The organism is Citrobacter sp. MGH100 (assembly GCF_001034465.1).
GTDB classification, from domain to species: Bacteria; Pseudomonadota; Gammaproteobacteria; order Enterobacterales; family Enterobacteriaceae; genus Citrobacter; species Citrobacter youngae.
Genome location: NZ_KQ089800.1, coordinates 2,234,380 through 2,291,742, shown reverse-complemented (window position 1 = coordinate 2,291,742; position 57,363 = coordinate 2,234,380). Strand labels below are relative to the sequence as shown.

General features: G+C 52.4%; 54 protein-coding genes, 1 other RNA gene and 1 other annotated feature (1 of these 56 only partly in view). Of the genes, 33 read left to right on the top strand and 22 right to left on the bottom strand.

The genetic code is table 11. The annotated features are described in order from the left end of the window. From SK32_RS10770 to SK32_RS10750, 5 genes are all read right to left on the bottom strand, one after another. On the bottom strand, positions 1-542 hold the 5' portion of the coding sequence (locus tag SK32_RS10770; protein ID WP_003021608.1) for a cytochrome o ubiquinol oxidase subunit III. The gene continues 73 nt to the left of window position 1, outside the view; the window shows 542 of its 615 coding nt (coding positions 1-542); its start codon is at positions 540-542; the stop codon falls past the left edge of the window. Next, on the bottom strand, positions 532-2,523 hold the full coding sequence (gene cyoB, locus SK32_RS10765; RefSeq protein ID WP_043015399.1) for a cytochrome o ubiquinol oxidase subunit I: 1,992 nt from the start codon (positions 2,521-2,523) through the stop codon (positions 532-534). Before cyoB ends, SK32_RS10770 begins: the two co-directional genes overlap by 11 nt. Positions 2,524-2,534: 11 nt before the next feature. After that, positions 2,535-3,491, bottom strand: a complete 957-nt coding sequence (cyoA, locus tag SK32_RS10760; protein WP_048212428.1) for a cytochrome o ubiquinol oxidase subunit II — start codon at positions 3,489-3,491, stop codon at positions 2,535-2,537. A gap of 459 nt (positions 3,492-3,950) precedes the next feature. After that, positions 3,951-5,426 carry a muropeptide MFS transporter AmpG gene (ampG, locus tag SK32_RS10755; protein ID WP_048212427.1) on the bottom strand — a complete coding sequence of 492 codons (1,476 nt, stop codon included), beginning with the start codon at positions 5,424-5,426 and terminating at the stop codon, positions 3,951-3,953. A gap of 44 nt (positions 5,427-5,470) precedes the next feature. Then, entirely contained in the window at positions 5,471-6,049 is a 579-nt protein-coding gene (locus SK32_RS10750) for a lipoprotein (RefSeq protein ID WP_016152050.1), read from the bottom strand. Positions 6,050-6,354: 305 nt separating this feature from the next. Here SK32_RS10750 and bolA point away from each other — a divergent pair, with 305 nt between their 5' ends. The 9 genes from bolA (at position 6,355) to fadM (ending at position 16,775) form a co-directional block, all read left to right on the top strand. Continuing rightward, positions 6,355-6,672 (top strand): transcriptional regulator BolA, encoded by a 318-nt coding sequence (gene bolA, locus SK32_RS10745; protein ID WP_040232707.1) that lies wholly within the window; start codon positions 6,355-6,357, stop codon positions 6,670-6,672. A 344-nt stretch (positions 6,673-7,016) separates the two neighbouring features. Further along, entirely contained in the window at positions 7,017-8,315 is a 1,299-nt protein-coding gene (gene tig, locus SK32_RS10740) for a trigger factor (RefSeq protein ID WP_003021622.1), read from the top strand. 247 nt (positions 8,316-8,562) lie between these two features. Then, on the top strand, positions 8,563-9,186 hold the full coding sequence (gene clpP / locus SK32_RS10735; RefSeq protein ID WP_003021624.1) for an ATP-dependent Clp endopeptidase proteolytic subunit ClpP: 624 nt from the start codon (positions 8,563-8,565) through the stop codon (positions 9,184-9,186). Positions 9,187-9,312: 126 nt separating this feature from the next. Beyond that, complete coding sequence (gene clpX / locus SK32_RS10730) at positions 9,313-10,587, top strand: ATP-dependent protease ATP-binding subunit ClpX (RefSeq protein ID WP_040232704.1); 1,275 nt, start codon at positions 9,313-9,315, stop codon at positions 10,585-10,587. A gap of 184 nt (positions 10,588-10,771) precedes the next feature. Beyond that, a complete protein-coding gene (gene lon / locus SK32_RS10725) occupies positions 10,772-13,126 on the top strand; it encodes an endopeptidase La (protein ID WP_003831014.1) in 2,355 nt (784 codons plus the stop codon). Positions 13,127-13,316: 190 nt separating this feature from the next. Next, positions 13,317-13,607 (top strand): nucleoid-associated protein HU-beta, encoded by a 291-nt coding sequence (gene hupB / locus SK32_RS10720; RefSeq protein ID WP_219352570.1) that lies wholly within the window; start codon positions 13,317-13,319, stop codon positions 13,605-13,607. Between the two features lie 267 nt (positions 13,608-13,874). Beyond that, the gene (ppiD, locus tag SK32_RS10715) at positions 13,875-15,749 is read left to right on the top strand and encodes a peptidylprolyl isomerase (RefSeq protein ID WP_048212426.1); all 1,875 of its coding nucleotides are present in this window, start codon (positions 13,875-13,877) and stop codon (positions 15,747-15,749) included. A gap of 146 nt (positions 15,750-15,895) precedes the next feature. Continuing rightward, complete coding sequence (locus tag SK32_RS10710) at positions 15,896-16,270, top strand: helix-hairpin-helix domain-containing protein (RefSeq protein ID WP_048212425.1); 375 nt, start codon at positions 15,896-15,898, stop codon at positions 16,268-16,270. A 106-nt stretch (positions 16,271-16,376) separates the two neighbouring features. After that, on the top strand, positions 16,377-16,775 hold the full coding sequence (gene fadM / locus SK32_RS10705; protein WP_003021636.1) for a long-chain acyl-CoA thioesterase FadM: 399 nt from the start codon (positions 16,377-16,379) through the stop codon (positions 16,773-16,775). A gap of 117 nt (positions 16,776-16,892) precedes the next feature. Here fadM and queC read toward each other — a convergent pair whose 3' ends face one another. Beyond that, positions 16,893-17,588: a 7-cyano-7-deazaguanine synthase QueC gene (gene queC / locus SK32_RS10700; protein ID WP_003021638.1), complete on the bottom strand. Its 696-nt coding sequence runs from the start codon at positions 17,586-17,588 to the stop codon at positions 16,893-16,895. A gap of 65 nt (positions 17,589-17,653) precedes the next feature. Beyond that, entirely contained in the window at positions 17,654-19,354 is a 1,701-nt protein-coding gene (locus SK32_RS10695; protein ID WP_048212424.1) for an SgrR family transcriptional regulator, read from the bottom strand. A 144-nt stretch (positions 19,355-19,498) separates the two neighbouring features. On the opposite strand from SK32_RS10695, the gene cof reads away from it, so the two are divergent. Continuing rightward, positions 19,499-20,317: an HMP-PP phosphatase gene (gene cof / locus SK32_RS10690; RefSeq protein WP_048212423.1), complete on the top strand. Its 819-nt coding sequence runs from the start codon at positions 19,499-19,501 to the stop codon at positions 20,315-20,317. Positions 20,318-20,368: 51 nt separating this feature from the next. Here cof and SK32_RS10685 read toward each other — a convergent pair whose 3' ends face one another. Then, positions 20,369-21,424, bottom strand: a complete 1,056-nt coding sequence (locus SK32_RS10685; protein ID WP_086523606.1) for a PLP-dependent cysteine synthase family protein — start codon at positions 21,422-21,424, stop codon at positions 20,369-20,371. Positions 21,425-21,536: 112 nt separating this feature from the next. Here SK32_RS10685 and decR point away from each other — a divergent pair, with 112 nt between their 5' ends. The 5 genes from decR (at position 21,537) to amtB (ending at position 27,496) form a co-directional block, all read left to right on the top strand. After that, positions 21,537-21,995: a DNA-binding transcriptional regulator DecR gene (decR, locus tag SK32_RS10680; RefSeq protein ID WP_005125175.1), complete on the top strand. Its 459-nt coding sequence runs from the start codon at positions 21,537-21,539 to the stop codon at positions 21,993-21,995. Positions 21,996-22,039: 44 nt separating this feature from the next. Beyond that, entirely contained in the window at positions 22,040-23,812 is a 1,773-nt protein-coding gene (locus tag SK32_RS10675) for a SmdA family multidrug ABC transporter permease/ATP-binding protein (RefSeq protein ID WP_048212421.1), read from the top strand. Further along, entirely contained in the window at positions 23,805-25,583 is a 1,779-nt protein-coding gene (locus SK32_RS10670; RefSeq protein ID WP_048212420.1) for a SmdB family multidrug efflux ABC transporter permease/ATP-binding protein, read from the top strand. Before SK32_RS10675 ends, SK32_RS10670 begins: the two co-directional genes overlap by 8 nt. Before the next feature lie 256 nt (positions 25,584-25,839). Next, positions 25,840-26,178 carry a P-II family nitrogen regulator gene (glnK, locus tag SK32_RS10665; RefSeq protein WP_003021657.1) on the top strand — a complete coding sequence of 113 codons (339 nt, stop codon included), beginning with the start codon at positions 25,840-25,842 and terminating at the stop codon, positions 26,176-26,178. Between the two features lie 31 nt (positions 26,179-26,209). Further along, entirely contained in the window at positions 26,210-27,496 is a 1,287-nt protein-coding gene (amtB, locus tag SK32_RS10660) for an ammonium transporter AmtB (protein ID WP_048212419.1), read from the top strand. Between the two features lie 50 nt (positions 27,497-27,546). Here the strand turns inward: amtB and tesB are convergent, their stop codons facing one another. After that, entirely contained in the window at positions 27,547-28,407 is an 861-nt protein-coding gene (gene tesB / locus SK32_RS10655) for an acyl-CoA thioesterase II (RefSeq protein ID WP_003835934.1), read from the bottom strand. Between the two features lie 212 nt (positions 28,408-28,619). On the opposite strand from tesB, the gene SK32_RS10650 reads away from it, so the two are divergent. Then, a complete protein-coding gene (locus SK32_RS10650; protein WP_048212418.1) occupies positions 28,620-29,189 on the top strand; it encodes a YbaY family lipoprotein in 570 nt (189 codons plus the stop codon). Between the two features lie 31 nt (positions 29,190-29,220). Here the strand turns inward: SK32_RS10650 and SK32_RS10645 are convergent, their stop codons facing one another. Further along, positions 29,221-29,610 (bottom strand): MGMT family protein, encoded by a 390-nt coding sequence (locus tag SK32_RS10645; RefSeq protein WP_086523608.1) that lies wholly within the window; start codon positions 29,608-29,610, stop codon positions 29,221-29,223. Positions 29,611-29,694: 84 nt separating this feature from the next. Here SK32_RS10645 and ffs point away from each other — a divergent pair. From ffs to SK32_RS10635, 3 genes are all read left to right on the top strand, one after another. Further along, positions 29,695-29,791, top strand: an RNA gene (ffs, locus tag SK32_RS24675) — signal recognition particle sRNA small type. Between the two features lie 198 nt (positions 29,792-29,989). Next, positions 29,990-30,241 carry a hypothetical protein gene (locus SK32_RS10640; protein ID WP_048212417.1) on the top strand — a complete coding sequence of 84 codons (252 nt, stop codon included), beginning with the start codon at positions 29,990-29,992 and terminating at the stop codon, positions 30,239-30,241. Next, positions 30,238-30,456: a hypothetical protein gene (locus SK32_RS10635; RefSeq protein WP_005125184.1), complete on the top strand. Its 219-nt coding sequence runs from the start codon at positions 30,238-30,240 to the stop codon at positions 30,454-30,456. The genes SK32_RS10640 and SK32_RS10635 overlap by 4 nt, the downstream gene beginning before the upstream one ends. 59 nt (positions 30,457-30,515) lie before the next feature. On the opposite strand, the gene yczR is transcribed toward SK32_RS10635, so the two are convergent. Next, positions 30,516-31,943, bottom strand: coding sequence for a MocR-like transcription factor YczR (gene yczR / locus SK32_RS10630; RefSeq protein ID WP_048212416.1), 1,428 nt, complete (start codon positions 31,941-31,943; stop codon positions 30,516-30,518). 86 nt (positions 31,944-32,029) lie between these two features. On the opposite strand from yczR, the gene yczE reads away from it, so the two are divergent. Together yczE and SK32_RS10620 are read left to right on the top strand one after the other, a co-directional pair. Beyond that, positions 32,030-32,641 (top strand): membrane protein YczE, encoded by a 612-nt coding sequence (yczE, locus tag SK32_RS10625; protein WP_048212415.1) that lies wholly within the window; start codon positions 32,030-32,032, stop codon positions 32,639-32,641. 82 nt (positions 32,642-32,723) lie between these two features. Beyond that, positions 32,724-33,077 carry a DUF1428 domain-containing protein gene (locus SK32_RS10620; protein ID WP_048212414.1) on the top strand — a complete coding sequence of 118 codons (354 nt, stop codon included), beginning with the start codon at positions 32,724-32,726 and terminating at the stop codon, positions 33,075-33,077. A gap of 54 nt (positions 33,078-33,131) precedes the next feature. Here SK32_RS10620 and SK32_RS10615 read toward each other — a convergent pair whose 3' ends face one another. Next, positions 33,132-34,685: an EAL domain-containing protein gene (locus SK32_RS10615; protein ID WP_048212413.1), complete on the bottom strand. Its 1,554-nt coding sequence runs from the start codon at positions 34,683-34,685 to the stop codon at positions 33,132-33,134. A 188-nt stretch (positions 34,686-34,873) separates the two neighbouring features. Between SK32_RS10615 and SK32_RS10610 the strand changes: the two genes are divergently transcribed. Further along, on the top strand, positions 34,874-35,134 hold the full coding sequence (locus SK32_RS10610) for a type B 50S ribosomal protein L31 (protein WP_005125189.1): 261 nt from the start codon (positions 34,874-34,876) through the stop codon (positions 35,132-35,134). A 1-nt stretch (position 35,135) separates the two neighbouring features. Then, positions 35,136-35,276 carry a type B 50S ribosomal protein L36 gene (gene ykgO / locus SK32_RS24670; RefSeq protein WP_005125190.1) on the top strand — a complete coding sequence of 47 codons (141 nt, stop codon included), beginning with the start codon at positions 35,136-35,138 and terminating at the stop codon, positions 35,274-35,276. 77 nt (positions 35,277-35,353) lie between these two features. Here ykgO and SK32_RS10605 read toward each other — a convergent pair whose 3' ends face one another. From SK32_RS10605 to acrA, 6 genes are all read right to left on the bottom strand, one after another. After that, a complete protein-coding gene (locus tag SK32_RS10605) occupies positions 35,354-35,824 on the bottom strand; it encodes a YlaC family protein (protein ID WP_040232692.1) in 471 nt (156 codons plus the stop codon). A gap of 116 nt (positions 35,825-35,940) precedes the next feature. Continuing rightward, entirely contained in the window at positions 35,941-36,492 is a 552-nt protein-coding gene (maa, locus tag SK32_RS10600) for a maltose O-acetyltransferase (protein ID WP_048212412.1), read from the bottom strand. A gap of 188 nt (positions 36,493-36,680) precedes the next feature. Then, positions 36,681-36,899: an HHA domain-containing protein gene (locus SK32_RS10595; RefSeq protein ID WP_002892050.1), complete on the bottom strand. Its 219-nt coding sequence runs from the start codon at positions 36,897-36,899 to the stop codon at positions 36,681-36,683. A gap of 27 nt (positions 36,900-36,926) precedes the next feature. Continuing rightward, entirely contained in the window at positions 36,927-37,301 is a 375-nt protein-coding gene (gene tomB, locus SK32_RS10590) for an Hha toxicity modulator TomB (RefSeq protein WP_003021733.1), read from the bottom strand. A gap of 488 nt (positions 37,302-37,789) precedes the next feature. After that, on the bottom strand, positions 37,790-40,939 hold the full coding sequence (gene acrB / locus SK32_RS10585; protein WP_048212411.1) for an efflux RND transporter permease AcrB: 3,150 nt from the start codon (positions 40,937-40,939) through the stop codon (positions 37,790-37,792). A 22-nt stretch (positions 40,940-40,961) separates the two neighbouring features. After that, positions 40,962-42,155, bottom strand: a complete 1,194-nt coding sequence (gene acrA, locus SK32_RS10580; protein WP_048212410.1) for a multidrug efflux RND transporter periplasmic adaptor subunit AcrA — start codon at positions 42,153-42,155, stop codon at positions 40,962-40,964. Between the two features lie 141 nt (positions 42,156-42,296). On the opposite strand from acrA, the gene acrR reads away from it, so the two are divergent. Beyond that, positions 42,297-42,947, top strand: a complete 651-nt coding sequence (gene acrR, locus SK32_RS10575) for a multidrug efflux transporter transcriptional repressor AcrR (RefSeq protein WP_048212409.1) — start codon at positions 42,297-42,299, stop codon at positions 42,945-42,947. A 127-nt stretch (positions 42,948-43,074) separates the two neighbouring features. After that, positions 43,075-46,440 carry a mechanosensitive channel MscK gene (gene mscK, locus SK32_RS10570; RefSeq protein WP_048212408.1) on the top strand — a complete coding sequence of 1,122 codons (3,366 nt, stop codon included), beginning with the start codon at positions 43,075-43,077 and terminating at the stop codon, positions 46,438-46,440. Between the two features lie 39 nt (positions 46,441-46,479). Here the strand turns inward: mscK and SK32_RS10565 are convergent, their stop codons facing one another. The 3 genes from SK32_RS10565 to priC form a co-directional block, all read right to left on the bottom strand. Then, positions 46,480-47,403 (bottom strand): Rpn family recombination-promoting nuclease/putative transposase, encoded by a 924-nt coding sequence (locus SK32_RS10565; RefSeq protein WP_048212407.1) that lies wholly within the window; start codon positions 47,401-47,403, stop codon positions 46,480-46,482. Between the two features lie 69 nt (positions 47,404-47,472). Beyond that, on the bottom strand, positions 47,473-47,640 hold the full coding sequence (rsmS, locus tag SK32_RS24665; RefSeq protein WP_075551398.1) for a pleiotropic regulatory protein RsmS: 168 nt from the start codon (positions 47,638-47,640) through the stop codon (positions 47,473-47,475). 14 nt (positions 47,641-47,654) lie between these two features. Continuing rightward, a complete protein-coding gene (gene priC, locus SK32_RS10560; RefSeq protein WP_048212406.1) occupies positions 47,655-48,182 on the bottom strand; it encodes a primosomal replication protein N'' in 528 nt (175 codons plus the stop codon). A 69-nt stretch (positions 48,183-48,251) separates the two neighbouring features. Between priC and SK32_RS10555 the strand changes: the two genes are divergently transcribed. From SK32_RS10555 to hemH, 8 genes are all read left to right on the top strand, one after another. Continuing rightward, positions 48,252-48,629 (top strand): DUF454 family protein, encoded by a 378-nt coding sequence (locus tag SK32_RS10555; RefSeq protein WP_003847534.1) that lies wholly within the window; start codon positions 48,252-48,254, stop codon positions 48,627-48,629. A 193-nt stretch (positions 48,630-48,822) separates the two neighbouring features. Next, a complete protein-coding gene (gene apt / locus SK32_RS10550) occupies positions 48,823-49,374 on the top strand; it encodes an adenine phosphoribosyltransferase (protein WP_005125198.1) in 552 nt (183 codons plus the stop codon). A gap of 101 nt (positions 49,375-49,475) precedes the next feature. Beyond that, positions 49,476-51,401 carry a DNA polymerase III subunit gamma/tau gene (gene dnaX / locus SK32_RS10545; RefSeq protein WP_048212405.1) on the top strand — a complete coding sequence of 642 codons (1,926 nt, stop codon included), beginning with the start codon at positions 49,476-49,478 and terminating at the stop codon, positions 51,399-51,401. Beyond that, positions 50,734-50,798: a sequence feature (DnaX frameshifting element), on the top strand. Its footprint overlaps the gene before it by 65 nt. 57 nt (positions 51,402-51,458) lie before the next feature. Next, entirely contained in the window at positions 51,459-51,788 is a 330-nt protein-coding gene (locus SK32_RS10540; protein WP_003021764.1) for a YbaB/EbfC family nucleoid-associated protein, read from the top strand. After that, a complete protein-coding gene (gene recR, locus SK32_RS10535) occupies positions 51,788-52,393 on the top strand; it encodes a recombination mediator RecR (protein WP_003021767.1) in 606 nt (201 codons plus the stop codon). The genes SK32_RS10540 and recR overlap by 1 nt, the downstream gene beginning before the upstream one ends. 110 nt (positions 52,394-52,503) lie before the next feature. After that, the gene (gene htpG, locus SK32_RS10530) at positions 52,504-54,378 is read left to right on the top strand and encodes a molecular chaperone HtpG (protein WP_048212404.1); all 1,875 of its coding nucleotides are present in this window, start codon (positions 52,504-52,506) and stop codon (positions 54,376-54,378) included. A 231-nt stretch (positions 54,379-54,609) separates the two neighbouring features. Next, positions 54,610-55,254, top strand: coding sequence for an adenylate kinase (gene adk, locus SK32_RS10525; RefSeq protein ID WP_003021773.1), 645 nt, complete (start codon positions 54,610-54,612; stop codon positions 55,252-55,254). A gap of 180 nt (positions 55,255-55,434) precedes the next feature. Next, a complete protein-coding gene (gene hemH, locus SK32_RS10520; protein WP_048212403.1) occupies positions 55,435-56,397 on the top strand; it encodes a ferrochelatase in 963 nt (320 codons plus the stop codon). Here hemH and aes read toward each other — a convergent pair. Next, a complete protein-coding gene (aes, locus tag SK32_RS10515; RefSeq protein ID WP_048212402.1) occupies positions 56,394-57,353 on the bottom strand; it encodes an acetyl esterase in 960 nt (319 codons plus the stop codon). The two genes, hemH and aes, sit on opposite strands and share 4 nt — an antisense overlap. Positions 57,354-57,363: the final 10 nt, after the last annotated feature.

The window sequence follows — 57,363 nt, the reverse complement described above, 5'->3', positions numbered from 1 at the left end:
CTCAGGCACATGATGCGGGTACGGTTAGTACTGGTCAGGCCGCGACGAGCCACCTGCACCATCAGCACCGCCATCCAGATAAGACCGGAGGTGACGTGCAGACCGTGCGTGCCGACCAGCGCGAAGAACGCAGACAGGAAACCGCTGCGATCCGGGCCCATGCCGTTAACAATCAGGTGATGGAATTCATAGAGTTCCATCCCGATGAATCCGGCACCGAACAAGAAGGTCAATGCCAGCCAGGAGATAACCTGGCTCTTGTTGTTCTTGTACATGGCAATCGCTGCCATGCCGTAAGTAATGGAGCTGAATAACAACAGGAATGTTTCAACCAGAACGAACGGCAGTTCAAAAATGTCCTTACCTGTCGGGCCACCTGCGGTGCCGTTCACCAGAACGGCATAGGTTGCAAACAGAATAGAGAACAGAATGCAGTCGCTCATCAGGTAGATCCAGAATCCGAAGATCTTGGTCTGGCCTGCATCGTGGTGCCCGTGTTCGTGCGCGTGGGCAGTCGCGTGCGTTAAAGTATCAGTTGCCATTTTTCAGCCCTGCCTTAGTAATCTCATCGAAATGCTGGTTTTCCAGTTTTTCGACTTCCGGGACCGGCACGTAGTAATCCACGTCTTCATCAAAGCTTTTCACAATCCAGCTGATGATCATGCCTGCGAAGCTTGCAATCGCCAGCCACCAGATATGCCAGATCATGGCGAAACCAAACAGTGTTGCGAAGGCGGTAATGACGATACCGGCACCGCTGTTCTTCGGCATATGAATTTCTTCATAGTGCGCAGGCTGCTTGTACGCTTCACCTTTTTCTTTCATTTCCCAGAAGGCATCACGCTCGTGAACGTGCGGCACAATGGCAAAGTTATAGAACGGAGGCGGGGAAGAGGTTGCCCACTCCAGCGTACGACCACCCCATGGGTCACCGGTCAGGTCACGGTTCTGCTCGCGGTCGCGAATAGAAACGTAGATCTGAATCAGCTGGCACAGGATACCCAGTGCAATCAGCGCAGCGCCGCAGGCGGCAACGACCAGCATCGGATGGAACTGTGGGTCAATCTGCTGGCTGAGGCGACGGGTCATACCCATGAAGCCCAGCACGTACAGCGGCATAAATGCCACGAAGAAGCCGATGATCCAGAACCAGAATGCGCGTTTACCCCAGGTTTCGTTCAGCGTGAAGCCAAACGCTTTTGGCCACCAGTAGGTCATACCTGCGAAGCAGCCAAATACGACGCCGCCGATGATAACGTTATGGAAGTGCGCAATCAGGAACAGACTGTTGTGCAGTACGAAGTCTGCACCCGGAACCGCCAACAGTACGCCGGTCATGCCGCCGACTGAGAAGGTCACGATAAAGCCAATCGTCCACAGCATCGCTGAGTGGAATACGATACGGCCCTGATACATGGTGAACAGCCAGTTGAAGATCTTCACCCCGGTCGGGATGGCGATAATCATGGTGGTAATACCGAAGAAGGCGTTTACGTTAGCGCCTGCACCCATGGTGAAGAAGTGGTGCAGCCAAACAACGAACGACAGAACGGTGATACACACGGTTGCCCACACCAGCGAGGTGTAACCAAACAGACGTTTACGTGAGAAGGTTGCCGCGATTTCGGAGAACACCCCGAAGACCGGCAGAACCAGAATGTACACTTCCGGATGGCCCCAGGCCCAAATCAGGTTGATGTACATCATCATGTTGCCGCCCATATCGTTGGTAAAGAAATGGGTACCCAGATAGCGATCCAGGGTCAGCAACGCGACGGTAACCGTCAGGATTGGGAAAGAAGCGATAATCAGGATGTTCGCGCACAGAGACGCCCAGCTGAATACCGGCATCTTGAACATGGTCATTCCTGGCGCACGCATCTTAATGATGGTCACAAAGAAGTTGATACCGGTCAGGGTTGTACCAATACCGGACAACTGGACTGCCCATATCCAATAATCGACCCCGACGCTTGGACTGTACTCTATTCCCGAAAGTGGTGGATACGCCAGCCAACCGGTCTGCGCGAATTCACCCACGCCCAGAGACAGGTTAACCAGGATTACGCCGACAACGGTGAACCAGAAGCTCAGGTTGTTCAGGAACGGGAATGCAACGTCACGTGCACCGATCTGCAGTGGAACCACCAGGTTCATCAGACCGATAACAAATGGCATTGCCACGAAGAAGATCATAATCACGCCGTGAGCCGTGAAGATCTGGTCGTAGTGGTGAGGAGGCAGGAAGCCCGCTTCACCTGCAGAAGCCAGCGCTTGCTGACTACGCATCATGATGGCGTCGGCAAAGCCACGAATCAACATGACGATTGCGACGATGACATACATGATGCCAAGGCGTTTGTGGTCAACCGAAGTCAGCCACTCTTTCCACAGGTAGGTCCACTTACCGAAGTAAGTGATTAGGCCCAGTAAGGCCGCACCACCGATGATAATGGCAGCGATCGTAACCATGACAATGGGTTCATGGAACGGCACTGCATCCAGCGTCAATTTTCCGAACATCGTATTCTTCCTCAACCCCTTGAGTTGGCGGATTCCGCGTGGCTCATGTCCATGCCTTCCATACCTTCGTGTGCGCTGTGCTCACCTTCTGGTTGGGTCATGTCCATGCTCTTACCGTGAGCCATAAATTTGTTAATAACGTCTTTAAACAAATCGGGTTTCACGTTGGAGAAGTATTCCACCTGGTTGTATTCACTTGGCACAGCCACTTTCTCGAACGCAGCCATGTCGCTCATGGTGTTCGTGGACTGTTTAGCTTTAGCAACCCATTGGTCGAATTCGGCGCGGTCCTTTGTTGCGATAGCCTTGAACTTCATACCGGAGAAGCCTGGTCCGCTATAGCTTGCGGAGATACCATCATAAGTACCGACTTCGTTGGCGATCAGATGCAGTCGAGTCTGCATACCGGCCATGGCATAAATCTGGCTACCCAGACGCGGGATAAAGAAGGAGTTCATCACGGAGTTAGATGTCACTTTGAACTCAACCGGAGTATTCGCCGGGAAGGCGATTTCATTCACGGTAGCGATACCCTGTTCCGGATAGATGAAGAACCATTTCCAGTCCATGGAAACCACTTCGATGGTAATGGGCTTCTCGTCATGCGCCAGCGGTTTGCTTGGCTCAAGAGCGTGAGTGGTTTTCCAGGTCAGTACGGCAAGGAAAATGATGATTAAGATAGGCACCGTCCAGACCACAGCTTCCACTTTATTGGAGTGTGACCAGTTCGGGCTGTACTTCGCATCTTTATTGCTTGCACGGTACTTCCAGGCAAAACCAACAGCCATCAAGATGGCAGGAATAACGACAATCAACATCAGGCCAAATGCCGTCAGTATCAGTGAACGTTGTTCCAGTCCAATCTGTCCTTTAGGGTCAAGCAGCGCAGAATTACAGCCACTGAGTAACGCAGTGCCTGCAATTAATGACAACCATCGCAAACTTTTATTGTATTTCCTGAGTCTCATTTAACGACCTCAATTCCACGGGACCGGGTGGCGTTTAAAGTGTGAGGGCATTTTACGGGAAGGTTACATTACTGTAAACATCCTTGGATCCGTGTTACCGGGTTCTGCCGTGCATGTCACATATGTTGCAATATATGTCGTCTCGGCTTTAAGAACCTGTTGCAACATCACGTTATAACGAAAGCGGGCGAGCAGGGGAGGTGTTGAGGGCAATTGGTATAACCAATACGGAAATAAAACAATTGTTTAACAATTGATTATCAATAAAAAGACAAATGATGAACAAAAAATAAATCTGATCTGGCTGAATCGAGTAAGGAAAATAGAATTTATAAAAGGAGTCAATAATTTCCAAATTCTATGGCGCACAAAACAACAAATATTATTTTTATCAATTGTTGTTTATTTAGCCGTTATAATTACGCAGGGTGATTACAACGGCCAAATTAATGTGAAAAATTACATCAGACGTGTTTTTCGTAGTGCAAGATAGTCCAGTAACCCACCCAATACGACGCCACAGATGGCGACCGCGACTGAGACTTCAAGCAGCCCTGTCAGGAAAGAGAAGCTGGTGTAATCCAGCGCGTTCATGGTGAGCAGCAACAGCCAAACAGCCAGCAAACAGCAGCCCGTTACTAGCGTCATCAAAGCCAGATTGTACGCCCCACGGAACTCTGTGCGTGGAATAAAACTCTCATTTTGCCAGCTATGTTCCAGCGTCTGGCGGCACACCAGCAGCAGCAGGAGTCCAGGGATCGCGGCAAACACGGAAAACAGATAAAACGTTGGCCATCCGTGCGCTTCGACAAACCAACCTGCTACCGGGCCAACGTAAACGCGACCGACCGCTGAAAGCGCGGAGAGCAGGGCGAACTGGGTTGCGGAGAACGATTTATTACACAGCGTCATTAATAAGGCGACAAACGCCGCAGTACCCATCCCACCGCACAGGTTTTCAAAGAAGACGGCAGTCGCCATACTGAACATGTGCTTGTCGGTTATAGAAAGCAGCCAGTATCCGGCGTTCGATACGCCCTGCAGAATGCCGAAAATGAGTAACGCGCGAAACAGCGAAAGACGCTGCATCAGGATCCCACCGTATAGCGCACCGACTATTGTCGCCAGCAGCCCCAGCGTTTTATTGACGACGCCGACTTCACCGGCATCAAATCCGACACCGCGGATCAAAAAGGTGGTGGTCAGGCTCATGGCGAAGGCATCACCGAGCTTATACAGCACAATAAGCAGCAGGATAAGCCAGGCGTTGTTACGACCAAAGAAGTCGCGCAGCGGGGCTGCAACCGCCTGCTCCAGCGTTTTGGGCACCGGAATGGCATCAGTCGGTTCAGGTGCTAATAGGGTGGCAATGATACAAGGAATCAACAGCGCTGCCATCAGCCAGTACATCCCTTGCCAGCCCAGCCAGCGATCGGCCATCCACAGGGCCAGTCCGCCTGAAACCAGCATCCCTAATCGATAGCCCAGCACGCTGATAGCCGCGCCGGTGCCGCGTTCTTCGGCGGGTAACACGTCGGTTTTCCAGGCATCAAAGACGATATCCTGCGATGCTGAACAAAACGCGATCACCACCGCAAGCGCGGCCATCCAGCGCAGCTGTGTGCCAGGCTCCAGAAAACCCATCGCGGCGATAGAAATGAGTAACAGCACCTGAGTTGCCAACAACCAACCACGACGTCGACCTAAAAATGGCGGCGTGTAGCGATCCATAAGCGGGGACCAGAGGAACTTAAACACGTAGGCCTGGCCGACCAGAGAAAAGAAACCGATGGTTTTAAGATCGATATTCTCGACCGTCATCCATGCCTGGAGCGTACCCGAGGTCAGTGCGAGCGGTAAACCGGAAGCGAACCCCAGCATGAGCAGGATAGCCGAACGTGGTTGCTGAAAAATACGTAAGTAATGACTGGACATGGGCTTCTATAGGCCCGACGAACGCCGGGCCATATGGGCAGAAATTAACGCGCGTTCTGCTTGATGAAATCGTGAACGCTGGTGTCCTGAGACATATCAGCGATGGTGTCGGTCAGCACGCTGTTAACGGCGTCAGCGATATTTTTGTTAGAGGCCTGCAGTGCGCCTTCAACAGAATAGCTTGCGCGGTAGTTTTTGGTCATCTTGTTGCCGTTAGCAGCGGTCGCAATGATGGCGATGTCTGCTTTGGTGGCGATGTTATAGCGCACGCTACCCTGAGACACGTCAGCGTACAGCTGGCTAACAATGATTTGCAGGTTTACAGCACCGTTTGGTCCAATCATATAACCGCGTGCGGTCATCTGTTTTTCCAGCACTTCTTGTAGCAGGAAGCGCAGATCGCGTGACGCAGTCAGCGTAACCAGTTGGTTGTCGCGGGTGACTTTTGCCAGCGCTTGATCCTGACGCTGGTCGGCACCGTTGATGCTAACGGTCACGCCCATCAGGCTTGGGTCCTGCTGCGGCAGAGTAATTTTCGGGGAGACTTCAATAGTGGTCGGCGGCGTTGCGCATCCAGCTAACATGAACAGCGCGACAAACGGGACGAGGATTTTTTTAAACATGCCAGGGCTCTCAGCGAATCTAAATTGTATGGTTGGAGAAATTTCCCGCCATCATAACATCGCCAACGATGAGGGGAAGTAGGTAACGCATGTAAATTCATTGTGTTGTTCGTTTTATGATTTTGTGGAGACCATAAACGGACTTTTTGCAATAAATCGAAGTGAGGAATTAGTGAACTTCATCCATTTGGCTGAGAAAATCAGACAAGCGCTAATTTTTTGTTGCTAAGGTGTAATGAAAACGGTAAAAGCGGCTAGTATTTAAAGGGATGGGTGACATCTCAGCGTTGTCGGAGGAAAATTTCATGATGATTCGTGAGCAAATAGAAGAAAAATTAAGGGCAGCGTTCCAACCCGTGTTCCTCGAAGTTGTGGATGAAAGCTATCGTCACAATGTCCCGGCTGGTTCTGAAAGCCACTTTAAGGTTGTGCTGGTCAGCGATCGCTTTACAGGTGAACGTTTTCTTAATCGTCATCGGATGATTTACAGCACGTTAACGGCAGAGCTTTCCACAACCGTTCATGCCCTTGCCCTGCATACCTACACCATTAAGGAGTGGGAAGCGTTGCAGGATACGATTTTTGCATCGCCTCCGTGTCGTGGGGCGGGAAGCATCGCGTAAAAACGGATTTGCAACAACCGACGCTTTTCCAGTATGTTGCTACAGATTATGTGAAAACGGCCTGCGGGCCGTTTTGTTTTGTCTGAATTCTGAGTAGGTCGTCCAGTATTCAGACAAAAATTAGCCGGGAATTGTGAAAAAAGCCGCAGCAACGCGCAATAACCGTTCTCGACTCATAAAAGTGATGCCGCTATAATGCGCGTCTTATTTTTCGGAATGTCTTCGGGATGATTCTGACGACAGGGAATGTGATTGATTATGAGAACATCCCAGTTCCGCGAAGCCAACAACCTGTGCTTGCGGAGAAGAGTTGACCGAGCACTGTGATTTTTTGAGGTAACAAGATGCAAGTTTCAGTTGAAACCACTCAAGGCCTTGGCCGCCGTGTAACGATTACTATCGCTGCTGACAGCATCGAGACCGCTGTGAAAAGCGAGCTGGTCAACGTAGCGAAGAAAGTGCGTATTGACGGTTTCCGCAAAGGAAAAGTACCGATGAATGTTGTTGCTCAGCGTTATGGCGCGTCTGTTCGCCAGGACGTTCTGGGCGACCTGATGAGCCGCAACTTCGTTGACGCGATCATCAAAGAAAAAATCAATCCGGCTGGCGCACCGAACTACGTTCCGGGCGAATACAAACTGGGTGAAGATTTTACTTACGCGGTAGAGTTCGAAGTTTACCCGGAAGTTGAGCTGACTGGTCTGGAAGCAATCGAAGTTGAAAAACCGGTTGTTGAAGTCACCGACGCTGACGTTGACGTGATGCTGGATACCCTGCGTAAGCAGCAGGCTACCTGGAAAGACAAAGACGGCGCTGCTGATGCAGAAGACCGTGTAACCATCGACTTCACCGGTTCTGTAGACGGCGAAGAGTTCGAAGGCGGCAAAGCGTCTGACTTCGTACTGGCGATGGGCCAGGGTCGTATGATCCCAGGCTTTGAAGAAGGCGTTAAAGGCCACAAAGCTGGCGAAGAGTTCACTATCGACGTGACTTTCCCGGAAGAGTACCACGCTGAAAACCTGAAAGGTAAAGCCGCTAAGTTCGTTATCAACCTGAAGAAAGTTGAAGAACGCGAACTGCCGGAACTGACTGAAGAATTCATCAAACGTTTCGGCGTTGAAGATGGTTCCGTAGCAGGTCTGCGCGCTGAAGTACGCAAAAACATGGAACGCGAGCTGAAAGGCGCAGTGCGTAACCGCGTTAAGTCTCAGGCGATCGAAGGTCTGGTAAAAGCTAACGACATCGACGTTCCGGCTGCGCTGATCGACAGCGAAATCGACGTTCTGCGTCGTCAGGCTGCACAGCGTTTCGGCGGCAACGAGAAACAAGCTCTGGAACTGCCGCGTGAACTGTTCGAAGAACAGGCTAAGCGTCGCGTAGTTGTTGGTCTGCTGCTGGGCGAAGTGATTCGCACCAATGAACTGAAAGCTGACGAAGATCGCGTTAAAGGCCTGATCGAAGAGATGGCTTCTGCTTACGAAGATCCGAAAGAAGTGGTTGAGTTCTACAGCAAAAATAAAGAGCTGATGGACAACATGCGTAACGTCGCTCTGGAAGAGCAGGCTGTTGAAGCCGTTCTGGCGAAAGCGAAAGTGACTGAAAAAGCCACTTCCTTCAACGAGCTGATGAACCAGCAGGCGTAATTCGTCGCTTTTTTAGCTCGAATTTCGTACGCAAGCCCGTCACCTTTTGGTGGCGGGTTTTTTTTTGTCACGCATTTTGCATGGGAAGAGTGCGAAAACAGCGTTTCAGTGTTAGCGTTACAACAAAAGATTGTTATGCTTGAATTATGGCGATGTCGTACCCATTACTGAGGGACTAGCTGATAATCCGTCCATAAGGTTACAATCAGCACAGCAGGTTTTTTCAAATTTTATCCAGGAGACGGAAATGTCATACAGCGGCGAACGAGATAACTTTGCACCCCATATGGCGCTGGTGCCGATGGTCATTGAACAGACCTCACGTGGTGAGCGCTCATTTGATATCTATTCTCGTCTACTTAAGGAACGCGTCATTTTTCTGACCGGCCAGGTCGAAGACCATATGGCTAACCTGATCGTGGCGCAGATGCTGTTCCTGGAAGCAGAAAACCCGGAAAAAGATATCTACCTGTATATTAACTCCCCAGGTGGGGTGATCACTGCCGGGATGTCTATCTATGACACCATGCAGTTTATTAAGCCAGACGTCAGCACCATTTGTATGGGCCAGGCGGCCTCAATGGGCGCGTTCTTGCTGACCGCCGGGGCGAAAGGTAAACGTTTTTGCCTGCCTAACTCTCGCGTCATGATCCACCAGCCTCTGGGCGGTTACCAGGGTCAGGCAACGGATATTGAAATTCATGCCCGTGAAATCCTGAAGGTAAAAGGGCGCATGAACGAACTTATGGCGCATCATACGGGTCAATCTCTTGAGCAGATTGAACGTGATACCGAGCGCGATCGCTTCCTCTCCGCTTCTGAAGCGGTGGAGTACGGTCTGGTCGACTCGATTTTGACCCATCGTAATTAATGCCCAGCGCGCAGGTGTGCCGCTATAATTACCTGGAGCGGCACAACGCTGACTAGCGTCTTGCGCCTGAGAATGGCATTTGCGTCGTCGTGTGCGGCACAAAGAACAAAGAAGAGGTTTTGACCCATGACAGATAAACGCAAAGATGGCTCGGGCAAATTGTTGTACTGCTCTTTTTGCGGCAAAAGCCAGCATGAAGTGCGTAAGCTGATTGCCGGACCATCCGTGTATATCTGCGACGAATGTGTTGATTTATGTAACGACATCATTCGCGAAGAGATTAAGGAAGTAGCACCGCACCGTGAACGCAGTGCGCTGCCGACGCCACATGAAATTCGCAACCACCTGGACGATTACGTTATCGGTCAGGAGCAGGCGAAGAAAGTGCTGGCGGTCGCGGTATACAACCATTACAAACGTCTGCGCAACGGCGACACCAGCAATGGTGTTGAGTTGGGCAAGAGTAACATCCTGCTGATTGGCCCGACGGGTTCCGGTAAAACGCTGCTGGCTGAAACGCTGGCGCGCCTGCTGGACGTTCCGTTCACTATGGCTGATGCCACCACGCTGACCGAAGCCGGTTATGTGGGTGAAGATGTTGAAAATATTATTCAGAAACTGTTGCAGAAGTGCGATTACGACGTGCAGAAAGCACAGCGTGGGATCGTCTATATCGATGAAATCGACAAGATTTCGCGTAAATCAGACAATCCGTCCATTACTCGTGACGTTTCTGGCGAAGGCGTACAGCAGGCGCTGTTGAAACTGATCGAAGGTACGGTTGCCGCCGTTCCGCCACAGGGTGGACGCAAACATCCGCAGCAGGAGTTCTTGCAGGTTGATACCTCCAAGATTCTGTTTATCTGCGGTGGTGCATTTGCCGGTCTGGATAAGGTGATTGCTAACCGTGTTGAAACCGGCTCCGGCATTGGTTTTGGCGCAACGGTAAAAGCACAGTCTGATAAAGCCAGCGAAGGTGAACTGCTGTCGCAGGTAGAACCGGAAGATCTGATTAAATTTGGTCTGATCCCTGAGTTCATCGGTCGTCTGCCGGTTGTGGCAACCCTGAGCGAACTGAGCGAAGAAGCGCTTATTCAGATCCTGAAAGAGCCGAAAAATGCCCTGACCAAGCAGTACCAGGCGTTGTTCAATCTTGAAGGTGTTGATCTGGAATTCCGCGAGGAAGCGCTGGATGCTATCGCCAGGAAAGCGATGATTCGTAAAACCGGTGCGCGTGGTCTGCGTTCTATCGTCGAAGCGGCGTTACTCGACACCATGTACGATCTTCCTTCTATGGAAGACGTTGAAAAAGTGGTGATCGACGAGTCGGTGATTGGCGGACAGAGCAAGCCGTTGCTGATTTACGGTAAGCCGGAAGCACAGCAGGCATCTGGCGAATAATTCATCAATTCATACAGACGTTTAACCAAAAAGGGGGGATTTTATCTCCCCTTTTATTTTTCCGTAAACATGGCGTTGAATGTGTGGGAATCATCCCCATATACTGACATACATGTTAAAGGTGGTGTGAAGCACAGTCGTACCACCTGATTACCTGGCGGAAACTAAACTAAGAGAGAGCTCTATGAATCCTGAGCGTTCTGAACGCATTGAAATCCCCGTATTGCCGTTGCGCGATGTGGTGGTTTATCCGCACATGGTCATACCCTTATTTGTAGGGCGGGAAAAATCTATCCGTTGTCTTGAAGCGGCTATGGACCATGATAAAAAAATCATGCTGGTCGCGCAGAAAGAAGCGTCAACGGATGAGCCGGGTGTAAACGATCTTTTCACCGTCGGGACCGTGGCCTCTATTTTGCAGATGCTGAAACTGCCTGACGGCACCGTAAAAGTGCTGGTCGAGGGGTTACAGCGCGCGCGTATTTCTGCGTTGTCAGACAACGGCGAGCATTTCTCTGCGAAAGCGGAGTACCTTGATTCGCCTGCTATTGATGAGCGTGAACAGGAAGTGCTGGTACGTACAGCTATCAGCCAGTTCGAAGGCTATATCAAGCTAAACAAAAAAATCCCACCAGAAGTGCTGACGTCGCTTAACAGCATTGACGATCCTGCACGTCTGGCGGACACCATCGCAGCGCACATGCCGCTGAAGCTGGCTGACAAACAGTCCGTGCTGGAGATGTCCGACGTGAATGAACGTCTGGAATATCTGATGGCGATGATGGAGTCAGAAATCGATCTGCTGCAGGTTGAGAAACGCATTCGCAACCGCGTGAAAAAGCAGATGGAGAAGTCCCAGCGTGAGTACTATCTGAACGAGCAGATGAAAGCTATTCAGAAAGAGCTCGGCGAGATGGACGATGCGCCGGATGAAAACGAAGCGCTGAAACGTAAGATCGACGCGGCGAAAATGCCGAAAGAGGCAAAAGAGAAAGCGGAAGCGGAACTGCAGAAGCTGAAAATGATGTCTCCGATGTCGGCAGAAGCGACGGTCGTGCGTGGCTACATCGACTGGATGGTACAGGTGCCGTGGAATGCGCGTAGCAAGGTCAAAAAAGACCTGCGTCAGGCGCAGGAAATCCTCGATACCGACCATTACGGTCTGGAACGCGTCAAAGACCGTATCCTTGAGTATCTCGCGGTCCAAAGCCGTGTGAACAAAATCAAGGGGCCGATCCTGTGTCTGGTTGGGCCGCCGGGGGTAGGTAAAACTTCTCTGGGGCAGTCCATCGCCAAGGCGACAGGGCGTAAATACATCCGTATGGCGCTTGGCGGCGTGCGTGATGAGGCTGAAATTCGTGGTCACCGCCGGACTTATATTGGTTCGATGCCGGGCAAACTGATCCAGAAAATGGCCAAAGTGGGCGTTAAAAACCCGCTGTTCCTGCTTGATGAGATCGACAAAATGTCTTCTGACATGCGTGGCGATCCGGCTTCCGCACTGCTTGAGGTGCTGGATCCAGAGCAGAACGTGGCGTTCAGCGATCACTACCTGGAAGTGGACTACGATCTCAGCGACGTGATGTTTGTTGCGACGTCGAACTCCATGAACATTCCAGCACCGTTGCTGGATCGTATGGAAGTGATTCGTCTGTCTGGTTATACCGAAGACGAGAAGCTGAACATTGCGAAACGTCACCTGTTGCCAAAACAGATTGAGCGTAACGCGCTGAAAAAAGGTGAGCTGACGGTCGACGATAGCGCCATTGTAGGCATTATTCGTTACTACACCCGTGAAGCGGGCGTGCGTAGTCTGGAGCGCGAAATCTCCAAACTGTGCCGCAAAGCAGTTAAGCAGTTGTTGCTTGATAAATCACTGAAACACATCGAGATCAATGGCGATAACCTGCACGACTACCTGGGCGTACAGCGCTTTGACTATGGCCGTGCGGATAACGAAAACCGCGTGGGTCAGGTGACTGGTCTGGCGTGGACGGAAGTGGGCGGCGATCTGCTGACCATTGAAACCGCCTGTGTTCCAGGTAAAGGCAAGCTGACTTACACCGGATCGCTCGGCGAAGTGATGCAGGAATCCATTCAGGCAGCGCTGACCGTGGTGCGTGCGCGTGCGGAAAAACTGGGTATTAATCCGGACTTTTACGAAAAACGCGACATTCACGTTCACGTACCTGAAGGCGCGACGCCGAAAGATGGCCCAAGTGCGGGTATTGCCATGTGTACCGCGCTGGTTTCTTGTCTTACCGGCAACCCGGTTCGCGCCGACGTGGCGATGACTGGCGAGATCACCCTGCGTGGTCAGGTTCTGCCTATTGGTGGTTTGAAAGAGAAACTGCTGGCGGCGCACCGCGGCGGCATTAAAACGGTCTTAATTCCAGACGAAAACAAACGTGACCTGGAAGAGATTCCGGACAACGTCATTGCCGATCTTAATATTCACCCGGTGAAACGTATTGAGGAAGTTCTGACTCTTGCGTTGCAAAATGAACCCTCTGGAATGCAGGTTGTGACGGCAAAATAGTGACCTCGCGCAAAGAGCATTAATAAAAACAGGGCTGGCAGGCCATTTCGGGCTTGCCAGCCTTTTTTTGTATAGCTAATTTAGATAACGGATTGGGCTTGCCATCATTATCGGGTGTTGTAAGGGCATGGCAGGCCTGATATAACTGCTGCGCGGTCGCACTTTGAAGGATTCTGGTGCGATATATATTATAAAGAGGAAGAGAAGAGTGAATAAATCTCAACTGATCGACAAAATTGCTGCAGGGGCTGATATCTCTAAAGCTGCGGCTGGACGTGCGTTAGATGCAATTATTGCTTCTGTTACCGAATCCCTGAAAGAAGGTGATGACGTAGCACTGGTAGGTTTTGGTACTTTTGCCGTTAAAGAGCGTGCTGCCCGTACTGGTCGCAACCCGCAAACAGGTAAAGAGATCACCATCGCCGCGGCTAAAGTACCGGGATTCCGTGCAGGTAAAGCACTGAAAGACGCGGTAAACTAAGTGATTTCCCCTTTGGGGATGTGACTAAGTACAAGGGCGCATCAACCGATGTGCCTTTTTTATTTCTGATTCCGGTACTTTCTATGCGTTGTGGGCTGACAATTGCCCCTGTTTCTTGTCACAATAGGCCTTTGTGCGCAGCGTTCAGGAAACGCTATGCTGCGTGAAGCATATATACTCAAAATCCTTGCCGCCGTTGTTGTGTCAACGCGCAGACGGCCTGAAGGATAACGCGTATAGTCATCTACAGCGGAGTGTGGTTACACCATGATGGACAGCTTACGCACGGCTGCTAACAGTCTCGTGCTCAAGATTATTTTCGGTATCATTATCGTGTCGTTCATTTTGACCGGCGTGAGTGGTTACCTGATTGGCGGGGGCAATAACTACGCCGCTAAAGTGAATGGCCAGGAGATCAGCCGCGGGCAGTTCGAGAATGCGTTCAACAGCGAACGTAACCGCATGCAGCAACAGCTGGGCGATCAATATTCTGAGCTGGCGGCGAACGAAGGTTATATGAAAACGCTGCGTCAGCAGGTGCTGAATCGTCTTGTGGACGAAGCGCTGCTGGATCAGTACTCCCGTGAGCTTAAGCTCAACATTAGCGACGATCAGATTAAGCAGGCTATTTTCGCCACACCGGCTTTCCAGGTTGACGGCAAATTTGATAACAACCGCTACAACGCGATTGTGAATCAGATGGGCATGACCGCAGACCAGTACGCGCAGGCATTGCGTAACCAGCTCACCACGCAACAGTTGATCAACGGCGTTGCCGGGACCGACTTTATGCTGAAGGGTGAAACGGACGAACTGGCTGCACTGGTTGCACAGCAACGGATCGTGCGCGAGGCGACGATTGACGTTAACGCACTGGCCGCGAAGCAATCTGTTACCGAGCAGGAAGTTGCCAGCTACTACGAGCAGAATAAAAACAACTTTATGACGCCGGAACAGTTCCGTGTGAGCTATATCAAGCTGGACGCTGCAGCAATGCAGGAAACCGCCAGCGATGCTGATATTCAGTCTTATTATGACCAGCATCAGGATCAGTTCACTCAGCCGCAGCGTAACCGCTATAGCATCATTCAGACCAAAACTGAAGATGAAGCCAAAGCGGTACTGGACGAGCTGAATAAAGGCGGTGACTTTGCTGCGCTGGCGAAAGAAAAATCTGCTGATATCATCTCTGCCCGTAACGGCGGTGATATGGGGTGGCTGGAAGATTCCACCACCCCGGATGAGCTGAAAAATGCCGGTCTGAAAGAAAAAGGCCAACTGTCTGGCGTAATTAAGTCTTCCGTTGGTTTCCTCGTGGCGCGTCTTGATGACGTACAGCCTGCGCAGGTTAAACCGCTGAGCGAAGCCCGCGACGACATTGCGGCGAAAGTGAAGCAGGAAAAAGCGCTGGATGCCTACTATGCGCTGCAACAGAAAGTCAGCGATGCGGCCAGCAACGATAACGAATCTCTGGCGGGTGCAGAGCAGGCAGCAGGTATGAAAGCGGTTGAAACGGGCTGGTTTAGCCGTGACAGCCTGCCGGAAGAACTGAATTTCAAACCAGTCGCTGACATCATTTTCAATGGTGGTCTGGTTGGCGAGAACGGAACGCCTGGCAGTAACTCCGATATCATCACCGTGGATGGCGATCGCGCGTTCGTGCTGCGTATTAGCGAACACAAAGCAGAAGCCGTGAAGCCACTGGCTGAAGTGAAAGAGCAGGTAACTGCGCTCGTTAAGCACAATAAAGCAGAGCAGCAGGCGAAGCTTGATGCCGATAAACTGCTGGCGGATCTGAAAGCCGGTAAAGGCGATGAAGCGCTGAAAGCGGCGGGTCTGAGCTTTGGCGAGGCGAAAACGCTGAGCCGTACGGGTCAGGATCCGTTGAGTCAGGCTGCCTTTGGTCTGAGCCTGCCGGCGAAAGACAAGCCGAGCTACGGTGTTGCGAACGATATGCAGGGTAACGTTGTACTGTTGGCGCTGGACGAGGTGAAAGCCGGTTCTATGCCTGAAGCGCAGAAGAAAGCGATGGTTCAGGGGATCACTCAGAACAACGCGCAGATTGTCTTCGAAGCGCTGATGAGCAACCTGCGTAAAGCGGCAAAAATTAAAGTCGGTGATGCGCTGGAACAGCAGCAATAACCGAGTCCGCTCGCAAAAAATTGCAAAAGTTTGTATCTACAAAAGGCCGCTTTCGCGGCCTTTTCCATTTTTGATATTTGCCGTTTGTCTGCTGTTCTGCACCTCGCTATCGTGATTCCACTGTTAACAAACAAGGAGAAAACAGTATGAAACATGGAATCAAAGCCCTGCTTATCACTCTTTCATTGACCTGCGCTGGTATGGCCCAAACTGCATTGGCGGCTGAGGCTGTCGCCAAAAGCCAGGCGACTCAAACCAAAGCGGAAAACTCAGGGGCGGCACAAAGCAAAGCCACACAGCCCGCTAAAGCAAGCGACGATGAAGGCACCAGGGTAAGCATCAACAGCGCTTCCGCGGAGGATTTAGCGCGAGTCATGAATGGCGTCGGTCTGAAGAAAGCGCAGGCGATTGTGAGCTATCGTGAGGAGTACGGACCGTTTAAAACGGTGGAGGACTTAAAGCAGGTACCGGGTATGGGCAGTTCGCTGGTGGAGCGTAACCTGGCAGTTTTAACACTTTAATAACTTGCACAGCGCTGAAAATTTGCCAGACTGTAGAGGTCATACCAGTTATGACCTCTTTACCCTAAAGTCTGTTCCTATAAAAACAACGTAAGGCCCCTGCGCTATGCAAACACAAATCAAAGTCCGTGGTTTTCATCTTGATGTCTATCAGCACGTCAACAACGCCCGCTATCTCGAGTTTCTGGAAGAAGCCCGTTGGGATGGTCTGGAAAACAGCGACAGCTTTCAATGGATGACCGCACACAACATCGCTTTTGTGGTCGTGAATATAAATATTAACTACCGCCGTCCAGCGGTGCTAAGCGACCTGCTGACCATCACCAGTCAGGTGCAACAGCTAAATGGCAAAAGCGGGGTGTTAAACCAGACAATTACCCTGGAGCCGGAAGGGCAGGTGGTGGCTGACGCGTTGATTACCTTCGTCTGTATTGATTTGAAAACGCAAAAAGCGCTGCCGCTGGAAGGGGAGTTACGCGAAAAACTGGAGCAGATGGTGCAGTAGCTCAACGTTGCCTGATGGCGCTTCGCTTATCAGGCCTACGGGCGACATTGCGTACGATGAACGCTGTCGGTAGGCCGGATAAGGCGTTTACGCCGCCATCCGGCACTATTCGCTCTATTATTTCAGGCCGGTTTTCTGCTTCATTGCCGCCATCACTGCCGGTTTATCCGCCAGATAATGGTTCAGGCCGTTGGCACGCAGATTACACGCCGCACAGTGACCGCAACCGTCACCTTTGATGCCGTTATAGCAGGTTAGTGTTTCTTCGCGTACCAGGTCCAGCTTGCCCCAGTAATCAGCCAGCGCCCAGGTTTCGGCTTTATCGATCCACATCAGTGGGGTTTCAAAGCGAATATCTTTCGCCATCCCCAGGCTTACGGCATGGTTCAGCGCTTTGACGAACTCGTCACGACAGTCCGGATAACCAGAGAAATCGGTCTCGCAAACGCCGGTAATGACCGCCTCTGCCTGCACCTGGTACGCGTAAATTGCTGCCAGCGTTAAGAACAGAATATTGCGTCCTGGCACAAAGGTATTGGGAATGCCGTTCGCATCCGGTTCGTAATCGGGTACCGGAATATTATCGCGGGTCAGGCTGCTGACAGCCAGTTCACTGAGCAGCGTGACATCAAGCACTTTGTGCGCGCGTGCGCCAAGTTTTAAGGCCAGGTCACGTGCGACATCAATCTCAGCGCGATGGCGCTGACCATAATCAAAGGTCACGCAGTGCACTTCATCATACTGATGCAGCGCTTGCGCCAGACAAGTCGTGGAGTCCTGACCTCCACTGAATACAACAACGGCACGTTTCATGGCTTTTCCTGACAAAATAACGAAGCCCTTATGGTAGCGCCTGGGCGTGTCGCCGACCAGCTTCTTCACGATGAAGGGGGCGGTAACCAGGCCTCGGTGAACTCAAACCAGCCACGCGGATTCAAGCGTACGCCGTTCACGCCCGGCGGCGCGCTGATGCGATAGTGATAATTGAACAGCGGCGTCAGGGTTGCGTCATGCATCAGCGTGGCGAAAACCTGCTGTAAAGCTGCATGACGATCGTCCTCATCGGCCTGAATTTGCAAGGCATCCAGCGTGGTCTGCAGATGAGTATATGCGGGTGCATTCAGAACGTGTGACCATAGCTGATCGCAACGTAACCACTGTTCGAGGGTATACTCGGGGGCTTCGCCAATCAGCCTGTCGCCCATCATCAGATCGGCCTGGGCTAAAGGATGGTCGCCATCCCAGTTTTTAGCATTATGAAAAATAAGCGTTAATTCACAGCCCAGTTTTGCCAGGGCCTGGCGAAGCTGTTCAGCCATGGCGTGCAGTTCTACCGGCAGGTGGTAAGCCAACGTCAGTTTTTCTGGTAGCGCTACTTCGTTCAGTTCATCCCATTGTGGGATCGTCCATCCTGGCAGCAGGGCATTGCTGGGAGTAATGAGGTTTTCATCCACCTCAAGCGTCTGTAGCAGCGAAGAGCGGTGGATAATATTGACCAGTCGACGGGCCTGTTGCGTATTCAGCCGCGCGCTTTTTCTGAGTGTGAGATAGCAAAAACCAAGGCTGATCCCGCTGCTTACCTGGCTTAGCATTGGTAACTCTTCAGGTTTACCAATCGCAATTTGCACCGGATGGCGACAGCTGGTGCCCAAATCCTGGGAGAAAAGCTGTGGGGTTATCCAGTATTCAATGGCTTTCAATAGCGGATGACTCAGATGGTAGTGATCGTGACTCTCGATACGCACCAGCTCAGGAGTAAACAGCGTCAACCGGAACGGGCCGGTACCCACAAACGGGTGCTCAGGATGCGCCAGGTGACTGCTGTAGCTCGCCAGACGGTGCGCCAGCCAGAAGTCGGGACGATGCAGAATAAAGGTCAGACACTGGGGATGCGTCACCTCAATGCGCTTTACGCTGATAAACAGCTTATTCAGCGCAGGTAACTCTAACAGCTTCAGCAACTGTTGATGTAGCTGCGTGCTGCTTACCGTATCGCCGTTATGCCAATGCAGGGTGGAACGAATATAGAAATCCCAGCGCAGGCCGTCAGCGGAGATATTCCAGTGGTGGGCTAAGTCTCCACAGGGACGTTGCGTAGTGCTGTCAAAACGTGTCAGGCCAGAGAATACCTGTCCGGCAAGGTGCTGCTCTGCGCGACCGGGCAGGAATCCAGGATGCAAAGGTTCGAGCTGGCGATAATAGGGGATACGCAGGGTTGGCGTATCATTTTGCCATTGCCCGCCCATAAACGGCTGCAGCAGGGTTCTTAATTCCCCGGGGGCCAGTTGAGCCAGTTCCAGTACGCTGAGCTGTTCACCCTTTTGCAGTGCCTGCTCCATCATCGTGTTGCGCAGCGAGTCTGGGGTGACCAAAAAACGTAATGCTCCGCGTTTCCCGCGTCCGGACTGAGCGTGCCACTCCAGCCAGCCCGCATCCTGCGCTTGCTTTAGCAGGGTTCGCACGTGGCGCTCGCTGCAAAAACAGCGTTCAGCCAGTTCCCCGACGGTCACCGACTGCGGTTCTCCGTTCGAAGGCAGCCACAGGCGTTGATACTGGTTCAGGCGATTAAGCAGACGCATTGATACTTTATCCTTCAGGATGCCCGTTAACGGTTTTTGCGCAGAGAAACCCGGAACAATTCATTTTATCTATTCACTATTACTTCCGTATATCTCAGGTGATACTGAATCACAAGTTAACCGCGTCACAGTGTGGAGAAAGAAATGGCTCGTCTGGCTGCATTTGATATGGATGGCACCCTTTTGATGCCGAATCACCATTTAGGTGACGAAACGCTTTCAACGCTGGCGCGTCTGCGTGAACGCGATATCACCCTGACATTTGCCACTGGCCGCCATGTGCTGGAAATGCGCCACATTTTGGGTTCTATCTCACTGGACGCCTTTTTGATCACCGGTAACGGCACGCGCATTCACTCTCTTGAGGGCGATGTGTTGCACCGTCAGGATCTGGATCCGAATGTTGCGGATATCGTGTTACATCAGAAATGGGATACCACCGCCAGCATGCATGTCTTTAATGACAACGGTTGGTTCACCGGACAAGAGATACCCTCGCTGCTACAGGCGCATGTGTATAGCGGATTTCGCTACCAGATCGTCGATGTGAAACGTATTCCGGCTCATCAGGTAACGAAGATCTGTTTCTGCGGCGATCATGAGTCGCTGATCCAATTGCGCATTCAACTGAATGAAGCGCTGGGAGAACAGGCGAATCTCTGTTTCTCCGCGGTTGATTGCCTTGAGGTACTACCGCTGGGCTGTAACAAAGGCTCTGCGCTGGCGGTACTAAGCGAGCACTTGGGTTATTCCATGGCTGACTGCATGGCATTTGGCGATGCCATGAACGATCGCGAAATGTTAGGTAGCGTTGGGCGCGGCCTGATTATGGGTAACGCAATGCCGCAACTGATGGCTGAACTGCCGCATTTATCGGTGATTGGGCATTGCCGCAATCAGGCTGTATCTCACTTTTTGACGCATTGGCTGGACAATCCGCATCTACCTTATTCCCCCGAATGAGAGATCCCTTCCAGCAAGCCAGACTTCGCGTCTGGCTTTTTTTTTGTCTGCTCAGTGTGTATTCAGCAACTGGGCAAGTTCCGCTTTCCACGGCGTTAAATCGCCTATGTGCGCGTCAACCCATTGCGGGTTGTAGTAGGTTTCCAGATAGCGTTCGCCGCTGTCGCACAGCAGCGTCACCAGCGACCCCGTTTCTCCGGCGTCGCGCATACGGGCGGCAAGTTGTAACGTCCCCCACATGTTGGTTCCGGTTGAGGCGCCCACTTTACGACCCAACTGCGTTTCCAGCCAGTGCGCGGTGGCAACGCTTGCGGCATCCGGCACGCGCAGCATTTCATCAACTACGTCAGGAATGAAGGACGGTTCGACACGCGGACGGCCGATGCCTTCAATTTTGCTGCCGACCGGGCTGCGCAATGTCGCATCGCGATCCTGCCAGAAGGGCAGAAAAACCGAATTCTCCGGGTCCACCACCATCAGACGAGTGTCGTAGCCCTGACAGCGAATATAGCGACCAATGGTTGCGGAGGTGCCGCCGGTTCCGGCGCTCATCACGATATGGCGAGGCACGGGGTTGGGTTCACACTGCATCTGGCGGAAGATACTGTCGGCAATATTGTTGTTACCACGCCAGTCGGTGGCGCGTTCAGCATAGGTGAACTGGTCCATATAATGCCCGTTCAGTTCACGTGCCAGCTGCTCAGAAGCCGCATAAATTTCGCAGGCGCTTTCCACGAAGTGGCAGCGGCCGCCATAAAATTCAATTTGTTCAATTTTGCGTTTTGCCGTACAGGAAGGCATGACAGCAATAAACGGCAGCCCTAACAGTCGAGCGAAATAAGCCTCAGATACCGCCGTTGAACCGGACGATGATTCAATGATGGTGGTGCCTTCTTTGATCCAGCCATTACACAGTCCGTAGAGAAACAGTGAACGTGCCAGGCGATGTTTCAGGCTACCGGTTGGATGCGTGCTCTCATCTTTCAAATAGAGCTGAATACCCGGAAACGCCGGAAGCGACAGGCGAATAAGATGCGTATCGGCAGAACGCTGGTAATCCGCATTAATTTCATTGATGGCGTTTTTAACCCAGGAGCTATTCATCATTAATATCCATTTGTCATTTTGTGCCCAGAATAGCGAAAAGCACGGAAAAAATTGTTGCCATTTAGCCTTTAAAATAGAATGTAAGGAGAAAATTCTTCTCTGTGGAGTGGATATGTTAGACAAAATTGACCGTAAGCTGCTTGGCCTACTGCAACAAGACTGCACCCTTTCTTTGCAGGCGTTAGCCGATGCCGTTAATCTGACGACCACCCCCTGCTGGAAACGGCTCAAGCGGCTTGAGGATGACGGCATTCTGCTGGGCAAGGTTGCTCTGCTGGATCCGGAAAAACTGGGGCTGGGTTTAACCGCGTTTGTGCTGATTAAAACCCAGCATCATAGCAGCGAGTGGTACTGCCGCTTTGTCACCGAAGTGACCGGGATGCCGGAGGTGCTGGGTTTCTGGCGAATGGCTGGGGAGTACGACTACCTGATGCGGGTGCAGGTTGCTGATATGAAACGCTATGATGATTTCTATAAGCGTCTGGTGAATAGCGTACCGGGCCTGTCTGATGTTACCTCCAGTTTTGCGATGGAACAGATTAAATACACGACTGCTCTACCTATTGAATAACTCTCCCGGTGATCATTGCCGGAAATCTTGTCAGGACATAACGCGTGCGATTATTTGCTCAATTAAGCTGGTACTTCCGCCGGGAGTGGCGTCGCTACCTCGGGGCGGTGGCCTTGCTTATCATCATCGCTATTCTTCAGCTTATCCCGCCAAAAGTGGTCGGTATCATCGTGGACGGCGTGACGACACAGCGGTTCACCACCGAGCGACTGCTGATGTGGGTTGGCACGATTGCCCTGATTGCGGTGGTTGTCTATTTGTTGCGCTATGTCTGGCGCGTACTTTTGTTCGGCGCATCCTACCAACTGGCAGTTGAACTACGCGAAGACTATTACCGCCAGTTGAGCCGCCAGCATCCTGAATTTTATCTGCGTCATCGCACCGGCGATCTGATGGCGCGTGCAACTAACGATGTTGATCGGGTGGTGTTTGCGGCTGGCGAAGGTGTATTGACGCTGGTGGACTCGCTGGTCATGGGGTGCGCGGTGTTGATCGTGATGTCTACGCAAATCAGTTGGGAGCTGACGCTTATCGCGCTACTCCCAATGCCGGTGATGGCGATAATGATCAAACGTTACGGTGATCGACTCCATAACCGCTTTAAGGTTGCGCAAGCAGCGTTCTCCAGCCTTAACGATCGTACTCAGGAAAGCCTGACCAGTATCCGTATGATTAAGGCTTTTGGTCTGGAAGACCGACAGTCGGCGCTATTTGCCGCAGATGCTAAAGATACCGGCAAGAAAAACTTACGGGTCGCCCGCATTGACGCCCGTTTTGACCCCACGATTTATATCGCCATTGGTATGGCTAACCTGCTGGCTATCGCCGGGGGAAGCTGGATGGTGGTTCATGGCTCTCTGACCCTTGGTCAGTTAACCAGTTTTATGATGTATCTCGGGCTGATGATTTGGCCGATGCTGGCGCTGGCATGGATGTTTAACATTGTTGAGCGAGGCAGCGCCGCGTATAGCCGTATTCGCGCCATGCTGGCTGAAGCGCCGGTAGTGGATGACGGCACAGAACCCGTGCCGGAAGGACGCGGCGAGCTGGCGGTGGCAATTCGCGAATTTCGCTACCCGCAAACGGCTCATCCGGTGCTGGAGAATGTGAATTTCCAGCTTAAGCCAGGGCAGATGCTGGGTATTTGTGGCCCGACCGGCGCGGGTAAAAGTACAGTGTTGTCGCTGATCCAGCGTCATTTTGATATCACTGAGGGCGATGTACGCTTTCATGATATCCCGTTAACTCGCTTGCAACTTGATAGCTGGCGTAGCCGTCTGGCAGTGGTCAGCCAGACACCTTTCTTGTTCTCGGATACGGTCGCCAACAACATAGCGCTTGGACGCCCACAGGCCACACAGGAAGAGATCGAACATGTTGCACGTCTGGCCAGCGTGCATGAGGATATTTTACGTCTTCCGCAAGGCTATGACACCGAAGTGGGTGAACGCGGGGTGATGCTGTCCGGTGGACAAAAACAGCGTATTTCTATCGCTCGTGCGCTGCTGCTGAATGCTGAAATCCTGATTCTTGACGATGCGTTATCGGCGGTGGATGGTCGTACTGAACATCGAATCCTGCATAACCTGCGCCAGTGGGGAGAAGGCAGAACCGTGATAATCAGCGCTCACCGTTTATCTGCGCTGACAGAAGCCAACGAGATTATCGTGATGCAGCATGGGCATATTGCCCAGCGCGGTGAGCATGAATCTTTAGTGCAACAGCCTGGCTGGTATCGCGATATGTACCGCTATCAGCAACTGGAAGCGGCGCTGTCTGATGCGCCAGAAATAAACGAGGAGGCGGCTAATGCGTAGTTTTGGGCAGCTATGGCCGACCCTGAAAAGACTGCTGGCGTACGGCTCTCCGTGGCGAAAACAGCTGGCAATTGCGGTAGTTATGCTGTGGGTGGCGGCTGCGGCGGAAGTCAGCGGCCCACTGCTGATTAGCTATTTTATCGATAACATGGTGGCGAAGAACAATCTGCCGCTGGCGATGGTTGCTGGGCTGGTGGCGGCATATGTCGGTCTGCAACTGTTGGCGGCGGGCCTGCATTACGCGCAGTCATTACTCTTTAACCAGGCGGCCGTTGGTGTGGTGCAGCAGTTACGTACCGATGTGATGGATGCCGCGCTACGTCAGCCGCTCAGTGCTTTCGATACTCAGCCAGTCGGGCAGCTTATCTCACGTGTGACCAATGACACCGAAGTGATCCGTGACCTGTATGTGACGGTGGTCGCAACGGTCCTGCGCAGCGCGGCCTTAATCGGTGCCATGCTGGTGGCGATGTTCAGCCTTGAGTGGCGTATGGCGCTGGTGGCGATGGCCATTTTCCCGGCGGTGATGGTGGTGATGGTGATTTATCAGCGCTACAGCACCCCGATTGTGCGTCGGGTGCGCGCTTATCTGGCGGATATTAACGATGGCTTTAACGAAGTCATCAACGGCATGAGCGTTATCCAACAGTTCCGCCAGCAGGCGCGCTTTGGTGAGCGAATGGGCGAAGCCAGCCGCTCGCACTATATGGCGCGTATGCAGACTCTGCGCCTGGATGGCTTTTTGTTGCGTCCGCTGCTGAGCCTTTTCTCGGCGCTGATCCTCTGCGGTTTGCTGATGCTGTTTAGCTTTACGTCCGGCACGTCCATTGAGGTCGGGGTGCTGTATGCGTTTATCAGCTACCTCGGCCGTTTGAACGAGCCGCTGATCGAGCTGACCACCCAGCAATCAATGCTGCAGCAGGCGGTTGTCGCCGGCGAGCGAGTGTTCGAACTGATGGACGGGCCTCGTCAGCGCTATGGTGAAGATGATCGACCGCTGAAGAGCGGGGACATTGAGGTGGATAACGTTTCATTTGCCTATCGTGACGACAATCTGGTGCTGCAAAACATCAGTCTGTCCGTGCCTTCGCGCAGCTTTGTAGCGTTGGTCGGGCATACCGGTAGCGGCAAAAGCACGCTCGCCAGTCTGCTGATGGGGTACTACCCGCTGACGCAGGGGGAAATCCGTCTGGACGGACGACCGCTGTCTTCACTGAGCCACAGTGTGTTACGCCAGGGCGTGGCGATGGTGCAACAGGATCCGGTGGTGATGGCGGATACCTTCCTGGCAAACGTCACGCTGGGTCGTGATATCTCAGAAGAACGGGTGTGGCAGGCGCTGGAAACCGTACAGCTGGCCGAGCTGGCGCGGGGTCTGAGCGAGGGTATTCATACCCGGCTGGGCGAGCAGGGCAATAATCTATCAGTCGGGCAGAAACAGCTGCTGGCGCTGGCGCGCGTGCTGGTCGAAACGCCGCAGGTGCTGATTTTGGACGAAGCGACGGCCAGCATTGACTCCGGTACTGAACAGGCTATTCAGCAGGCGTTGGCAGCGGTGCGTGAGCACACCACGCTGGTGGTGATTGCGCATCGGTTATCCACTATTGTCGATGCGGATACCATTCTGGTGCTACATCGTGGGCAGGCGGTTGAGCGTGGTACGCACCAGCAACTACTGGCTGCGCAAGGCCGCTACTGGCAAATGTATCAACTGCAGTTGGCGGGCGAAGAGCTGGCGGCTAGCGTAAACGAAGATTCGGCAATCGCCTGATGGCGCTGCGTTTATCAGGCCTACAGCCAGTGTGGTTTCGTAGGCCTGAGAAAGCGTTTTCGCCGCCATCCGGCAATCAACAATCTGGTGCAAAAATGTAACGCACTATGCACCGTTATAGTGCATTTTTTCTTTTTCTCTCCTGGCCGTACCCCGTGCGGCTGAATCATCCCGCGTTTTTCATTCCTGGCACATCCCTTGCAATATTCATTTGGTGTATCTGCAGCCACTACTGAATTCTGACTGGAGGGGATCTATGAAGCTGGTTACCGTGGTAATCAAACCGTTCAAACTGGAAGACGTCCGTGAAGCATTGTCGTCTATTGGTATTCAGGGGCTGACCGTCACCGAAGTGAAGGGGTTTGGCCGACAAAAAGGTCATGCCGAGTTGTACCGGGGAGCTGAATACAGCGTCAACTTCTTACCCAAAGTGAAGATTGATGTGGCAATTGCTGATGACCAACTGGATGGCGTAATTGATGTCATCAGTAAGGCCGCCTACACCGGAAAAATTGGCGACGGCAAAATTTTCGTCGCCGAGCTGCAACGTGTGATTCGTATTCGTACCGGCGAAGCCGACGAAGCCGCACTGTAACGTCTGACACACAGTGATAGGAAACCAAAAAATGAAGATAGCGACGATGAAAACAGGTATTGCTTCACTGGCGCTGCTGCCGGGTCTGGCGATGGCGGCACCGGCGGTTGCAGATAAAGCGGATAACGCTTTTATGATGATCTGTACCGCGCTGGTGCTGTTTATGACCATCCCAGGCATTGCGCTGTTCTATGGTGGTTTGATTCGCGGTAAGAACGTGTTGTCGATGCTGACCCAGGTGACGGTGACATTTGCTCTGGTTTGTATTTTATGGGTGGTTTATGGCTACTCACTGGCCTTTGGCGAAGGAAATAATTTCTTCGGTAACTTCAACTGGGTCATGCTGAAGAATATTGCACTGACGGCGGTCACGGGGAGCTTCTACCAGTACATTCACGTTGCTTTTCAGGGGTCTTTCGCTTGCATTACCGTTGGGCTTATTGTCGGTGCACTGGCTGAGCGCATTCGGTTCTCTGCGGTGCTGATTTTTGTGGTGGTGTGGCTGACGCTGTCCTACATCCCTATTGCACACATGGTCTGGGGCGGCGGTTTGCTGGCTACTCACGGTGCGCTGGATTTTGCTGGCGGTACGGTAGTACATATCAACGCTGCGATTGCTGGCCTGGTTGGGGCTTATCTGATCGGTAAACGCGTCGGTTTTGGCAAAGAAGCGTTTAAGCCACATAACCTGCCAATGGTCTTTACCGGCACGGCTATTCTCTATATCGGTTGGTTTGGCTTTAACGCTGGCTCCGCGGGTATGGCGAATGAAATTGCCGCGCTGGCCTTCGTCAATACCGTTGTTGCAACCGCGGCCGCCATTCTCGGCTGGATCTTCGGTGAATGGGCGCTGCGTGGCAAACCGTCCCTGCTGGGCGCGTGTTCTGGCGCCATTGCCGGTCTGGTAGGCGTGACACCTGCCTGTGGCTATATCGGTGTCGGCGGCGCGCTGATTATCGGTGTCGCTGCGGGGCTGGCTGGCCTGTGGGGCGTAACCATGCTGAAGCGCTTTCTGCGCGTTGATGACCCGTGTGATGTCTTCGGTGTTCACGGTGTGTGCGGCATTGTCGGCTGCATCCTGACCGGCGTTTTCGCGGCCAGCTCTCTGGGCGGCGTAGGCTTTGCCGAAGGCGTTACCATGGGGCATCAGTTGCTGGTACAACTGGAAAGCGTGGCGATCACCATCGTCTGGTCCGGCGTGGTGGCCTTCATTGGCTATAAGCTGGCGGATATGACGGTGGGGCTGCGTGTACCAGAAGAGCAGGAACGCGAAGGTCTGGATGTGAACAGCCACGGCGAGAACGCTTACAACGCTTGATGTTTCAATCTGCCGGATGGCAACGCTTTTGCGTCACCATCCGGTAATTCTCAATTACGATTACGCATTACCCCTTCCTGCACGGTAGAAGCAACCAGCACGCCGTCCTGCGTATAAAACTCCCCGCGAACAAAGCCCCGTGCGCCGGAGGCCGAAGTACTCTCGACGTTATACAACAACCACTCATTGATATTAAACGGACGATGGAACCACATGGAGTGGTCAATGGTGGCGATCTGAATCCCTTTTTCCAGGAAACCAATTCCGTACGGCTGCAGCGCAACAGGCAGGAAGTTCAGGTCTGAAGCATAACCCAGCAGATATTGGTGGACGCGCAGATCGTCCTGCAACTCGCCGTTTGCACGGATCCAAACCTGGCGCGCCGGAGGTGCGACGTGACCTTTTAAGGGGTTATGAAATTCAACCGGACGCACTTCCAATGGACGATCGTTGATAAATTTTTCTTTCAACAGCGGCGGCAGCAAATGCGCCACTGAGCGAGCAATTTCTGTTTCTGATTTAAGCTCATCGGGACTCGGCGCATCCGGCATGGTTTTCTGATGTTCAAATCCGTCTTCCGGCGCCTGGAAAGAGGCTGTCATGTAAAAAATAGGTTTACCATTCTGGATTGCGGCAACGCGGCGCGCGCTGAAGCTGTTACCATCACGCAGCACCTCGACATCATAGATGATGGGCTTTTGGCTATCGCCGGGGCGTAAAAAGTAGCTGTGAAAAGAGTGGACCAGACGCTCTTCCGGTACGGTTTCTTTGGCGGCATACAGCGCCTGACCGACAACCTGTCCCCCAAAAACCTGACGTAACCCTAAGTCTTCACTTTGGCCCCGAAAGAGTCCTTCTTCAATTTTTTCCAGATTTAACAATGTCAGCAAATTTTTCAGTGCCAGACTCATACGTGCTCTCCAGGTAATAGCGTTCTCGCAGCGAGGTAGGCAGAGTATAACGCAATTTTGAAAGTGGTCCGATGGGTGCAATTGTCTGAATTACTGGCCGATTACAGGCAAAACCAGCTGTCTTGTGCCACACTTAGTCACGTTATGTTTTTGTTAACCACTCTTCTGGCGAGGAAAGTTCTCGCTGGTGCATAGATGATAAGGAGAATTTAATGAAACTCGTGCACATGGTAAGTGGTTTAGCGGTTGCGGTCGCTCTGGCGGCCTGTGCTGATAAAAGCGCGGATATTCAGACACCTGCGCCAAGCCCTAATACGTCAATTGCTGACACACAGTCAAAAATTCAACAGCCGAATGTGTCTGGTACGGTATGGATCCGCCAGAAAGTTGCCTTACCGCCGGATGCCGTGCTGACCGTAACACTGTCAGATGCATCGCTTGCCGATGCACCGTCAAAAGTGCTGTCGCAAAAAGTTGTACGTACCGAGGGTAAACAAGCACCATTCAGCTTCGTACTCCCGTTTAACCCGGCAGATATTCAGCCGAACGCCCGTATTCTGCTGAGTGCGGCGATTACGGTGAATGATAAACTGGTCTTTATTACTGATACCGTCCAGACGGTGATCAATCAGGGAGGGACTAAAGCCGACCTGACCCTGGTCCCGGTCCAGCAGACGGCTGTTCCAGTACAGGCGAGTGGTGGTGCCGCGACAACGGTACCGTCAACGTCACCCACACAGGTGAATCCGTCTTCCGCCGTTCCTGCCCCGACACAGTACTAAGGGCATACTAACCCTCTCCATCCGGAGGGGGTTAGTACACCCAGCGATAGCGCTGTAAATCGATTTGTCCACTCCCTGAAACCACAATACCTTCCGCCAGCAACGCCTGACGCTGTCGTTGTAGGTCTGGACCTGTAAGCGAAATGGCACCATGACGATTAACCACCCGATGCCAGGGCAAAGTGCTGCCTTCGGGGAGACGCTTAAGCACGCCGCCTACCTGGCGAGCAGCACGCGGTGAGCCAGCAAGCCTGGCGACATCGCCATAGGTGGTGACGAATCCTTCGGGGATTGAGGCAACGATTTGCCAGACGCGTTGAGGGAAAGAGTCTTGTATATCCATCGTTTTTTCCTGCGCTAATCCTCCAGCATAATCCCGAATGACGAGGTAGTGAAGCTTCATTGCACAAGAAAACAGCATCCGGTGCTGGATGGGTTGCAATTACCGGGTGCAGCAGTGATAATGCGCCTGCGCGTTGGTTGACAACGCTCTCAATGGGGGCTCTGTTGGTTCTCCCGCAACGCTACTCTGTTCACCAGGTCAGGTCCGGAAGGAAGCAGCCAGGGCAGATGACGTGTGTGCCGGGATGTAGCTGGCAGGGCCCCCACCCAATTCTGCCGTCCGGCAATCTCAATTCTTCTCATCTTCTTTTCTTTGTCATCGTATTGTCATTTTATTGTCATCAAATGCTGTCAATGTGTTTCGGGGATGTTATTTGATGCTTTTGCCGCTGCCATCGCGCTGTAACGACATGGTCTTACATCCGGTGTGTTTTGGCTGACCACAAGGATTTTCTACGATGTCGACCGCTGTATTGAATGTCAAAATTGATGAGGCGCTAAAAGAAAAGCTGCGTCACTACGCTGAAGTGAATAATGAGAACCTAAGTATCTCGACGGAAAAATTGCTACTTATCGCGTTTTCCGCCATTGAAGAGGCGGGAGTCTCCGCTGATGATATTGATAGCCAGCATACGGAAGAATCCGTGGTTGAAGCACTGACTCCTAAAGAAATCAAAGCATTGCGCAGATTACTGAAGAAGAAAAAATGAAACAACAACCGCTCTCAACCGCCTGTAATTATGGCGAAGCCTGTGAATTGCTACGTTCCGGTTATGTTAAACATGTTCGTTTGAGCTGGAATGTCGGTAGCGATGAGTTTTTCCGTATTGCTTCTGACTGGTGCGATGCCGGGGCGAAAATTAAGAAAGACGGCGAGAATTTTGTGATTTCCCTGAAGGGGTTCCCGGTTCCTCCTCAGCGGTAATAATGCCCAGACATCCTCGTCCATCACGGTATTCCAGGACGAGTCTTTTGACTCGTCGCTTAGATTATTTTGCGCATTTTCCCGTGACTTGCCTGTAAACGCAGATTATCCCAAATGGGTTGCAACGTCCGGAAAGCCGAGCGCATTGTGTCATCGGGCAGAGCAAAGGGCATACGCAAAAAGCGATCGAATGCGCCATCCAGGCCGAAGCGCGTCCCGGTACCCAACTGAATACCTGCACTTTCGGCACGGGTGGCAAAGAGTGTTGCCAGCGTATCGGGTAATTCAACCCAGAAAGAGAGTCCCCCCTGTGGTTGAGTAAACTGCCACTCCGGGAAATGTGTCTTCATCAGGTCATGGCACAGATCGCGCCGGGTGGTGAGCAATTGCCGTCTGTCGGGAAGAAAATCGGCCGCATTGTCCAGCAACCAACCCGTGGCAAGCTGTTCAAGCACTGGTGATCCTAAATCAAATGTGTCGCGAGTCTGTACCAGCGCGGCAATAGTACGTGACGAGGCCCGAATCCATCCCAGACGCAGACCTCCCCAGAAGCTTTTCCCTGCCGATCCCAGCAGGATCACCGGCGCACCGCGATTGAATGCAGCAAGTGGAGGCGGAGGCGGGGCGTCATACCACAGGTTCACCATGGTCTCATCGACCACCAGCGTGGTGCAGGTTCTTTCCGCAATATCCGCCACAACCTGGCGAGTTTCGGCGTCCATACAGCGTCCGGTCGGGTTGTGAAAGTCCGGCATCAGATAGGCCATTCTCGGGGCTGTTTGCGCGAGGGTGGCAACCAGACCCGCTGTATCCCAACCGTGCTCAGGCAGCGAAACGCCGACGGGGCGACATGATGCCCCTTGTATTGCTGCAATCGCCAGCGGATATGTGGGGTGATCGACCACTACGCGATCGCCGGGACCGGTGAGTAAACGCAGGATCAACGCCAGGCCGCTGACCGCGCCGTTCACGACCATTATTTCATCCGACTGTGTGGGTAATCCACGTTCGCAATAATGCCGGGCGATGGATTCACGCAAAACCGCCAGTCCCTGCGGCAGATACCCGGAGCTCAGCAAATGCTGCGGCATCGCAAATAACGCTTGTTGGTAAGCCTGATGAATTTCTGGCCCGGCGCTGAGGGCCGCTGTGGACAAATCCAACGCTGTGCCGGTACTGGTTCGCGTAGGCACATGACGAATGTGTTCCGGCAGGATCACCCGTGAGCCGCTCCCATGACGGCTTTCCAGATATCCCTCTTCACGCAGTTGCGCCATGGCGCTGGCGACGGTGGTTCGGCTCACTTCCAGAACGGCAGCGAGCTCGCGTTCGCCGGGCAAGCGACTATCCAGTGCCAGTCGACCATCCAGGATCAGCAGACGTAACGCTTCCGCCAGTTGTCGCCAGATAGGCGTTCGCGAGGGGCTTTCCTGCCAGTGCCCTAGCAGGCGCTGCAAAGATTGACTTCCGTAACGGCGAGATGACATAGCAGTCCACTTTTTGAAAACTGGACATTAATCATAGTGCCAATTGCGGTGAAGATGAAAGCTATCTGAGAGGCGAGGAGAAAATTATGCTGCGTCGTTTACTTCAGCTGTATGTTGGACTGGCGCTGTACGGCGTTTCGACGGCGATGTTTGTCCGTGCAGATTTAGGGGCTGATCCGTGGAACGTATTTCATCTGGGCGTGGCAAATCTATTATCGATGAATATCGGCCTGGTGATCATCGCCGTGGGTGTACTGGTCCTGCTGGCATGGATACCACTGCGCCAGCGCCCCGGATTTGGCACTCTCAGCAATGTCATTATGATTGGTTTGGCGGCAGATGCCGCGCTGGCGGTGATCCCAGGATTCGAATCGCTACTGACGCGCAGTGGACTGCTGGTTGCGGCGGTGATCCTGAACGCGTTAGCCACCAGTCTGTACATTGGCGCCGGTTTTGGTGCGGGCCCACGTGACGGCTTGATGACCGGCATTCATGCGCGTACTGGTTGGTCTGTACGGACTATCCGGACCGCAATCGAGGTGTCGGTTTTGCTCAGCGGTTGGCTTCTTGGCGGAACCGTGGGTGTTGGAACGGTACTGTATGCGTTAGCTATTGGACCGTTAATTCAGATTTGCCTGCCGTGGTTTCGTCATCTGCCGCAGCCACGTATTTGTGTTCGGAATGAGCCTACGGCGTGATTGCCTGCTGACGACTAAACTTAACCTCGACTGACGCGGCTGGAATCGGCTTGCCGCGCAGTACACTTCGGAGGTTTATCTGATGAAGTATGTTGATGGTTTTGTTGTTGCCGTTCCTGCCGAAAACAAGGAGGCATATATCGCGATGGCGGCAAAGGCTGCGCCGCTTTTCAAGGAATTCGGTGCACTGCGCGTTGTGGAGTGTTGGGCTGATGATGTTCCCGACGGTAAGTTGACCGATTTTCGTATGGCGGTGAAAGCGCAGGATCATGAAGAAGTGGTATTCAGCTGGATTGAATACTCTTCCAAAGAAGTCCGCGATGCGGCGAACCAGAAGATGATGTCCGATCCCCGTATGAAGGAGTTTGGTGAATCTATGCCATTTGATGGCAAGCGAATGATCTACGGCGGATTCTCGCCCATTATGGAAGAGTGACATGACTGGCTGTGCGGCGTGCCGCCAGCCATCTCAATACACGCCAGTGCCATGCTAAAGTCGTTTTTCCGCCCACAGAATAAATTCCGCCTTTGGCAGTGCTTTGCTGTACAACCAGCCCTGACCATACTGCACGCCATGTTGACGTAGCCAGCTTTCCTGGTTCTCGGTCTCGATGCCTTCTGCCACCATTTCCAGCTTCAGCGTTTTGGCTATCTCGATAATATGTGGCGTGACGTTATTGTATTCCAGCGCATCGACGAACGATTTGTCTATCTTCAGGATGTCTACATCCAGATCCTGCAAATAGCTCAGACTGGAATAACCGGTACCAAAGTCATCAATATAGATTGAGTGACCCGCCTGACGGTATTTAGCAATAAACGGCGCGCTGTTTTTCGGGTCGGCAAATTCGCGTTCAGTCAGTTCCAGGGCAATTTGTGCGGGTTTTAGTTGCCAGTGGTTAACCATGCGGCTTAGCAGCGCCGGAAGCGTTTCGGACTTCAAATCGGCCGACTCAAGGTTGAGTGATATATGCTGTTGAGGATGTTGATGCAGCCATTTACCTAGATCCTCGAAGACGTTTTCAATAATCAAACGTGTGAGTGGTTCTGTCAGGCCGGTTTCTTCGGCCAGCGGGATAAAAATATCGGGTGAGAGATAGCTACCGTCAGCTTGTCGCCAGCGGGCCAGTGCTTCCGCACCCACGACCTTTCCTGTTTTGAGCGAAATAATGGGCTGGTAATGGACCTTGATAGCCCGGTTCTGAATGGCATCTTGCAATTGGTGATGGGGAGACTGCAAGCGGCGCAAAATACGCAGAATAAAGAGGGCGGTGAGCAGGCCAATAATGAGCCCTGCCGGGAGCCATATCAGCGCCTGTCGGTGCCAGGATTTTTGCAAAGGTAATGTCGACGCCCAGCTTACGATAGTGATGCCCAGTTCGGGGAAAGGGCGAGAATTATAAATACTGCCCTCTTTTTGAAAATGGCTGATAGAACGGTCTTTTTGCAGATGATGTAACACGTCTGAAGGGAGATCGGCACTACTGGCCACCACGACGTTGCTTACTGTACCCACAATGGCGACTTCGATAGGCCATGAACCAAATGGAATGACATCAATGAACGATCCCGGATCGATCATCACGACATAATGTTCGCTGCCGAGCGCCGCCATAAAACGTTGTATTCCGAGGTCGTTTTGCGAAGTTAACCAGGCGCGATAGCCATCAGGTGTCATTTTCATTGGTGGCGGAAACGCAGCAGCCAGGCTCCTTTTCTCAAGGGAGGAACATTGTGGAACATTGCCTTTGAGGTACATCACTTCCTGAATATAACGGTAGCTGTATGACAACCGGCGCATTTCCAGCAAATGTTCCTCTGAGCAGGGCACACCCTGGAAGGCTTCTATTTTGCGTAGCGCTTTTTTGGCCTGTTCGCCGACGCGTTCTGTACGCAAAGCGACGCGGGTAGAGAATGAATCAAGTTCATCGATAAATTTCGTTTCGACCTGACGATGTGCCAGCCACAGGCTTAAACACACCGGTACGAGGATGGACAGAACCAGTATTCCCGTCACCAGGCCAATCAGATGTCGTGTTGTCACGGTGATATCCTTATTTACACAGCATAGGGAAAGTATATCTGAAAGCCGAAAAAGCTATTCGATTGGCATCATATATTTACGGCCACTTATCATCCCGTTTAGTAACCCACAACGTAAATCTGGTTGTGATTCGTACAAGAGTGGTGTATTTTGTTGGGTATGTTATAACGTAACAAATTGAGGTTGCCATGAAACCGGATATCCACCCTTTTTATCGCCCAGTGGTGTTTCACGATACCAGTGCCAATGAATACTTTAAGGTCGGTTCGACGATTAAAACCGAACGAGAGATTGAGTTCGAGGGCCAAATGTACCCGTACGTAACGCTTGATATCTCGTCTAAGTCACATCCGTACTATACCGGTAAACAGAAAACCTTCGATAATGAAGGCAGCGCGGCTCGTTTCCAGAAACGTTTCGGCCACTTCATTGGCACTAAGCGAGGTTAAGATGCAGGTACTCAATTCACTTCGCAGCGCAAAGCAGCGGCACCCTGACTGCCAGATAGTCAAACGCAAAGGGCGTTTGTACGTCATCTGCAAAACGAATCCGCGGTTTAAAGCGGTACAGGGCCGTAAAAAAAGACGTTAGTCACTTCGCCAGCATTACAGGGACTGAAGTGCGTTCCCCTCGTGGGACGCACTTTTTTTGTTTGTGACAGGGCGTGATTACTGACTAGCCTGCGCGCGGGTTAGTGTGAAGACATCATAAAATGACAGTTCGCCTTTCCGCGTTATCATTTTTTGCAGTTGGGCCTTATGCTCACTGTCGACTTGGGGAGAGTGCAGAATAGTGTCGATCAGCGAGGGTGGCACAAAGCGTGTGTTGTACCATTCACCGTTATAGCAGACTCTGAAATCCAGTACGTCAATGTCTTCAAAGCGGTAACGTGGCGCAACGTCAAAAAAGAAAAAGGCGTTGAGTAAGGCGAACAGTACAACCAACAGCCATACCGAATCGACCAGCGTTTCTGATTGCAGCATAACCGCCAGTGTGGCAAAAAACGCAACATACATGCCGATAAATAGCCCTGGATGTTTACGAATAAAGCTGATGCTAAAGCGCGGTTTGTTGTCGCGCTTTTCGCGAATATTTAAGTCATCGATGGTTTCGGTAAGCAGGCGTTGTATTTCTGTCATCTCTTGCCTTCGTGAAGTCTGCAATAGTCAGGAGGGATCAGCCCATTTTAAAAGGGGATACTGTCTGAGAAAAGTAACAGATTAACCACAATTTAGCATAACAGTTACATATCAGATCACAGTGTTTTGATGATCCGTGCCGGATTGCCTCCGACGACGGTGTTTGCCGGAACGCTTTTCGTCACCACTGCGCCTGACGCCACAACCACATTGTCGCCCAGTGTTACACCCGGATTTATGACTGCGCGACCACCGATCCAGACATTATTCCCGATGGTTACAGGTTTCCCTAGTTCAACCCCGCTATTGCGTTCGTTAGCGTCCAGTGGATGAGTTGCCGTATAGATATGGACTCCCGGTGCCAACATACAGTTATCACCGATGTTGATTGGGCAGACATCAAGCATGACGCAGTCGAAGTTGGCGTAAAACGCGTTGCCGAGATAAATGTTATACCCGTAGTCGCAACGAAAAGAGGGCTCAATGTAAGCGCCTTCGCTTTGCCCCAACAGATCGCGCAGGATAGCCTGACGTTCACTCTGCGCATCAGGTGCGGTGGCATTGTATCGGTGGATGAGTAGGCGTGCGCGGAGACGGTCGTTGCGCAACGTTTCATCTGCTGGGCGATACAACTCGCCGGCGATCATCTTTTTCTTATCTTCACTCATTACGAACTTTCCCGTTTGCTGATAGGCAGTCACAGTACAGTAAAACGCAATGCAGGGAAGGGGAACGTTCCCGTTTTCTCACTGTGATCGCAATCACGTGATTTGAATTAAATAATGATAGTTGGTGCGGGAAATGGTCAGCCAGACAAACAAATGTTTCGCGATACCTGACTTAACCTCATGAGCAATTAACGAATAAATTTCCAAACAGATGTTGGGATCTTGTCGTAGAGCTTATTCATTGTCAATTCAGCAAGACGATGATCGGCGGCTGAGTAAAATACAGCCAGTTCATTGTCAGACAATTCATATTTATTTTTCTCAATAACACGTTCAAGCGTGTCAATTGTTTGACAGCGTCGCAGGCGCATCAAATAATCTGTTTTAGTTAATGGTTTATCGGACATAACTCTTACCTATGATTGTAATAATTTTTAACAAGACAAACTGACAGGATTAGCCCTGGTGGCATTGACAAAACAGCGAAACAGTCGATTACCTGACTTCCGCCATTTCTGTAGATCCTGCGTATTAATACCATAACTACTGAACAACATAAAAGTGTCATCCAGGTATTCATCAATCTGCGCGATCAGCTTATTGTCCTCATTGTACTTAATTTTATAATTAAGTGCGAAGGTTGCAATATGCTCTATCAGTTCATTGAGCTGCAAGCTGGTTGCAGAGGTAGGGTCATTTACCCAACCATGATTGCTTTGTTCAAGGTTTGCAAGACAGTCATGATACAGGGTTTCGCAGAGAAATTTAAGCTGCGCGATATCATGTCTTTTCGGTGAGTATTCATCCATAACGCATCCCCTTCTTAGTGGTTTAGACTAACCGAACACCTTTCGGGATGGATACAACAAACGACCTGGAACTTGCCCGCGACTCCTGATGATTTAACTATAATCTACTCTAAAAAAGATTTCATCGTCATATCACGAAAAATTACAATTATGCAAAATTATGACGCAGTCCCATTTTTACATTTTAACAGATAAATGCCGGTATTCGAAATGGAACAACTTCTTTATTCTCGGCCAATCATCACGTTATCTTGTTTAGGTTTAGCAACGAAAGGCGACAACCGACTCTGTGAACGAAAACTAGGAATAGTCTTAATATTTATTTAAGTAAATAAGGGTTCATGACGTTTTTTAAGAATAGCCTTTAGACTCACAAGGATTATATCGCTTATTTAAACAAGAGAAAATAAACGAAATCGCAATAAGCGCTTTTTATGATTTTTTTCCAGAAAAAAGGCCGCTTGCGCGGCCTTATCTTTAGGAATGTATCAATGATGCTCAACTGAGTGGCTATGTTCAACATCTTCGTTCTTGCGGCTAAAGCGGCGGCGGACCACCACAAAGAACACCGGAACAAAGAAGATAGCCAATACGGTTGCTGTGACCATCCCGCCCATTACGCCAGTACCGACGGCGTTCTGCGCGCCACTCCCTGCACCGGAGCTGATAACCAGTGGCATTACGCCGAGGATAAAGGCTAACGATGTCATCAGAATCGGACGTAAACGCATACGAACTGCGTCCAGCGTCGCTTCTACCAGGCCTTTACCTTCTTTATCCATCAAGTCTTTGGCGAATTCGACGATCAATATCGCGTTCTTCGCCGACAACCCAATGGTTGTGAGCAGGCCCACCTGGAAGTAAACGTCGTTGGTCAAACCACGGAATGTTGCCGCCAGCAGCGCACCGATAACCCCCAGTGGAACGACCAGCATAACGGAGAACGGAATTGACCAGCTCTCGTACAATGCCGCCAGACACAGGAAGACGACGATCAGTGAAATCGCATACAGGGCAGGTGCCTGGTTACCGGACAGCCGTTCCTGGTAGGACATGCCCGTCCAGTCATAGCCGATACCGGATGGCAGTTTGCTGGCCAGTTGCTCCATCATTGCCATCGCTTCACCGGTACTTTTACCCGGTGCGGCCTGGCCCAGGATTTCCATGGAAGGCAGACCGTTATAGCGTTCCAGACGCGGAGAACCATATTCCCAACGTGAGGAAGAGAACGCAGAGAACGGCACCATTTGTCCATCGCTACCGCGGACATACCAGTTTCCAATATCTTCCGGCAACATACGGTATTTGGCTTCAGACATGACGTAAACTTTCTTCACACGACCACGGTCGATGAAGTCGTTAACGTAGCTTCCGCCCCATGCAGCGCCCAGCGTTGTATTAATGTCACTAATGGAAACACCCAGAGCCTGCGCTTTTTCCTGATCGATATCGATCTTGAATTGCGGAGTATCTTCCAGACCGTTAGGACGTACGCCTACCAACAGATCTGGATGTTTCGCGACTTCACCAAACAGTTGGTTACGCGCCTGAGTCAATTTTTCATGGCCCAGACCAGCCTGGTCAATCAACTGGAAGTCGAAACCCGTCGCGGTGCCAAGTTCTACGATTGCTGGCAGGTTAAAGGCGAATACCATGGCGTCTTTAATCTGCGAGAATGCACCCATCGCACGTTGAGTAATGGCCTCAACTTTGTTCTCTTCGCCCGGACGTTCACTCCAGTCTTTCAACGAGACGAACGCGATACCGGTGTTCTGACCACGACCCGCAAAGCCGAAGCCGTTAACGGCAAACACCGATTCAACGTTCGCTTTTTCTTTAGTCAGATAGTAATCCGTCATTTCGTCCAGCACCTTCTGGGTACGCTCTTGCGTTGCACCCGCTGGCAGCTGAGCCATTGACAGGAATACCCCCTGGTCTTCATCCGGCAAGAACGAACTTGGCAGACGAACGAACAGATAGGCCATGCCCACGACGATGATCAGATACAGCGCCAGATAACGACCGGTGCTGCGCAGAATACCGCCTACGCTGTCGGTATAGTGGTGCGTGCTCTTATCGAACATGCGGTTGAACCAACCGAAGAAGCCCGTTTTGCCTTCACCGTGATCGCCTTTAGCAATCGGTTTAAGCATTGTTGCACACAGGGCAGGGGTCAGAATCAACGCCACCAGTACAGACAACGCCATTGCGGAAACAATGGTGATGGAGAACTGACGGTAAATCGCACCGGTAGAACCCCCGAAGAAGGCCATTGGGATAAATACCGCTGACAGTACCATCGCGATACCCACCAATGCGCCCTGAATCTGGCCCATTGATTTACGCGTTGCTTCTTTCGGTGGTAGCCCTTCTTCGGCCATGACACGTTCAACGTTCTCGACCACAACGATGGCGTCATCCACCAACAGGCCGATGGCGAGCACCATCCCGAACATCGTCAACGTGTTTATCGAGAAGCCGAAAATCGCAAGGACGGCAAACGTACCCAATAGCACCACCGGCACGGCGATAGTCGGAATCAACGTCGCGCGGAAGTTCTGCAGGAACAGATACATGACCAGGAATACGAGGATGATTGCTTCCGCCAGCGTTTTCACTACTTCGTGAATAGAGATTTTCACGAATGGCGTAGTGTCATACGGGTAAACGATCTTCAGGCCTGACGGGAAGAAGGGTTCCATCTTCTTCAGCTCTTCGCGGATAGCGTTCGCGGTGTCGAGGGCGTTAGCGCCTGTCGCCAGCTTGATACCCAGACCAGACGCAGGTTTGCCGTTGAACTTCGCAATGATGTCGTAGTTCTCGCCACCCAGTTCGACTTTCGCGACGTCACGCAGACGTACCTGAGAGCCATCCTGGTTCACTTTCAGCAGAATTTTGCCGAACTCATCTGCGGAGGTCAGACGGGTTTGCGCGATGATCGACGCGTTAAGCTGCTGGCCTTTCACTGGCGGCGTACCGCCTAACTGACCGGCCGCAACCTGGGCGTTCTGCGCTTTAATGGCGCTGATCACATCAACTGGCGTCAGTTGGAAGTTGTTCAGTTTATTCGGATCCATCCAGATACGCATCGCGTACTGGGAACCGAACAGCTGCACGTCGCCCACACCTGAAGTACGGCTGATCGCATCCTTCATGTTGGCGCCAACGTAGTCGGAAATATCCTCCTGCGTCATGGTGCCGTTGGTGTTGATAACACCGACAACCATCAGGAAGCTGCTGGATGACTTCTCAACGCTAACCCCTTGCTGCTGTACTTCCTGAGGCAGCAACGGCATGGCCAGCTGCAGTTTGTTCTGCACCTGTACCTGCGCGATATCCGCATCAGTACCAGACTGGAAGGTCAGGGTGATCTGCACGGTACCCGTGGAGTCACTGTTTGAGGACATGTACATCAGGTTATCGATACCGTTCATGTTCTGTTCGATAACCTGCGTAACAGTATCCTGTACTGTTTTGGCATCAGCGCCAGGGTAGGTCGCGGAGATCGTCACTGCCGGCGGTGCAATAGTCGGATATTGCGCTACCGGCAATTTGAGGATCGCGAGCCCCCCTGCCAACATGATGATAATGGCGATCACCCACGCAAATATGGGGCGATCGATAAAGAAATTAGGCATGTCTTAACGGCTCCTGTTTAAGTTAAGACTTGGACTGTTCAGGCTGGCTACCGCTTGCGGCTGGCTGGTTATTATCCGCGGTGACTTCCTGCGCTTTAACCTGAGCGCCAGGACGAACTTTCTGCAGCCCACTTACAATCACACGGTCGCCTGGCTTAAGTCCTTCAGTGACTAACCATTTGTCGCCAATTGCTTGTGCTGCCACAATTTGACGCGTTTCAACTTTGTCATCAGCACCGATAACTAATGCACTGGCATCGCCACGCGGTGTGCGGGTAACGCCTTGCTGTGGAACCAGTAACGCCGTTGGGTTTGTCCCTTCTTCCAGACGCGCACGGACGAACATGCCCGGCAGTAGGGTGTGATCCGGGTTCGGGAAGATTGCGCGTAACGTAATTGACCCAGTGGTTTGATCAACCGTCACATCCGAAAACTCCAGCGTACCGGACTGCGGGAATTTAATACCGTCGCTGGTAACCAGTTCGACTTTTGCTTTACCGTTCTCTTGCTTCAGCGTGCCATTGGCCAACTCTTGTTTCAGGCGCAGGAAATCGTTACTTGACTGCGTCACATCGACATAGATGGGATCCAACTGCTGAACGGTCGCCAGTGCGGTCGCCTGACCGTTTTGCACCAGTGCACCTTCAGTAACAGATGACTTACCAATGCGGCCGCTGATTGGCGACGTGACTTTGGTATAGGCCAGGTTGATACGTGCGGTTTCTACTGCGGCTTTCGCAGCGACAACAGCAGCGTTCGCCTGTTGTGCATCTGCCTGCGCGCTATCGTAGTCCTGTTGACTGATGTACTTCGTACCTAACAGTTTCTGATAACGTTTAACCGTCAGCTGAGCGATATTTGCCGCTGCTTGTGCTTTGGCCAGATCGCCTTTCGCACTTTCGTACGCGGCCTGGTAAGTAGCAGGATCAATCTGATAGAGAGACACACCTGCTTCAATGTCGCCGCCTTCGGTAAAGTTACGCTTCAGGATAATACCGCTGACCTGAGGGCGAACTTCCGCAATGCGAAACGCACTGGTGCGACCTGGGAGTTCAGTTGTGATCTGTAGAGGTTCAGTTTTGAGCGTCACAACTCCAACTTCTGGCATCTGCTGGCCCCCTTGTTGGGCCTGTTTGTCGTCACATCCTGTTAGCGCTAAGCTGCCTGAGAGCATCAGAACGACTGCCAGAGGCGTTAACCCTCTGTTTTTGTTCATATGTAAACCTCGAGTGTCCGATTTCAAATTGATCAATGGCTTAAAGCCCATAAACCCATTGCTGCGTTTATATTATCGTCGTGCTATGGTACATACATTCACAAATGTATGTAAATCTAACGCCTGTAAATTCACTGACATATGGCACGAAAAACCAAACAACAAGCACAGGAAACACGGCAGCACATTCTGGATGTTGCTCTGCGTTTGTTTTCGCAGCAAGGGGTATCATCCACCTCGCTTGCGGAGATCGCAAAAGCCGCTGGTGTAACGCGCGGTGCTATCTATTGGCATTTCAAAAATAAGTCGGATTTATTCAGTGAAATCTGGGAGCTAGCAAAACCTAACATTGATGAGTTAGAAACTGAGTATCAGGCAAAATTCCCCGACGATCCACTATCAGTATTAAGAGAAATTTTAATTTACGTTCTTGAAACTACCGTAACAGAAGAACGCCGACGTTTATTGATGGAGATTATATTCCACAAATGCGAATTTGTCGGGGAAATAGCATCAGTTCAGTTAGTCGAACGTAGCCTGTGCCTGGAAAACTATGACCGTATAGAAAAAACGTTACGCCACTGTATGGATGTCAACATGCTGCCGGAAAACCTGAACACACGTCGTGTTGCGGTGTTAATGCGTAGCTATATTTCCGGAATCATGGAGAACTGGTTATTTGCCCCCGAATCATTTGATCTGAAAAATGAGGCTCGCCACTACGTGGCGGTGTTGCTGGAGATGTGCCTGCTTTGTCCAACCTTGCGCCTGCAGACAGGGGAGACACGCTAACTTACCATTTCTGCACCAGGAATTCTCCTGGTCATTTTGCCTCCTGCTATTCTGCTGGTCACAGCCGTGATATTCTTGCCGCTTGACTATTTCCGGTCACTTTCCCGGTTCAGAAACATTCATTCTCATGACTATGTTGCAGCTCTATAAACGTTCACAGCATGTAATTGCTATTAGCATTCTTTTCTTCATTCTATTGCTATCCTGCCAGTCATCTGCATTTGCGCGGGCGCAACAGAGTGGTGAACTGCCGACGAAAGCGGATATCCAGAGCCAGTTAGACACGCTGAGTAAACAAAAAGATCTCTCCGCGCAGGATAAGCTGGTCCAACAGGATCTCATCGATACCATCGCCACGCTGGATAAAATCGATCGCGTGAAAGATGAGACCGTACAGCTTCGCCAGAAAGTGGCCCAGGCGCCGGAGAAAATGCGCCAGGCAACGGATGCGCTAAATTCGCTCAGCGATGTCGATAATGATGACGAAACGCGGAAAACGCTGAGTACGCTCTCTCTGCGCCAGCTTGAATCTCGTGTCGCCCAGGTGCTGGACGATCTGCAAAGCGCGCAAAACGACCTTGCAGCCTACAACAGTCAGTTGGTCTCGCTGCAAACGCAGCCAGAGCGCGTGCAAAATGCGATGTACACCGCATCACAGCAAATGCAGCAAATCCGTAATCGCCTGGATGGAACTAATGTGGGTGAGGCGGCATTACGCCCCAGCCAACAGGTGTTGCTGCAGGCGCAGCAAGCGTTGCTGAGCGCGCAGATCGATCAACAGCGTAAAAGTCTGGAAGGCAACACTGTTTTGCAGGATACCTTGCAGAAACAGCGTGATTATGTAACGGCGAATACGAATCGTCTCGAACACCAGCTTCAGTTGCTGCAGGAAGCGGTGAACAGCAAACGTCTGACGCTAACCGAAAAGACGGCGCAGGAAGCGGTAACGCCAGACGAAGCGGCCCGTATCCAGACCAACCCGCTAGTTAAGCAAGAACTTGATATTAACCATCAGCTCAGCCAGCGTCTGATTGCCGCGACTGAAAACGGCAACAGCCTGATGCAGCAAAATATCAAAGTCAAAAACTGGCTTGACCGCGCGCTGCAATCCGAACGTAACATTAAAGAGCAGATTGCCGTTCTGAAAGGCAGTCTGCTGCTGTCGCGTATTCTGTATCAGCAACAACAAACGCTGCCGTCGGCGGATGAACTTGCCGATATGACCAACCGGATCGCCGACTTGCGTCTGGAGCAGTTCGAAGTCAACCAGCAGCGCGACGCGCTGTTCCAGAATGATGCGTTTGTCGCCAAACTGGAAGAAGGGCACAGCAACGAAGTTAACGGCGAAGTCCATGATGCCTTACTGCAGGTTGTGGATATGCGCCGTGAACTGTTGGATCAGCTCAATAAGCAACTGGGCAACCAACTGATGATGGCGATTAATCTGCAAATTAATCAGCAGCAGTTAATGAGCGTGTCGAAAAACCTGAAAGGGATCCTCACGCAGCAGATTTTCTGGGTTAACAGTAACCGTCCGATGGACTGGGACTGGATCAAAGCTTTCCCGCAAACGCTTAAAGACCAGTTTAAGTCGATGAAAATCACGGTGAACTGGGAAAAAGCGTGGCCCGCAGTGTTTATTGCGTTTCTGGCGGGATTGCCGCTGCTGCTCATTGCCGGGCTCATCCGCTGGCGTCTTAAATGGTTGAAAGAGTACCAGGCGAAATTAGCCGCCGCGGTAGGTAACCTGCGTAATGACAGTCAGCTCAACACGCCAAAAGCGATTCTGATCGATCTCATCAGAGCCTTGCCGGCGTGCCTGATTATCCTCGCGGTAGGTCTGATTCTGTTGACTATGCAGTTGAATATCAGCGACCTGCTGTGGGCGTTCAGCAAGAAGATGACCGTCTTCTGGCTGGTGTTTGGTTTATGCTGGAAGGTGCTGGAAAAAGATGGCGTGGCGATTCGTCATTTTGGCATGCCTGCGAAACAGACCAGCCACTGGCGTCGCCAGATTGTGCGCATCAGCCTCGCGCTGTTGCCGTTAAACTTCTGGTCGGTTATTGCTGAGCTGTCGCCGCTCAACCTGATGGACGATGTGCTGGGTCAGGTGGTCATTTTCCTCAACCTGCTGCTGATCGCCTTCCTGGTATGGCCAATGTGCCGCGAAAGCTGGCGCGATAAAGAGTCGCATGGTCTGCGTCTGGTGACGATTACCGTGCTGTCGATTATCCCGATAGCATTAATGGTGCTGACGGCAACCGGCTATTTCTACACCACGCTGCGCCTGGCGGGACGCTGGATTGAAACGGTTTATCTGGTCATTCTCTGGAACCTACTGTACCAGACCGTGCTGCGTGGATTAAGCGTCGCGGCGCGTCGTATCGCCTGGCGTCGCGCGCTGGCGCGTCGTCAGAACCTGGTGAAAGAAGGGGCGGAGGGCGCAGAGCCGCAGGAAGAGCCGACCATCGCGCTGGAGCAGGTAAACCAGCAAACGCTGCGTATCACCATGCTGGTGATGGTGGCTCTGTTTGGTGTTCTGTTCTGGGCCATTTGGTCTGATCTGATCACCGTGTTCAGCTATCTCGACAGCATTACGCTCTGGCATTACAACGGTACCGAAGCGGGTGCGGCAGTGGTGAAAGACGTCACCATGGGTAGCCTGTTGTTTGCCATTATTGCCTCGATGGTGGCGTGGGCGTTGATCCGCAACTTACCCGGCCTGCTGGAAGTGCTGGTACTGTCGCGACTCAAAATGCGCCAGGGGGCATCGTACGCGATCACCACGATCCTCAACTACGCGATCATCGCTATCGGTGCGATGACGGTCTTCGGATCGCTCGGTGTTTCGTGGGATAAGCTACAGTGGCTGGCAGCAGCCCTGTCGGTTGGTCTTGGTTTTGGTTTGCAGGAAATCTTCGGTAACTTTGTTTCGGGTCTGATTATTCTGTTTGAACGCCCGGTGCGTATTGGCGATACCGTGACTATCGGTACGTTCTCAGGAACGGTCAGCAAGATCCGTATCCGTGCCACCACCATTACCGACTTCGATCGCAAAGAGGTGATCATCCCGAACAAAGCATTCGTGACGGAGCGTTTGATCAACTGGTCGCTCTCCGATACGACCACGCGTCTGGTGATCCGCATTGGCGTGGCCTATGGTTCGGATCTGGACAAAGTGAAGAAAGTGCTGCTGCAGGCGGCGATGGAGCACCCGAAAGTAATGCACGATCCGGAGCCTGCGGTGTTCTTTACCGCCTTCGGCGCCAGCACGCTGGATCATGAGCTGCGTTTATACGTGCGCGAACTGCGCGATCGTAGCCATACGGTTGATGAACTTAACCGTGCGGTCGATCGTTTGTGCCGTGAAAACGACATTGATATTGCCTTTAACCAGCTCGAAGTGCACCTGCATAATGCGAAAGGTGACACCGTGACCGAGGTTAAGCGTGACATCATCAAAGGCGACGATCCGACGCCTTCTGTAGGTTAAGTTGCAATCAGGGTGGCAAATATGCCGCCCTGATTGCATTTAGTGCGTCAGCGCGACCAGTTCTTCCTGCGTCAGGCCCGTAAGGTGCGTAATCAGATCCGGTTCCAGGCCGCGGGCGAGCATTTTTTGTGCGATATTACGCGCTTCAACCTGCCGACCTTCTTCTAACCCTTTTTCCAGACCTTGCTGCATGCCTTCTGCTCTACCTTTTTCTTCCAACCATTCGGCAATTGTCATCAGCTGTTCCTTGTACTGTGGCGCACTCCGCGCCAGTTGGCGGACAAGTACGCCGGGTTCCGTGGTATTTCCTGCTTTAAGCATGTAATTAATCAAAACGTCGATTTGATATTCTGTCAGATGCTCTTGCGTTAAGAGCGTAATGAGTTGATCCAATAATTCGCTCAGATCCCGTCGACGAATATGTTTTTGCAGGAGTTCCAGCATCGCTACCCGTTGATGCTGCAGGATCTGATTATCTGGCATTACGGTCAGGTCTACCAGTGCAAATTCATTGCCATAAAGCGCTTTCGCAAGCTTTGGCTCGCTAAACAGGTGATGCCAGTTAAGGGTATAGGGCCACGGACTTTCCGTGCCATGGTAAAACAGGACAGGGACAACCAGAGGTAGCGTTTTATGCCCGGCGTTAAGGTGATTCTGCATGGCGGCAATAGCGTAGCGCATCAGGCGAAAGGCCATGAATTTATCGGGTTTGCTCTGATGTTCAATCAGCGCGTAAACGTAGCCGGGTCCATGTTTTGTTTGTAGGGAATAGAGGATATCTGAATAGCAGGTGCGTAAATCGTCCTCAATAAAGCTGCCTGATTCCAGCGTTAATGTCGCCATATCGCATATATTGAGAAATGCTTCAGGCAAATGGATTTGCAAAAAATCTCGGGCGACCTCTTTTTGCGTCAGCATTTGCCGAAAGACCGCATCGTGCGGTGTGGTGGGGAGTCGTTCCATGATCGGTCCGTTATCGTCGTTATGTTGCGACGACTCTGACACCGAAGCCAATGGCAGACCAGAGGGCAATTAATCAGTTTGCGAGGAGTCTTCCGCCGTTTTAAGTTTGTTTTCATAATCATGCATAACGATCTCCAGCGCGCGTAGCACTGTGCGCGCTGGTAGTTGATTCTCTTCAAGTAAAACAATCAAATCGACGGCCAGTTTGACCTCGTCCGGGGCGTTCTCTAATGACATAAATTCTCCGGGGATTAACGGGTTAAACGCGCCAGCACGTTTTCTATTCTTGCCAGCGCATGACGGCAGCGCGCCAGTCGTGCTTCGAACGCCTCGACTTCTCGGTGCAGCTTTTGCTGCTCCTCAAACCCCGAGGCCTGAGCTAATCGCTCTTTACGTTCACGTGTCATCTCAACCAGACGCCGTTCAAATTCCTGATGCTGAACGCGTTTACGCTGCCAGCGGGCAAGACCCGGCGAGGCGCTGTCCCACTCGCGGAGCGACCAACTGGCGGTTTCACGCGAAATCGCCTCTAACTGTGAGGCAAGGTGTTCCGCCAGCCAGCTAATTTGTGGTAGTTGTTGCTGTTCGACTGCACGGCGCAAGGCGGCGAGATTATCTTCAGCTTCATCCAGACAGGCCTGCAGCAACGTGCTGCGCGTGTGAAACAGATGCCTGTCAAAGCGGGCGCTCAGCGTGGCGTGATGCGCCAACGGAGCACACTGCTGCCGCAGGCGGTTAAGCTGGTTTTCAAGCGTCTGTAGCAGCATGACGGTTTTCACGACAACACTCCGATGAAAATGAGAACTGTTATGCTAAAGTAGCGATTCTCTGTGTTAAGTACTGATATTATGCAACGCATTATTCTAATCATCATTGGCTGGATAGCGGTAGTGTTAGGCACGCTGGGCGTTGTATTGCCGTTGCTGCCCACGACGCCATTTATCCTGCTGGCCGCCTGGTGTTTTGCCCGCTCATCGCCGCGTTTTCACGACTGGTTGCTTTACCGTTCGTGGTTCGGTGGGTATCTGCGTCACTGGCAAAAACACCGAGCGATGCCGCCGGGAGCAAAACCGCGCGCGATTTTGTTGATTCTGGTGACGTTTGCTATTTCCCTCTGGCTGGTCAATATGATGTGGGTGCGCGGCCTGTTGCTGGTTATTCTCGCCTGTTTACTGATTTTTATGTGGCGGATCCCGGTGATTGATGAAAAACAACAAAAGCAGTAAAGCGCAATAATCGCTGTTGCAATTGTCTCTCGCAGCCAGTAAATTCGACCGTTTTCGAGCACAGGCGCAGATGGTCAAAGGTTAACCAAGTGTAACCCTGGCCCTAATATAGACACAAAATCATTCAAGATACGTCGAGGATGAAGTGTATAGTGCGCCGTGAAGTAATACTGTATCAATCAGGCACAAACTTATGACCGCGACTGCACAGCAGCTTGAGTTTCTCAAAAATAGCATCAAAAGCATCCACGATTACCCAAAACCGGGCATTCTTTTCCGTGATGTCACCAGTTTACTGGAAGATCCGAAAGCCTACGCCCTTAGCATTGAATTGCTGGTTGAACGCTATAAAGATGCGGGTATCACTAAAGTGGTTGGCACCGAAGCGCGTGGCTTCCTGTTTGGCGCGCCGGTAGCGTTGGGTCTGGGCGTCGGCTTTGTTCCGGTACGTAAACCGCGTAAGCTTCCGCGTGAAGTGATTGCTGAGAGCTATGAGCTGGAATACGGCACCGATCAGCTGGAAATTCACGTTGATGCCATCAAACCGGGCGATAAAGTCCTGGTTGTGGACGACCTGCTGGCAACCGGCGGCACGATTGAAGCGACCGTGAAGTTGATCCGCCGTCTGGGTGGCGAAGTAACCGATGCTGCCTTTATCATTAACCTGTTTGATCTGGGCGGCGAACAGCGCCTGGAAAAACAGGGGCTGACCTGTTATAGCCTGGTGCCTTTTCCAGGGCACTAATCAGTTAAGCAGTACCTGACGACACAACCTCGCCGTTGCTGCGAGGTTGTGTTAGCATTACCCTCCTGTGAATCCACCCTCCAGCCTTTCAGAGCCTGCCAATGAGTTATCAGGTCTTAGCCCGAAAATGGCGCCCACAAACCTTTGCTGACGTCGTCGGCCAGGAACATGTGCTGACGGCACTGGCGAACGGCTTGTCGTTAGGGCGTATTCATCATGCTTATTTGTTTTCCGGCACCCGTGGCGTCGGAAAAACCTCTATCGCCCGTTTGCTGGCGAAGGGATTAAACTGTGAAACCGGCATCACCGCTACGCCGTGCGGCGTGTGCGATAACTGTCGGGAAATTGAGCTGGGGCGTTTTGTCGATTTGATTGAAATCGATGCCGCCTCACGCACCAAAGTCGAAGACACACGCGATCTGCTGGATAACGTCCAGTACGCGCCTGCGCGCGGCCGTTTTAAGGTCTATTTGATCGACGAAGTGCACATGCTGTCGCGGCACAGTTTTAACGCCCTGCTGAAAACGCTCGAAGAGCCGCCCGCGCACGTCAAGTTCCTGCTGGCGACCACCGATCCGCAGAAGCTGCCGGTGACCATTCTGTCGCGCTGTCTGCAATTCCACCTTAAAGCGCTGGATGTCGAACAGATTCGCCATCAGCTTGAGCATATTCTCAAAGAAGAGCATATCGCTCATGAACCACGCGCGCTGCAACTGCTGGCCCGCGCCGCGGACGGCAGCCTGCGCGATGCGCTGAGTTTGACCGATCAGGCGATCGCCAGCGGCGATGGTCAGGTCTCGACCGGCGCGGTCAGCACCATGCTCGGCACGCTGGACGACGACCAGGCGCTCTCGCTTGTTGAAGCAGTTGTGGCCGCCGACGGCGAACGCGTGATGACATTGGTGAACGACGCCGCCGCGCGCGGTATTGAGTGGGAAGCGCTGCTGGTTGAGATGTCGGCTTTGCTGCATCGTATAGCCATGGTTCAGCTTTCACCTGCCGCGCTCGGCAGCGATATGGCCGCCATTGAACAGCGTATGCGTGAACTGGCGCGAATCGTCCCGCCAACCGATGTGCAGCTTTACTACCAGACCCTGTTAATCGGGCGCAAAGAACTGCCGTATGCGCCGGACAGGCGAATGGGCGTCGAAATGACACTGCTGCGTGCGCTGGCTTTTCATCCGCGCATGCCGCTTCCGGAACCTGAAGTCCCGCGCCAGTCGTTTGCCCCGGTCGCACCCACAGCGGTGATGACCCCGACGCAGGTGCCACAGCAACAGCCTGCGCCAGCGCAACAAAATGTGCCGCTCTCCGACGCCACCAGCCAGGTGCTGGCGGCACGCAGCCAGTTGCAACGCGCTCAGGGAGCAACCAAACCAAAAAAGAGTGAACCGGCAGCCGCTTCCCGCGCGCGGCCGGTGAATAATGCTGCGCTGGAAAGACTGGCTTCGGTGTCGGAACGTGTTCAGGCGCGTCCGGCAGTCTCTGCGCTGGAAAAAGCACCGGCGAAGAAAGAAGCGTATCGCTGGAAAGCGACCAATCCTGTTGCAGAAGTCAAAGAAGTCATCGCCACGCCGAAAGCGCTGAAAAAAGCGCTTGAGCATGAAAAAACGCCGGAACTGGCGGCAAAGCTTGCGGCTGAAGCCATTGAACGCGACCCGTGGGCCGCCCAGGTGAGCCAGCTCTCGCTGCCTAAACTGGTGGAGCAGGTGGCGCTTAATGCCTGGAAAGAAGAGAATGGCAACGTGGTTTGCCTGCACCTGCGTTCCACGCAGCGACACCTTAATTCCAGCGGCGCGCAGCAAAAACTGGCCGAAGCATTGAGTACCTTAACAGGGTCAACGGTTGAATTGACCATCGTTGAAGATGATAATCCCGCGGTGCGCACGCCGCTGGAGTGGCGTCAGGCTATTTATGAAGAGAAGCTCGCGCAGGCGCGTGAGTCGATTATTGCGGATAATAACATCCAGACGCTGCGTCGTTTTTTCGATGCGGAGCTGGACGAAGAAAGTATTCGCCCCATTTGATCGTCAGCCTAATGGTTTGACGGTCGTCATCCCTTAACGTGATTGAGAGAGAAGCCTATGTTTGGTAAAGGCGGTCTGGGTAACCTGATGAAACAGGCCCAGCAGATGCAAGAAAAAATGCAGCAGATGCAGGAAGAAGTCGCCAAGCTGGAAGTGACCGGCGAATCTGGCGCGGGTCTGGTAAAAGTGACCATCAACGGCGCGCATAACTGCCGTCGCGTGGAGATCGATCCAAGCCTGTTGGAAGATGACAAAGAGATGCTGGAAGACCTGGTTGCTGCGGCATTCAACGACGCGGCGCGTCGTATTGAAGAGACGCAGAAAGAGAAGATGGCTTCTGTTTCCTCCGGAATGCAGCTGCCGCCTGGCTTTAAGATGCCGTTCTGATGCAAACCAGCCCGCTGTTAACTCAGCTTATGGAAGCACTGCGCTGTCTGCCGGGCGTTGGCCCGAAGTCGGCGCAGCGCATGGCGTTCACGCTACTTCAGCGCGATCGCAGCGGCGGGATGCGTCTGGCACAGGCGTTAACGAAGGCGATGTCGGAAATCGGCCACTGTGCCGATTGCCGCACCTTCACAGAGCAGGACGTCTGCAACATCTGCTCGAACCCGCGTCGCCAGGAAAACGGTCAGATTTGCGTGGTGGAGAGTCCGGCGGACATCTACGCCATTGAGCAAACCGGGCAATTTTCCGGACGTTACTTCGTGCTGATGGGACACCTGTCGCCGCTGGACGGTATCGGGCCTGATGATATCGGGCTGGATCGTCTCGAACAGCGGCTGGCGTCTGAGCAAATCAACGAACTGATCCTCGCGACCAATCCCACGGTCGAAGGAGAGGCGACCGCCAACTATATTGCTGAGCTTTGCATGCAATATGGCGTTGAAGCCAGCCGTATCGCCCATGGCGTTCCGGTAGGCGGCGAGCTGGAAATGGTCGATGGCACCACGCTGTCGCACTCACTGGCAGGACGACACAAGATTAAATTCTGAACAAACGGAGGCCGCGACGGCGGCTTCCGCTTGAAATCCTTCCCGCTTGTCCCCATTTCACCCTCAACGTGTTTTTACCATTGAAAATGGCATTGTTGAGGTAGATCTACATGAAAGGACAAGAAACTCGTGGTTTTCAGTCAGAAGTAAAACAGCTTCTGCACCTGATGATCCATTCTCTGTATTCCAATAAAGAAATCTTCCTGCGTGAGCTTATCTCTAACGCCTCGGATGCGGCAGACAAGCTGCGTTTCCGCGCACTGTCTAACCCGGACCTGTATGAAGGTGACGGTGAGCTGCGTGTGCGTGTTTCCTTCGATAAAGATAAGCGTACGTTGACTATTGCCGATAACGGCGTGGGGATGAACCGTGATGACGTTATCGATCATCTGGGGACCATTGCGAAATCCGGCACCAAATCTTTCCTCGAATCCATGGGTTCCGATCAGGCGAAAGACAGCCAGTTGATCGGCCAGTTCGGGGTTGGCTTCTACTCAGCCTTCATCGTGGCGGACAAAGTCACCGTGCGTACCCGTGCTGCGGGTGATAAACCGGAAAACGGCGTGTTCTGGGAGTCTGCGGGCGAGGGTGAGTACACCGTAGCCGACATCACCAAAGAAGACCGCGGTACCGAAATTACTCTGCATCTGCGCGAAGGCGAAGACGAGTTCCTCGATGACTGGCGCGTACGTTCCATCATCAGCAAATATTCCGACCATATTGCGCTGCCGGTCGAGATCGAAAAATCCGAAGAGAAAGACGGCGAGACCGTGGTTTCCTGGGAAAAGATCAACAAGGCGCAGGCGCTGTGGACGCGCAACAAGTCGGAAATCAAAGACGACGAGTACAACGAATTCTATAAGCATATCGCCCACGATTTCACCGATCCGCTGACCTGGAGCCACAACCGTGTGGAAGGTAAGCAGGAGTACACCAGCCTGCTGTATATCCCGTCGCAGGCGCCGTGGGATATGTGGAACCGCGATCACAAGCATGGTCTGAAACTGTACGTCCAGCGTGTATTCATCATGGACGACGCCGAGCAGTTCATGCCGAACTACCTGCGTTTTGTCCGCGGTCTGATAGATTCTAACGATCTGCCGCTGAACGTCTCCCGTGAGATCCTGCAGGACAGCACCGTCACCCGTAACCTGCGTAGCGCGCTGACCAAACGCGTACTGCAGATGCTGGAAAAACTGGCGAAAGACGACGCGGAAAAATACCAGACCTTCTGGAAACAGTTCGGTCTGGTGCTGAAAGAAGGCCCGGCGGAAGATCATGCCAACCAGGAAACTATCGCCAAACTGATGCGCTTCGCGTCTACGCACACTGACTCTTCCGCACAGACCGTATCTCTGGAAGACTACGTTGCGCGGATGAAAGAAGGGCAGGAGAAAATCTACTACATCACCGCAGACAGCTATGCGGCGGCGAAGAGCAGCCCGCACCTGGAACTGCTGCGTAAGAAAGGCATCGAAGTGTTGCTGCTTTCTGACCGCATCGATGAGTGGATGATGAACTACCTGACCGAGTTCGATGGCAAACCGTTCCAGTCCGTGGCGAAAGCCGACGAGTCTATCGACAAACTGGCGGATGAAGTTGACGAATCGGCAAAAGAAGCGGAAAAAGCGCTGACGCCGTTCGTTGAGCGCGTGAAAACGTTGCTGGGCGATCGCGTAAAAGAAGTGCGCCTGACTCACCGTCTGACCGACACACCGGCTATCGTCACCACGGATGCGGATGAAATGAGCACCCAGATGGCGAAACTGTTCGCCGCTGCGGGCCAGGCTGTGCCGGAAGTGAAATATATCTTTGAGCTGAACCCGGACCACGTGCTGGTAAAACGCACGGCGGATACCCAGGACGAAGCGCAGTTTAAAGAGTGGGTCGAACTGCTGCTGGATCAGGCGCTGTTTGCTGAGCGCGGCACGCTGGAAGATCCGAACCAGTTCATCCGTCGCATGAACCAGTTGCTGGTGTCCTGATACCCGTAATGTAATGCCGGATGGCGCTAGCGCTTATCCGGCCTACAGTATCTCGTAATAGTAGGCCGGATACGGTGTTTACACCGCCATCCGGCTTTTTTTCGCCTTCTGAACTCAATTTTCCATCATTAACCGTTTCAGCGCGGGTGGCTTCCTTGAGCCAATTGCGTGATGGTGGTATCGTTTAGCGCTTTTTAAAAAATATCGACAACCTTTAAGGGGATTTTCGTAATGCGTATCATTCTGCTTGGCGCTCCGGGCGCGGGTAAAGGAACTCAGGCTCAGTTCATCATGGAGAAGTATGGTATTCCGCAAATCTCCACCGGTGATATGCTGCGTGCCGCCGTGAAATCTGGCTCCGAGCTGGGCAAACAAGCGAAAGACATCATGGACGCCGGTAAGCTGGTGACTGATGAGCTGGTGATCGCGCTGGTAAAAGAGCGTATTGCTCAGGAAGACTGCCGTAATGGTTTCCTGCTCGATGGCTTCCCGCGTACTATTCCGCAGGCAGATGCCATGAAAGAAGCGGGTATCAACGTGGACTACGTTCTGGAATTCGACGTTCCGGACGAGCTGATCGTTGACCGTATTGTAGGTCGTCGCGTACACGCTGCTTCTGGCCGCGTTTACCACATCAAATTCAACCCGCCTAAGGTTGAAGGCAAAGACGACGTGACCGGCGAAGAGCTGACCACACGTAAAGACGATCAGGAAGAGACCGTACGCAAGCGCCTGGTGGAATACCATCAGATGACCGCGCCGCTGATCGGCTACTACTCTAAAGAAGCGCAGGCGGGTAACACCAAATACGCGAAAGTTGACGGCACTCAGGCCGTGGCTGACGTTCGCGCAGCGCTGGAAAAAATCCTCGGTTAATTTTTAACGCGGTTAATGCCAGATGGCGGTGGATACACCTTATCCGGCCTACGATTTTTTGTAGGCCTGATAAACGCAGCGCCATCAGGCAAATTCTCGTCTTACCTCTCACAGCAATTAGTTCTTCTTTACCGCTTTTCCGCTACAATTATCAACAATTTGAATCGATAAGAGGCGGTAATGCGTCAGACGAAAACCGGTATCCTGCTGGCAAACCTCGGCACTCCCGATGCCCCAACCCCCGAAGCCGTTAAGCGCTACCTGCGCCAGTTTTTAAGCGATCCACGCGTCGTCGATACGTCCCCCGCACTGTGGTGGCCGTTGCTGCGTGGTGTGATTTTGCCGCTGCGCGCGCCGCGTGTAGCAAAGCTGTACCAATCAATCTGGATGGAAGACGGTTCCCCGCTGATGGTCTACAGCAAGGCGCAACAGCAGGCGCTGGCACAACGTCTGCCTGATACGCCTGTTGCACTGGGGATGAGCTACGGTTCGCCGTCGCTCGAAAGCGCGGTCGATGAACTGCTGGCAAGCGGAGTAGAACACATGGTGGTGTTACCGCTGTACCCGCAATATTCCTGTTCGACAGTGGCGGCAGTCTGGGACGAGCTGGCGCGCATTTTAGCGCGTAAACGCGGTATTCCTGGCGTCTCATTTATTCGCGATTACGCTGATGACAGCAGCTACATTGATGCGCTGGCCAAGAGCGCCCGGGATTCATTCGCTCAACATGGCGAACCTGATTTACTGCTGCTCTCCTATCACGGCATTCCGCAGCGCTACGCCGATGAAGGCGATGACTACCCGCAGCGCTGTCGCGATACGACGCGTGAGCTGGTTTCAGCGCTTGGCCTGCCGCCGGAAAAAGTCATGATGACCTTCCAGTCTCGCTTTGGCCGCGAACCATGGCTGACACCGTATACCGACGAAACGCTAAAAATGCTGGCGGAGAAAGGAACCCGACATATCCAGGTTATGTGTCCGGGCTTCGCGGCTGATTGCCTCGAAACGCTGGAAGAGATAGCGGTGCAAAACCGGGAGATTTTCCTTGAAGCGGGTGGTAAGCAATATGAATATATTCCGGCGCTGAATGCCGCGCCGGAGCATATTGAAATGATGGTGAAACTGACCGAAGCCTACCGCTAAAGCTGTTGCTTAAAGAAATGCGCGCCGTCCTGCAGAGCTTCATCGGCGGTTTTCATCATCCGCGAATAGTGCAGGAAGGCGTGCAGCGTACCGGGATACATTTTGTACTGGCAGGGCTGCTGATGCGCCTGTAACGTCTGGAATAATAAGCGGCTATCGTCGATCAGCGGATCGAACTCCGCACCGGCGATAAAACACGGCGGTAGGTCGCGCGTCAGATCGTTATTAAACAGGCAATAGTACGGTGACTCACGATCGTCAGCGCTACGTAGGTACGCGTTTTCGTACATCTGCAGATCCTCGCGGGTTAAACCATCCCACGCTCCGCCCATCAGCCGTCGGCTTAGTGAATCCTGCAGGCCGTAAAGGCCATACCACAACAGCACGCCAGCGACTTTGCCGCAGGCAATGTTTTTATCTCGCAGCCACAACGCACTGGCGAGCGCCAGCATCGCTCCGGCGGAATCGCCGGCAAAACCTATCGTATTGATATTGAGGGAATAGTCGCCAGCATGTTGATGATAGTACTGGCAAACGGCGACGATCTCTTCGATGGCTTGTGGGTAGCGCGCTTCCGGCGACAGCGAATAGTCGATGCCGATCACCGTGCACTGGGTGTAATGCGCAAGTAAACGCATAATACGGTCATGGGTATCCAGATTACCGAGAATAAAACCGCCGCCGTGCAGGTAATACAGCGTGGCCTGGCTTTGGGGCTGCGGAGCGTAGATGCGTGTGGCAACGGGGCCGCACGCGGTAGAAATCACGCATTCGCGGGTATGCATCTGCGGGGCATCGGCATTCCACAGCTGCCGCTCATGAATGTAGTGTTGGCGCTGGGCCACAAAGTCATCGGCAGCGGGCCACGGTGGCAAATCGTCGCGATGAAAATTCACCACGCTTTTCATTTCATCCGAAATTTTGTCGAGTACGGGGATTTTGTTTTCCGGCTTCATAAAACGCTCC

Excerpts from the sequence above, each read along its gene's own strand:
- recR (WP_003021767.1), top strand. The coding sequence starts at position 51,788 with ATGCAAACCAGCCCGCTGTTAACTCAGCTTATGGAAGCACTGCGCTGT.
- acrB (WP_048212411.1), bottom strand. The coding sequence starts at position 40,939 with ATGCCTAATTTCTTTATCGATCGCCCCATATTTGCGTGGGTGATCGCC.
- SK32_RS10645 (WP_086523608.1), bottom strand. The coding sequence starts at position 29,610 with ATGCTGTTTTCTTGTGCAATGAAGCTTCACTACCTCGTCATTCGGGAT.
- adk (WP_003021773.1), top strand. The coding sequence starts at position 54,610 with ATGCGTATCATTCTGCTTGGCGCTCCGGGCGCGGGTAAAGGAACTCAG.
- cof (WP_048212423.1), top strand. The coding sequence starts at position 19,499 with ATGGCTCGTCTGGCTGCATTTGATATGGATGGCACCCTTTTGATGCCG.
- tig (WP_003021622.1), top strand. The coding sequence starts at position 7,017 with ATGCAAGTTTCAGTTGAAACCACTCAAGGCCTTGGCCGCCGTGTAACG.
- queC (WP_003021638.1), bottom strand. The coding sequence starts at position 17,588 with ATGAAACGTGCCGTTGTTGTATTCAGTGGAGGTCAGGACTCCACGACT.
- SK32_RS10565 (WP_048212407.1), bottom strand. The coding sequence starts at position 47,403 with ATGGAACGACTCCCCACCACACCGCACGATGCGGTCTTTCGGCAAATG.
- maa (WP_048212412.1), bottom strand. The coding sequence starts at position 36,492 with ATGAGTGAAGATAAGAAAAAGATGATCGCCGGCGAGTTGTATCGCCCA.
- SK32_RS10670 (WP_048212420.1), top strand. The coding sequence starts at position 23,805 with ATGCGTAGTTTTGGGCAGCTATGGCCGACCCTGAAAAGACTGCTGGCG.
- ykgO (WP_005125190.1), top strand. The coding sequence starts at position 35,136 with ATGCAGGTACTCAATTCACTTCGCAGCGCAAAGCAGCGGCACCCTGAC.
- htpG (WP_048212404.1), top strand. The coding sequence starts at position 52,504 with ATGAAAGGACAAGAAACTCGTGGTTTTCAGTCAGAAGTAAAACAGCTT.
- amtB (WP_048212419.1), top strand. The coding sequence starts at position 26,210 with ATGAAGATAGCGACGATGAAAACAGGTATTGCTTCACTGGCGCTGCTG.
- acrR (WP_048212409.1), top strand. The coding sequence starts at position 42,297 with ATGGCACGAAAAACCAAACAACAAGCACAGGAAACACGGCAGCACATT.
- SK32_RS10750 (WP_016152050.1), bottom strand. The coding sequence starts at position 6,049 with ATGTTTAAAAAAATCCTCGTCCCGTTTGTCGCGCTGTTCATGTTAGCT.
- lon (WP_003831014.1), top strand. The coding sequence starts at position 10,772 with ATGAATCCTGAGCGTTCTGAACGCATTGAAATCCCCGTATTGCCGTTG.
- SK32_RS10595 (WP_002892050.1), bottom strand. The coding sequence starts at position 36,899 with ATGTCCGATAAACCATTAACTAAAACAGATTATTTGATGCGCCTGCGA.
- SK32_RS10685 (WP_086523606.1), bottom strand. The coding sequence starts at position 21,424 with ATGATGAATAGCTCCTGGGTTAAAAACGCCATCAATGAAATTAATGCG.
- clpP (WP_003021624.1), top strand. The coding sequence starts at position 8,563 with ATGTCATACAGCGGCGAACGAGATAACTTTGCACCCCATATGGCGCTG.
- SK32_RS10605 (WP_040232692.1), bottom strand. The coding sequence starts at position 35,824 with ATGACAGAAATACAACGCCTGCTTACCGAAACCATCGATGACTTAAAT.
- SK32_RS10610 (WP_005125189.1), top strand. The coding sequence starts at position 34,874 with ATGAAACCGGATATCCACCCTTTTTATCGCCCAGTGGTGTTTCACGAT.
- SK32_RS10695 (WP_048212424.1), bottom strand. The coding sequence starts at position 19,354 with ATGCGTCTGCTTAATCGCCTGAACCAGTATCAACGCCTGTGGCTGCCT.
- decR (WP_005125175.1), top strand. The coding sequence starts at position 21,537 with ATGTTAGACAAAATTGACCGTAAGCTGCTTGGCCTACTGCAACAAGAC.
- ampG (WP_048212427.1), bottom strand. The coding sequence starts at position 5,426 with ATGTCCAGTCATTACTTACGTATTTTTCAGCAACCACGTTCGGCTATC.
- clpX (WP_040232704.1), top strand. The coding sequence starts at position 9,313 with ATGACAGATAAACGCAAAGATGGCTCGGGCAAATTGTTGTACTGCTCT.
- cyoA (WP_048212428.1), bottom strand. The coding sequence starts at position 3,491 with ATGAGACTCAGGAAATACAATAAAAGTTTGCGATGGTTGTCATTAATT.
- fadM (WP_003021636.1), top strand. The coding sequence starts at position 16,377 with ATGCAAACACAAATCAAAGTCCGTGGTTTTCATCTTGATGTCTATCAG.
- SK32_RS10620 (WP_048212414.1), top strand. The coding sequence starts at position 32,724 with ATGAAGTATGTTGATGGTTTTGTTGTTGCCGTTCCTGCCGAAAACAAG.
- rsmS (WP_075551398.1), bottom strand. The coding sequence starts at position 47,640 with ATGTCATTAGAGAACGCCCCGGACGAGGTCAAACTGGCCGTCGATTTG.
- yczE (WP_048212415.1), top strand. The coding sequence starts at position 32,030 with ATGCTGCGTCGTTTACTTCAGCTGTATGTTGGACTGGCGCTGTACGGC.
- cyoB (WP_043015399.1), bottom strand. The coding sequence starts at position 2,523 with ATGTTCGGAAAATTGACGCTGGATGCAGTGCCGTTCCATGAACCCATT.
- hemH (WP_048212403.1), top strand. The coding sequence starts at position 55,435 with ATGCGTCAGACGAAAACCGGTATCCTGCTGGCAAACCTCGGCACTCCC.
- apt (WP_005125198.1), top strand. The coding sequence starts at position 48,823 with ATGACCGCGACTGCACAGCAGCTTGAGTTTCTCAAAAATAGCATCAAA.
- SK32_RS10710 (WP_048212425.1), top strand. The coding sequence starts at position 15,896 with ATGAAACATGGAATCAAAGCCCTGCTTATCACTCTTTCATTGACCTGC.
- SK32_RS10540 (WP_003021764.1), top strand. The coding sequence starts at position 51,459 with ATGTTTGGTAAAGGCGGTCTGGGTAACCTGATGAAACAGGCCCAGCAG.
- ppiD (WP_048212426.1), top strand. The coding sequence starts at position 13,875 with ATGATGGACAGCTTACGCACGGCTGCTAACAGTCTCGTGCTCAAGATT.
- tesB (WP_003835934.1), bottom strand. The coding sequence starts at position 28,407 with ATGAGTCTGGCACTGAAAAATTTGCTGACATTGTTAAATCTGGAAAAA.
- SK32_RS10650 (WP_048212418.1), top strand. The coding sequence starts at position 28,620 with ATGAAACTCGTGCACATGGTAAGTGGTTTAGCGGTTGCGGTCGCTCTG.
- SK32_RS10555 (WP_003847534.1), top strand. The coding sequence starts at position 48,252 with ATGCAACGCATTATTCTAATCATCATTGGCTGGATAGCGGTAGTGTTA.
- SK32_RS10640 (WP_048212417.1), top strand. The coding sequence starts at position 29,990 with ATGTCGACCGCTGTATTGAATGTCAAAATTGATGAGGCGCTAAAAGAA.
- dnaX (WP_048212405.1), top strand. The coding sequence starts at position 49,476 with ATGAGTTATCAGGTCTTAGCCCGAAAATGGCGCCCACAAACCTTTGCT.
- SK32_RS10635 (WP_005125184.1), top strand. The coding sequence starts at position 30,238 with ATGAAACAACAACCGCTCTCAACCGCCTGTAATTATGGCGAAGCCTGT.
- mscK (WP_048212408.1), top strand. The coding sequence starts at position 43,075 with ATGACTATGTTGCAGCTCTATAAACGTTCACAGCATGTAATTGCTATT.
- aes (WP_048212402.1), bottom strand. The coding sequence starts at position 57,353 with ATGAAGCCGGAAAACAAAATCCCCGTACTCGACAAAATTTCGGATGAA.
- bolA (WP_040232707.1), top strand. The coding sequence starts at position 6,355 with ATGATGATTCGTGAGCAAATAGAAGAAAAATTAAGGGCAGCGTTCCAA.
- acrA (WP_048212410.1), bottom strand. The coding sequence starts at position 42,155 with ATGAACAAAAACAGAGGGTTAACGCCTCTGGCAGTCGTTCTGATGCTC.
- tomB (WP_003021733.1), bottom strand. The coding sequence starts at position 37,301 with ATGGATGAATACTCACCGAAAAGACATGATATCGCGCAGCTTAAATTT.
- yczR (WP_048212416.1), bottom strand. The coding sequence starts at position 31,943 with ATGTCATCTCGCCGTTACGGAAGTCAATCTTTGCAGCGCCTGCTAGGG.
- glnK (WP_003021657.1), top strand. The coding sequence starts at position 25,840 with ATGAAGCTGGTTACCGTGGTAATCAAACCGTTCAAACTGGAAGACGTC.